The sequence below is a fragment of the Actinomadura terrae genome (assembly GCF_022751215.1).
GTDB classification, from domain to species: domain Bacteria; phylum Actinomycetota; class Actinomycetes; order Streptosporangiales; family Streptosporangiaceae; genus Spirillospora; species Spirillospora terrae.
In genome coordinates, this window is sequence record NZ_JAICDG010000001.1 from 799,172 (window position 1) to 855,795 (window position 56,624).

Consider the following 56,624-nt stretch of genomic DNA (forward strand, 5'->3'; position numbering starts at 1 on the left):
CCCCAGCGTTGCCCGATCGAATCCATGCTCGAATCCGCCCCCGTGCCGGGGCCCACCCCTGACCTCCGTCACGGCATCTCCTCACGTTCATCATCGGTTTTCCCCGATGTTATGCGTGAAGACTACGGGCGGTAGAGCCCGCGATCTCCGCCAGGGCCGCCGCGAGGCGGGTGAGGTCCGGCTCGCTCAGCGTGGCGCGGGCGGTGAGCCGCAGGCAGGCACGCCCCTTGGGGACCGAGGGAGGCCTGAAGCAGCCTACGCGGACGCCGTGCGCCGCGCAGGTTTCGGCCGCCCGGAGCGCCGCGTGCGGCTCGCCGAGAAAGACCGGGACGACGGCGGCGGCCGGGTCGGCGGTCTCAAGGCCGGAACCGGCCGCGAGACCGGCCAGCGCGCGGGCCCGGTCGCGGGCGCGGGCGGGCAGGTCCGGCTCGGACTCCAGGACGTCGAGCGCGGCGAGCGCGGCGCCGACGGCGGGCGGGTTCAGGCCGGTGTCGAAGATGAACGCGCGGGCGGTGTCGACCAGCGTGTCGATCACCTCGGGCGCGCCGAGGACCGCGCCCCCCTGGGATGCCAGGGACTTCGACAGCGTCAGCGTGCGGACCACGTCCGGTTCGGCGGCGAGGCCGGCGGCGTGGACGGCGCCGCGGCCGTGCTCGCCGACGACGCCGAGCGCGTGCGCCTCGTCCACCACGAGGAGGGCGCCGTGCGCGCGGACGGCCCGGTGCAGGTCGGCGAGGGGCGCGAGGTCGCCGTCCACGGAGAACACGGCGTCGGTGACGACGAGCGCGTGGTCCTCCTCGCGTTCGGCGAGGGCGCGTTCGGCGGCGGCGACGTCCCGGTGCGGGACGATCACGACGCGGGCCCGCGACAGCCGGCAGGCGTCCACGATCGAGGCGTGGTTGACCTGGTCGGACACCACCAGCGTGCCGGGCCCGGCGAGCGCGGTGACGGCGCCGAGGTTGGCGAGGAAGCCCGAGGAGAACACCAGGCCGGCGGGGGCGCCGCCGAACGCGGCGAGCCGCCGGTCGAGTTCGGCGTGCAGCCCGGTCGTCCCGGTGACCAGGCGCGATCCGGACGAGCCGGTGCCCCACTCGCGCGCCGCCGCGACCGCGCCCGCGGTCAGCCGCGGGTCGCCGGCGAGCCCGAGGTAGTCGTTGGACGCGAGGTCCACCAGCCCGTCGTGATCAGGGGTGCGGGGACGCAGCGTGCGGCGCAGCCCCGCCTCCGCCCGGCGCGCGGCGGCGTCGCGGAGCCTGGCCAGCGGATCTCCCGTTGCGGACATACCGGAAATCCTTCCAGGTCGCCCGAGCGGAGGGGGACGCCGTCCCCGTCCAAAAACCCATGGGCGATGATGGTCGGGTGCCTACCTTGACCGATCTGGTGCGCGACCACACCGACCTCACCGAGACCGATGTGGAGTGGCTGCACGCGCTGGTGTCGGACTGGCAGCTGCTCGCGGACCTGTCGTTCGCCGACCTGCTGCTGTGGGTGCCGCTCCGGTCCGCGGACGTGCTGCCCGCCGAGACCGGTTCGGGCGGCCCGTCCCGCCGCCAGCCCGTCGCGCTGGACACCGGCGCCGCCGTCCCCGGCTGGGTGGCGATCGCGCAGATGCGCCCGACGACCGGCCCGACCGCCTACCCCGAGGACCTCGTCGGCAAGGTCGTCCGGACGGGACGCCGCGGGCTGATCGACGTGGCCTGGCGGGAGCGGCGGATCGTCCGGGAGGGCGATCCGGAGTGGGGGAGCGGCATCCCCGTCCGGGAGGAGTCGATCCCGGTGCGGCGCGGCGCGAAGATCCTCGGGGTGATCCAGCGCAGCACGAACCTCAGCTCGGCGCGCACCCCGAGCCGCCTGGAGCTGACCTACCTCCAGAGCGCCAGCGACCTCGCCAAGATGATCTCCGAGGGCCGGTTCCCGGTGCCGGGCGAGGAGCCGAACCTCGTGCGCTCGCCCCGGGTCGGCGACGGCCTGATGCGGCTGGACCGCTCGGGCAGGGTCAGCTACGCCAGCCCGAACGCGCAGTCGGCCTACCGCCGCCTCGGGTTCCCCGCCGACCTCGTCGGGGAGTCGCTCGGCCAGGTCACCGCCGACCGGTGCGACACGGGCGAGCCGCTGGAGGAGGCGCTGAGCGTCGCCCTCAGCGGGCGCGCGCCCCGCGAGGTCGAGGTCGAGGCGCACGGGTCGGTCATGCAGCTGCGGACGATCCCGCTGGTCGTCGGCGGGACGCGGATCGGCGCGATCGTGCTCTGCCGGGACGTCACCGAGCTCCGCTGGCGCGACCGGGAGCTGATGACCAAGGACGCCACGATCCGCGAGATCCACCACCGGGTGAAGAACAACCTCCAGACGGTCGCGGCGCTGCTGCGGCTCCAGGCGCGGCGGCTCCAGATCCCGGAGGGCAGGGCGGCGCTGGACGAGGCCGTCCGCCGGGTCGGGTCGATCGCGATCGTCCACGAGACCCTCTCGCACACCCCCGACGAGCTGATCGACTTCGACGACATCGCGGACCGGGTGATCACGATGGCGGGGGAGGTCTCCACCCCCGAGACCAAGGTCACCCCGAAGCGCACCGGGAACTTCGGCGTCCTGCCCGCCGAAGTCGCGACGCCGCTGGCGATGGCGCTGACCGAACTCCTCCAGAACGCGCTGGAGCACGGCCTGGCGAACCGCTTCGGAACCCTGGAGGTCGCCGCCCGCCGCTACGGCTCCGGCGGCCCGGCCCCGACCCCCGTCCCGGACCCCAACGACGTCTCCCTCTGGGGCGAGTGGCCGACCCCCGGCGAGCACGCGCCGCACAGGGAGCCGCCCGCCGACGGACGCCGCCTCGTGGTGGTCGTCGCCGACGACGGAAAGGGCCTCCCGCCCGACTTCGACGTGGAGAGCAGCAACAGCCTGGGCCTACAGATCGTCCGGACCCTGATCGTGGGCGAACTGGGCGGCCGCCTGGACTTCCGTCCCCGCGAAGGCGGTGGCACGGAGGTGGTGGTGGACGTCCCAGTGGAGCAACACAATCGCCCGGGCTCCCCGCGTCCCTGACGCGGGACCGGTTCTAGCGGGTGGGGTTGAGGGTCCGCCGGTTGATACGGCGCTTCAGGGCGCGGCGTTCGTCCTCGCCCATGCCGCCCCAGACGCCGGAGTCCTGGCCGGACTCCAGGGCCCAGCGCAGGCAGGCGTCGGTGACGTCGCAGCGCTTGCACACCTGCTTGGCCTCTTCGATCTGTAGGATCGCGGGCCCGGTGTTGCCGATCGGGAAGAACAACTCGGGGTCCACGTCACGGCAGGCTGCGCGGTGGCGCCAGTCCATGCGGTCCACTCCTTCGTCAGGTGGTGGAATCACTCCACACTTGTGAACGGGTTCACATGTCGCGAACTCCCGGAGCGGCGATGATGGCCAGATCCAGGGGTTGTTGTTCGGCGGCGGTGCGAGCAGGTGGCTGACGACGTTGGGCCCCTGTCGGCCGGCGCACTTTGAGCGTGTCAGCAGGGCGCGGGCAGACGCAAGACCCTTGAGAAAGGATTCTCAAAGTATGGGTGTCGCATGTGTCACATCGGTGGGTCGGCCCAGTTGCTTTGTCGTTAACAGATGGGCCGGACGGCCTCATATGACGATGCGGATGGCCTTCGGTACCGATCGGAACGTGATGAGGTCCTGCTCGCCAAGGTAGTCGCCGTCGAGCTGAAAGGCCACGGGACGCTCCGCGCGCAGTGTGATCTCCGCCGCGTCGTGCACGTCCACCACGTGACGTCCCTGGACGGGACGGGTGCGCGGGGTCATCATGCGGGCCAGCGCGGACAGCGTGGGCGCCGCGTCCAGCGTCCGCGTCGCGAACACGTCGAGGCCGCGCGAGAAGTTCGCCTTGGGGCTCGGATTCACCGGTACCGGACCCATGAAAGTCCACGGCGCGGTATTGGAGATGAAGGCCATGAACACCCCCGATTTCGTTGGGAGCCCCGGCACTTCCATCGTTAGCGCGGGACGGCGCCGATCCGTCCCGGAGAAGAAATGGCGGATGGCGGTCCGCACATAGAGCGACGGGTCGGCCTTCGCTCCCGCGCTGCGCCGCCGCTCCACCTCCCGGACGACCTCCGCGTCGAACCCGACGCCCCCGCAGAAGGTGAAGTAGCGTTCGGGCCCGCCGGAGTGACTGGCCGTTCCGAGCCCGACGGTGCGGTACCGGCCGGCGCGCAACGCGTCCAGGACGACCCGGGTCGCGCCGATCGGGTCGCGCGGCAGGCCCAGCGCGCGGGCGAACACGTTGGCGCTGCCGATCGGCAGCACGGCCAGCGCCGGAAGATCGGGGGAGGGGCCCTCCGCCAGCAGCCCGTTCACCGCCTCGTTCACCGTTCCGTCCCCGCCGAGCGCGATCACCGCGTCGTAGCCGTCCAGCGCGGCCCGCCGCGCGATCTCGGTCGCGTGGCCGCGGTGGGCGGTGTCGGCGATGACGAGGTCGAGATCCCCGGAGAAGGCCCGCACGAGGAGGTCGCGGGCCCGCCGGGAGGTCGAGGTCGCCTTGGGGTTGGCGATCAGCATGGCGCGCACGGCGCCAGCGTATCGACCGTTCCGATGCGTTCTCCCACACGGCGGTCCCGGGACGTCCCGCCGGGAGGGGGCGAGTAGGGTTTCAGGTTGTGACGAAGCGTCCGTTCACCGTGCAGGCAGCCGCCGCCCTGGAGGCCGCGGAGGGCCTCGCCGCCATGGGTTTCGGGGTGTACACCGGCATCGAGACGGTGGCCGGCTCCGCCGTCGACCCCGTCAGCGCCGTCGGGGTCACCGTGCTCGCCCTCGTCGGCGGCATCGCCATGCTCGGCTGCGCCCGCGGGCTGCTGCGCGCCGACCAGTGGAGCCGCGCCCCCACGGTGCTCACCCAACTGTTCGCGCTGCCCGTCGCGTGGTCGCTGTGGCAGAGCGAGCGCCCCGAGATCGCGCTCCCGCTGGGCGCCGCCGCCGTCCTCACACTGATCACGGTGCTCAGCCCGCCCAGCACCGCCTGGCTTGTCGAGGTCCCCGAACAAGACTCGGACGACTCAGACGACACAGCCCAGGGCGGCGGGGACGCCACGGAGGCCACGGACGGCAAAGAGAACGCGAGCGGCGCGGACGCCGCCCCGCGCTCCGGTAGCCGCTCGCCACGCTCCGGCCGCTGATTACCAGGTACCGGTAGCCGCTAACGCGCTAGGGCGCGGATCACCGGGTTCCGGCGGTCTCCACCGCGCTTACGGCCGCCGATCAGCAAGCTCCGGCGGCCGCTAACGGGCTCCGGCTGCTGGTTACCAGGTTCCGGCGGCCTCTATCGTGCTTTGGCCGCCGATCACCCGTCTGGTCATTCGTCGGCGGTCAGGCCCTCGCGCAACTGGGCGAGCGTCCGGGCCAGCAGTCGCGACACGTGCATCTGCGAGATTCCGAGCTCGGCCGCGATCTGCGACTGCGTCATGTTGCCGAAGAAGCGCAGCAGCAGGATCTTCTTCTCGCGGGCGGGCAGCTTCTCCAGCAGCGGCTTGAGGGACTCGCGGTACTCCACGCCCTCCAGCGACTCGTCCACCATGCCGAGCGAGTCCGCCACGGCGGGGGCGTCCTCGTCGCCGGAGTCGGGGGCGTCGAGGGACACCGTGGAATAGGCGTTCGCCGACTCCAGCCCCTCCAGCACCTCCTCCTCGCTCATCTGGAGGTGCGCCGCCAGTTCGCTGACCGTCGGGGCACGCCCCTCGCGCTGCGCGAGGTCGCTGATCGCCTTCGTCAGCGACAGCTTCAGCTCCTGAAGCCGCCGCGGGACGCGCACGGCCCAGCCCTTGTCGCGGAAATGCCGCTTGATCTCGCCGACGATCGTCGGCGTCGCGTAGGTCGAGAACTCCACCCCGCGCCCGAGATCGAATCGGTCGATCGACTTGATCAACCCGATCGTCGCGACCTGGATCAGATCGTCCAGCCACTCGCCCCGGTTGCGGAAACGGCGGGCCAGATACTCCACCAGCGGAAGGTGCAGCTCCACGAGCTGGTCGCGAATCCGCTGCCGCTCCGGGTCGCCCTCCGGCAGCTCCGCCAGACGCTCGAACAACGCGCGCGCCCGGGCGCGGTCGGGGACCGCGCTCTCGGACCGCTCGTTGCCGGAGCCCGCGATCGTCGTCTTCTCCGTCACGGGGCCCCCGCCACACCCCGGCGCTTCTGGAGCGTCACGGTGACCCGGTCGTCGGAGCCGACCTGGGCGTCGACCTCGCCCGCCAGCGACGACAGGACCGTCCACGCGAACGTGTCGCGGCTCGGTTCCTGACCGTCCACCGTCAGCACCGCGACCGAGATGCGCACCGCATCGCCGGTCAGCTCGAACTCGCAGGTCAGATCGGTTCCGGGGACGGCCTGCGCGAGCAGCATCGCACAGGCCTCATCGACCGCGATGCGCAGGTCCTCGATCTCGTCCAGCGTGAAGTCGAGCCTGGCCGCGAGCCCCGCCGTCGCGGTTCTCAGAACCGACAGGTAGGCACTCGCGGCGGGCAGCTTCACCGTCACCACATCGCGGACGGACAACTGTGTACTGGCGGGCATTGCAGCGGTTTCCTCGGTCACGTCACTCCCTCGCAGGATGGTCCTGCTGCTTCCGAAACTACCGCCTTCCGGCCCCACTGCGAGACTCCGCGCGCGCGTGTTTGGCGGGTTTAATCGCTGTGTTCATTGCTTTGCCCTTGGCATCGGCGCCGAGATCCCCCCTTCGGCGGCTGCGAGATCGACGTGTGGCGCCGTCAGCGTGCGGGTTCGCCTTCGCGGGCCTGGGGGCTCGGTTGGGGGACGGTTGTGATGTGTGTGGCTGGTGTGGTGCGGCTGGCGGCGTCTGTTGGGGATGTCACGTTTGCGTGGGCGGAGGGGTGTCCGATCGTTCAGGACGCTCTGGACGGCGGCCCGTCCTGGCCGGTTGGCCTGCTCCAATAGTCTGGAACGTGTGATTCGAACTGCTACAGCCGATGACGTCCCCGCGATCCGGCAGCTGATCCGCGACCTGGCGGAGTACGAGCGGGCCCTGCACGAGGTGAAGGTCACCGAGGAGCAGCTGCGCGCCGGCCTGTTCGGGGACGAGCCGCGCGTGTTCGCGCACGTCGCCGAGCATGAGGGACGGGTCGTCGGGTTCGCCATGTGGTTCCTCACCTTCTCGACGTGGGAGGGCGTCCACGGGATCTACCTGGAGGACCTCTACGTCGACCCCGGCGTCCGGGGGCACGGGTACGGGAAGGCGCTGCTCACGGAGCTGGCGCGGGTCGCCGACGAGAACGGGTACGCGCGGGTCGAATGGTCTGTCCTGAAGTGGAACACCCCGGCCATCGGCTTCTACGAGTCCCTCGGCGCCCGCCCGCAGGACGAGTGGCAGGTGTACCGGCTCACCGGGGACGCTCTCACCAAGGTCGCCCGCGCCTGAAGCACGCCTGAAGCACGCCTGAGGCACACGAAGCACATGAGGCCCGCCCTGGGGACGGGCCTCACGCGGGTCACCAGCTGGTCGGCTTGTCCTTGGTGTAGAGCCAGGCGTCGAACAGCCCGTCGAGCTGCTTGTGGGAGATCCGTTCGGCGAGCGCGATGAACTGCTCGGTCGTCACGTTGCCGTTGCGGTGCGCGCTCGTCCACGTCTTCAGGAGGGCGAAGAAGGCGCGGTCGCCGATGCGGTCGCGCAGGGCCTGGAGGGTGAGGCCGCCGCGCCAGTACGCGGTGAGGGTGAACAGCTCGTTCGCGCCCGGGTCGCCCGCCTGGCGGTCGCGCCACAGCTCGTCGTAATACGGCCAGTCATCGGTCTTGGCGTAGAGGTTGTCGAAGGTCTGCTTCGCGGTCGGGCCGCCGTGCTGCTCGTCCCACAGCCATTCGGCGTAGGTCGCGAAGCCCTCGTTGAGCCAGATGTCCTTCCAGCGCCGCACGCTGACGCTGTCGCCGAACCACTGGTGCGCCAGCTCGTGGACGATCGTCGGGGTGTCGGGCTGGTAGCCGTAGATCGGGCGGCTCTGCGTCTCCAGCGAGAAGGCCACGTCCACGCCGACGCGGATGCCGCCGGTCGAGGCGAAGGGGTAGCGGCCGAAGACCTTCTCCTCCCAGTCGATCGCCTTGATCGTGCCCTCGTGGATCGTCTTCAGCTCGCCCGCGCGGTTCGGCGCGACGGCGGTGATGACGGGGATGCCGCGCTGGGTGCGGCCCTTCTGGAGGGTGAACTTGCCGATGGCCAGCATCGCCAGGTAGCTCGCCATGGGGGAGCGCTCGTTCCACACGAATGTGGACTTCTCGCCGCGCGTCCACTCGCCGCCGGGCTGCCCGTTGGACAGCACCTGCGTGCCCTTGGGAACCGTCACGCGGTAGGTGTAGGTGGCCTTGTCGGACGGGTGGTCGTTGCTCGGGAACCAGGTGGACGCGCCGTCGGGCTCGCTGACGACGTAGGCGCCGTCCGGGGTCCTGATCCAGCCGAATTCACCGAGGTCGGGGCGGGTCACGGATTTCGGCGTGCCCGCGTAGGCGACGGTGACGGTGAAGCGGCGTCCCTTCGGCAGGCCCTCGCGCGGGGTGACCACGAGTTCCTGGCCCTCGCGGGTGAAGCGCGCGTTCCGGCCGTCCACCTGGACGCTCTTGACCGTGAGCTGCTTCAGGTCGAGGTCGAAGCGGGACAGGTCCTGGGTCGCGCGGGCCTTGATGCGGGCGGTCGCGACCAGCGCGTTGGAGGCGGGGGTGTAATCGAGCGACAGGTCATAGTGGGCGACGTCGTATCCGCCGTTCCCCTCCAGGGGGAAGTACGGGTCGCCCGCGCCGGGCGCGCCGGGGGAGAACCGGTGGCCGTGGGACGCGGCGATGGCGGGGGTCGCGGGTGCCACGAGGCACGCCAGGGCGAGCGTGACCGCCGCCGTCGATCGGACGGGGCTGATGGGCATGGTTCGTCCTCTCTCTGGCTGTGCGCCATAGAAGATCACGCCATGTCGGGAAATGTCAGTCTCATCCGAATACGCCGTGGGGGCCGTCCGAAACCGGACGGCCCCCACGACCCGACGCGGAACCGCGTCACGCCTGCTTGGTCTCCCAGAAGATCTTGTCGATCTCCGCGATCTTGGCCAGCAGCTCCTCGGCCACCGTGACGTCCATGCTCCCCTTGGTGCCGGTCGCGCCGGCGAGCTTGGTGGCCTCGTTGAACAGCTGGTGCAGCTGCGGGTACTTCTCGAAGTGCGGCGGCTTGAAGTAGTCGGTCCACAGCACCCACAGGTGCTCCTTGACCAGCTGCGACCGCTGCTCCTTGATCAGGATCGCGCGGGCGCGGAACTCCGGGTCCTCATTGGACGCGTACTTCTCGGCGATCGCCTTGACCGACTCGGCCTCGATCCTGGCCTGCGCCGGGTCGTAGACGCCACACGGCAGGTCGCAGTGCGCGGAGACCGTGGTCTTCGGGCGCAGAAGCTTGAGCAACACCTGCGATTCCCTTCCCTCGTTTCGGATCATGCTCAGGGCACCGACATTACCCTCGTGCCCCTGGGCCCGTCCGGCCAGGGCGCTCGGTAATTCGGCCTAAGACTCCGGCCTCCTGGCGGCCCGGAACCCCTCCGGTAGCGTCATCACCGGAGACAGCCGAAGTATGCGGACGGGAAAGGGGAGCCGTGCCGATCCTCACGCGCCGTTTCGCCGTGTTCTTCGTGCTGGCGGGGACGGTGCTGTACGTGCTGCTCCGGGGGCGCGGGAGGCTGCGCGCGGTCGCCGTGGAGGGCGACTCGATGCTGCCGACGCTGCGGCCCGGCGACTGGCTCCTCGTGCACGTCACGGAACACGGCGCCACGGGACACAGCGCCACAGGCCACGGGGCCACAGCACACGGCGCCGCGGGACGCGTCGCTGCGGGCGATGTCGTCGTCGCGCGCCATCCGGGCCGTCCCGACCTGCTCGTGGTGAAACGCGCGGCCTACCGCACGGACACCGGATGGTGGCTGGAGAGCGACAACCAGCGCGCTCCCGGCCGCAGCGACAGCTGGGACTTCGGCGCCGTCCCCGACCACCTCCTCGTCGGACGCGTCGTCGCGCGCTACTGGCCGCCGTCGCGCGCCGGACGGCGGATCGCCATCAGCGGCACGCCCGGATGGGAACCGGACGCCGGGCCGGTGGCCCCGCCGCCGCAGAGGTCGCAGCAGTAGCGCGGCGTGCGGCTCGTCGCGGCGGTGAGGTACACGCGCTCGCAGCCCTCCACCCGGCACACTCCCAGCGCGCCGATGCCCCGCGAGCCGATCCGGGCGGCGAGGCCCATCGCGGCGCGCGCGGCGACCCGGTCGGGGACCGAGCCGTCCTCGTTGAGGTGCAGGTGCCAGCCCTGGCCGTCGTGCCGGGTCAGCGTCGGGTGCACCGGATAGCGGATGAGCAGGGTGTTGAGACGCTCGATCGCGTCCAGTTCGTCCCCGCGCGCGGCGGAGACGAAGACGGCGCGCAGTTCGGCGCGCAGTTCGCGCATGGCGTCCAGATCGCGGCGCGCCGTCCGACCCCCCAGATACGGCCGGCGCAGCAGCAGGGCGCGCAGCCCTTCGAGATCACGCAGCTCGTCCCGGTGGGGCTGGTGCGTGTTCACGAGATCGACCGCCAGGTCCGCGTAAGAGGCGAGGTCCACATTCGCTCCCGACGGGTCAAACCTGATCGTCGAATCCCAGGAATCATTCCCCCGTGGTGAGAATTACACCGTCACTTTTAGAGCGGACGGCCCGCGCCCCAGGTGAGGCGCGGGCCGTCCGGAAAAGGACAACGGAATTGGTCCTGTGGATCAGATCCGGTTGACCCCCTCCGCGCGGGCCTGGGCGGCGACCGCGTCCGCCACGGCGGGCGCGACGCGCTCGTCGAACGGGCCGGGGATCACGTAGTCGGCCGTCAGGTCGTCGCCGACGATCCCGGCGAGCGCGTTCGCGGCGGCCAGCTTCATGCCCTCGGTGATCGAGTGCGCCCGCACGTCCAGCGCGCCCCGGAAGATGCCGGGGAAGGCCAGCACGTTGTTGATCTGGTTCGGGAAGTCGCTGCGGCCGGTCGCCACGACCCTGGCGTGCCGCCGCGCGACCTCCGGCGGCACCTCGGGGGTCGGGTTCGACAGCGCGAACACGATCGCGTCCTCGGCCATCGTCGCGACGCACGACTCCTGGACGGTGCTGCCCGACAGCCCGACGAACACGTCGGCGCCGCGCAGCGCCTCCTCGGTGGAGCCGGTCAGCCGCGCCTTGTTCGTGATCTCGGCGATCTTCGCCTTGGCCGGGTTCAGCCCGTCCCGGCCCTGGTAGATCAGTCCCTTGCTGTCCGACAGCGCGAGGTCGCCGATGCCGGCCTCGACCAGGATGCGCGACACCGCGATTCCGGACGCGCCCGCCCCGGCCACGACCGCGCGCAGCTCCGACAGCGGCTTGCCGACGAGCCGGGCCGCGTTGGTCAGCGCGGCGAGCGCCACGATCGCGGTGCCGTGCTGGTCGTCGTGGAAGACCGGGATGTCGAGCGCGGCGCGCAGCCGGTCCTCGATCTCGAAGCACCGGGGGGCGCTGATGTCCTCCAGGTTGATGCCGCCGAAGCTCGGCGCCATCGCGGTCACGATGCCGACGATCTCGTCGACGCCGGTGGTGTTCAGCGCGATCGGCACCGAGTCGAGCCCGGCGAACTCCTTGAACAGCAGGGACTTGCCCTCCATCACCGGCATGGACGCGGCCGGGCCGATGTCGCCGAGCCCGAGCACCGCGGTGCCGTCGGTGACGACCGCGACGACCCTGGAGGTCCAGGTGTAGTCGTAGGCCAGCTCCGGGTCGTCGGCGATCGCCGTGCAGACCCGCGCGACGCCCGGCGTGTAGGCGAGCGAGAGGTCGTCGGCGTTGCGGACGGGTATGGTCGAGCGCATCTCCAGCTTCCCGCCGCGGTGCAGCGGGAAGGCCGGATCGTCGTCATGAGCGTGTTTCCGTGCTTGATGGTTCTGTGCTTGATTGCTCTGCGCGGAATGGTTCGGTGCGTGATGTTTCTGAGTGGGAATGGCCTCGGCAGCCACAGCGACCCCTGTCTGTGAATGTTGGCTTTCGGGCGATGCCGCCGCGGTGGTGGCGGACTGGTGGCCGATCACCTGGTGGACATCTCGCGACGCACGGGGGTCACCCGTTGCCCGATTGTGTCATATGCCCCTTGAGCTTCTCCGGAGAATGCGCGGTGGCGATCGTCACCCGGCGCGCACGCGCCGGACGTCCGGGTGATCGCCGAGGTGGTCGCGGGGGCGCTCGCGGGCGGTTGCCCGAAGTAGTTGGGCGACCGCTGTGAGTGGGCAGGACGAGGGTGACGTACGGGCAGGCTTCGTCGTTGCGTGATTGTTTCGGAGCCTTTATCCAGATCAGGGATGTTGTACGCAAAAATGTGCTCTTGCCCCCCGGGCCGTCCGGATCCGGGGGAAACACCACTGGAGGGGGACCCGTGACCACCGGTTCTCTGCGCCGCCGCGCCGTCGCCGCGTCCGCGCTCGTGCTGACGGGCGCCCTCGCGCTCGCGGCGTGCGGCGAGAAGAAGGAGTCCACCGAGCCGACGGCGTCGATCACGCCGAAGGGCGGCCCGGACAGCAAGCTCGCGGCCATGGTGCCGGCCGAGGTCAAGGCCGACGGGGTCATCAAGATCGGCTCCGACACCACCTACGCCCCCGCCGAGTTCCTCGACAACAACAAGGTGGTCGGGTTCGACGTCGACCTGTTCGACGCCGCCGCCGCCAAGCTCGGGTTGAAGACCCAGTGGATCACCACGCCGTTCACCGGAGTGATCACCGGCGTGAAGTCCGGGAAGTACGAGGCCGGCATCTCCTCGCTTACGATCAACCCGGAGCGGCTCAAGGACACGGAGATGGTGAGCTACTTCAACGCGCCCATCCAGTGGGTCGTGAAGAAGGGCAACCCGCTGGGCATCCAGTTGGAGAACCCGTGCGGGAAGAAGGTGGCGGTGCAGACCGGCACCGTCGAGGTCCCCGACCTCCAGAAGCGGTCGAAGGACTGCAAGACCGCGGGCAAGCCGGAGATCAAGATCGACCAGTTCCAGGACCAGAGCACCGCCACCGCCGCGGTCGCCTCCGGCAAGGACGACGCGGGCTCCGCCGACTACCCCGTCTTCGTCGACGCCGTCGAGAAGTCCAGGGGCCAGCTCGAACTGCTCGGCGAGCCCTACGGGCAGGCGCCGTACGGCGTCGCGCTGAAGAAGGGCCAGACGCAGTTCGCCGAGGCGCTCGCGGGCGCCTACAAGGCGATCATCACCGACGGCACCTACCAGCGCGTCCTGGACAAGTGGAAGGTCGGCAAGGGCGCGATCACCGACCCGGCCGTGAACCCGAAGGTCTCCTGACCGGATGTCGGACGACAAGAAGCCCGGCGAACAGCCCGGGACACCCGACCTCGTGAAGCCGGACGGGACGCGGCCCGAGGCCATCAAGGCCGTGCCCGTCCGGCATCCCGGCCGCTGGGTCGCGGTGGCGGTGCTCGCCGTCCTGGCCGCGATGTTCGTGCACATGCTGGTCACGAACAAGCAGTTCCAGTGGTCGTTCATCATCGACAACGCCTTCCGCCCGAACGTCGTCGAGGGCGTGCGGACCACCGTCCTGCTGACGGTGCTGTCGATGATCATCGGCGTGGTGCTGGGGATCGTGCTCGCGGTCATGCGGCTCTCGGGCAACCCCATCCTCAGCGGGGTCGCGTGGGTCTACACCTGGTTCTTCCGGGCCGTGCCCCGGCTGGTCCTCGCCGTCATGTTCGGCAACATGGGGATCCTGTACGCCAAGTACCACGTCGGCGGCGTCCCCTTCGCGGGCCAGCTCGGCGACGCGCTCGGCGTGGACATGGACGCCACGCTGTTCACCGTCGACGCCAACACGATCCTGACCGGGTTCATGGCCGGCCTGCTCGCGCTCGCCCTCTCGGAGGGCGCCTACATGGCCGAGATCGTCCGGGCCGGGATGCTGTCGGTGGACCCCGGGCAGAACGAGGCGGCGGGCGCGCTCGGCATGTCCCGCATGCTGGCGATGCGGCGGATCGTCCTGCCGCAGGCCATGCGGGTGATCGTGCCGCCGACCGGCAACGAGACGATCGCGATGCTCAAGGACACGGCGCTGGTGGCCTTCGTCCCCGTCAACAACGAGCTGTTCTTCCAGCTCAAGTCGGTCGGCGACAAGTCGTTCAACGTCTTTCCGATGCTGGTGGCGGCGTGCATGTGGTACCTGCTCCTGTCCAGCTTCCTGCTGGTCGCGCAGTACTACCTGGAGCGGTACTTCGCCCGCGGCAGCGGGGTCCCCGCGCACAAGCGCGCCGGGCTGCGCGCGCTCGGTTTCGGCAGCGGCGGAGGAGGGGCATGAGCGTGCCGGACGGCGCCGAGGGCCTGATGGTCAAGGCCGAGTCGGTGCACAAGCACTTCGGGCGGCTGGAGGTGCTCAAGGGCATCGACCTGGAGGTCTCGCCCGGCGAGGTGATGTGCGTGCTCGGCCCGTCCGGGTCGGGCAAGTCGACGTTCCTGCGGTGCGTCAACCACCTGGAGAAGATCGACGCCGGACGGCTGTGGGTGAACGGCCACCTCATGGGCTACCGGCAGAAGGGCGACCGGCTCTACGAGCTGCGCGACCGGGAGGTCTCCGAGCAGCGCCGCGAGATCGGCATGGTGTTCCAGCGCTTCAACCTCTTCCCGCACATGACCGCGATGGAGAACGTGTGCGAGGCGCCGGTCCACGTCCGGCGCAAGAGCAAGGCGGAGGCGCGCGAGCGCGGCGCGGCGCTGCTGGAGCGGGTCGGGCTCGCGGACAAGACCGACAGCTACCCCTCGCAGCTCTCGGGCGGCCAGCAGCAGCGGGTCGCGATCGCCCGCGCGCTCGCGATGGAGCCCAAGCTGATGCTGTTCGACGAGCCGACCTCCGCGCTCGACCCCGAGCTGGTCGGCGAGGTCCTGGAGGTCATGAAGCAGCTCGCGCTGGACGGCATGACCATGATCGTCGTGACCCACGAGATCGGGTTCGCGCGGGAGGTCGGCGACACGCTCGTCTTCCTGGACGGCGGTGTCGTGGTGGAGAAGGGCACGCCGGAGGAGGTCATCTCCAACCCGCGGAACCGCCGCACGCAGGACTTCCTCTCCAGGGTCCTCTGACGCGCGCCCGGCGGCCCGTCCTCTTCCCGCTGCGGCGGGGGCGGGCCGTCCGGCGCGGGGACGGCGGGTTAGTGTGCCGTGCATGTTCGCTGTCACCGCCACGCGCATCGACGCAGACGATCCACTGAACGGGCTGACGCTCGGCGAGCGACCGGACCCCGAGGTACCGGACGGCTGGACGACCGTCACGGTGAAGGCCGCCGCCCTCAACCACCACGACCTCTGGTCGCTGCGGGGCGTCGGGCTGCCCGCCGACCGGCTCCCGATGATCCTCGGATGCGACGCGTCCGGGGTGGACGAGGACGGCAACGAGGTCATCGTGCACGCGGTGATCGGCGACCCCGACCGCGGCGGCGGGGACGAGACCCTCGACCCGAAGCGGTCGCTGCTGTCGGAGCGGTACCAGGGGACGCTCGCGGAGAAGGTGGCGGTGCCGCGCCGCAACCTCGTCCGCAAGCCCCCGGAGCTGTCGTTCGAGGAGGCGGCCTGCCTGCCCACGGCGTGGCTCACCGCCTACCGGATGCTGTTCGACAAGGCGGGGGTGGAGCCGGGCGGGTCCGTGCTGGTGCAGGGCGCGGGCGGCGGCGTGGCGAGCGCCGCGATCGCGCTGGCGTCGGCGGCGGGCCTGCGCGTCTACGCGACCAGCCGCAGCGAGGCCAAGCGCGCCCGGGCGCTGGAACTCGGCGCGGACGCGGCGCTGGAGTCCGGCGCGCGGCTGCCCGAGCGCGTGGACGCGGTGATCGAGACCGTCGGCCAGGCGACCTGGTCGCACTCGCTGAAGTCGCTGCGTCCCGGCGGTCGGGTCGTGGTGTCGGGCGCCACCAGCGGCGCGGTGCCGCCCGCCGACCTGAACCGGGTGTTCTTCCTCCAGCTCCAGGTCGTCGGCTCCACGATGGGGACCCGGGGGCAGCTGGAGCGGCTGGCGCACTTCCTGGTCAAGTCGGGCGTCCGCCCGCCGATCGACCGGACGCTGCCGCTCGACCGGGCCCGGGAGGGCTTCGCCGCGATGGCGGAGGGCGACCTCTTCGGCAAGATCGTCTTCACGACCTGACGTCGGGTGGGCCGTGGCCACCGGCACGGCGGCCACGGCCACGGTCATGGCCACGGTCACGGCCCGCGATCCTCACCTGTCGCGGAAGATCTCGGTCCGCAGGCGCTCGCGGGTCTCCTCCAGCAGCCGCTGGCAGGCGGCGAGGTCGGCCTCGTCCAGGCCGGACTTCTTGGCGCCCTTGCGGACGTCCTCGACGAACTTGCGGAGCAGGCGCTCCAGCTTGAGGCGCGCGACGTCCTCGCTGGTGCCGGTCGCCGTCCGCCAGGCGTCCTCCCAGTTCTGCCGCCACTCCTCCTTCCACGCCTGCTTCTGCTCGCGCCAGTACTCCTTCTGCCGCTTCCACTCGTCCTTCTGGCGCTCGGTGGACTCCTTCCAGGCGTCCTTGGACGTGGCCTTGCCCTGGTCGCGCATGTCGCGCGCCGCCTGGGTCAGCTCCTCGCGCAGCGACCGGACCGTCTGCCGGACGTCCTGCTGGACGCCGCGCGCGAACTCCTGCGCCGAGGCGGTGATCTCCTCCTCCAGCTCGGCCAGCTCGTCCATCCGCCGCTCCAGCTCGTCGCGGCCCTTGTCGGTCAGCGAGTACACCTTCTTGCCCTTGACCACCTCGTGGGTGACCAGGCCCTCGGACTCCAGCCGGGCGAGCCGCGGGTAGATCGTGCCGGGGGAGGGCGAGTACACCCCGAGGAAGCGGTCCTGGAGCAGCCGGATCACCTCGTATCCGTGCCGCGGGCTCTCCTCCAGCAGCTTGAGCAGGTACAGCCGCAGGCGACCGTGGCCGAATACGGGGCTCACGTCACTTCTCCATTCGGGGTTCGGCGATCTCCGGCTCGTCATCCTCCCGGCCGAGGAGGGTGACGGGTCCCGACACCGTGTTGACCGTGAGCCGTCCCGCGCCGTCGCCGATGGTGCCGGCGACGCCGCGCATGACGGCCCGCTCCCGTTCGCCGAGTCCGGCGAACGACGTCTCGATGCGCCCGGTGGCCGAGGTCAGCGACACCGCGGCGCCGGTGGACTCCGGGACGCGCAGCGCGACCTCGCCGGAGACCGTGGTGACCTCGACCCGGCTCGCGCCGACGAGGTCCACGTCGGCGGCGATGCGGCCGCTGACCGTGCGGGCGGCGAGCCGCTCGACCGACCCGCCCGCGAGCGACAGGTCACCGGATACGGAGGTGAACGTCACCGTCCCGGCCAGCCCCTGTGCCTCGATCGCGCCGGACACGGTGTTGGCGTCAACCGCTCCGCGCACCCCGTCCAGCGTCACCTCGCCGGAGGCGCTCTTGATCGACGTGCGGGCCGTCACGCCCGTGATCAGCGCCTCCGCCGACACCAGCGTGAGCGACACCGGGCAGTCGCGCGGGACGGTGACGGTGATCGAGGCGTGGCACCGCTGGGTGCGCAGCCAGGACAGCACGCCCTCCAGGAGCCGCTCGTGCGTGATCGTGAGCATTCCCGCCTCGTGTCCGACGACCAGCGGGGGGCCCGCCACCTCGCCGACGATCACCGACGGGCGCTCGTCGGAGGCGAGCACCGACACGCTCCCGGCGATCAGCGTCGTGCGCAGCGCCACCACCCCGTCGAAGTCGAGGGTGGTCGGTTCGTCGATCGTCCAGCGTGACATCGCCGTGGCCCTTCGTCGGACGCCCCTGCCGGTAGACACGATATGTCGCGTTTCGCGGAAGTCAAGATGTATCGTGTTTGCGCCGGGCGGGCGGCGTCGCCGGTCCCGTCCTAATCCTCGTCCTCGTCGTCGAGGCGGGCCAGCCAGGTCGCGAGGCGGTCCACCGGCGTCTCGAACTCGGGGTTGAGGTCGACGAACTCGCGGAACCGCTCGGCGAGCCAGGTCAGGCTGACCTCCTCGGCCCCCCGGCGGTCGGTGAGCTCCTCGATCCCCCGATCGGTGAAGTACATGGTGTGTTCTCTCTCCAGGGCCCTGACTTTCAGGCAGGTTCCAGGGCCTGTCTCCAGAATTTCGCGGTCCCGTATACGCGAAGGCTCCGGCGCGCGCGTGCCGCGCCGGAGCCCCGGTTTCGCTCGCGTGCCTACTTCTCGCCGAACAGCCGGGTCAGCAGGGCCTCCTGCTCGGCCTGGTGCAGCTTCGCCGAGCCGACCGCCGGGGACGAGGACGCCGGACGCGACACCCGCGACAGCCGCAGCCCCTCGATGTGGTGCGGCAGCTTCAGCGCCATGAACGGCCAGGCGCCCATGTTCGCGGGCTCGTCCTGCACCCACACGACCTCGGTGTGCGCCGGGTACTTCGCCAGCTCGGCGCGGATCTCGTCGACCGGCGGCGGGTACAGCCGCTCGACCCGGATCACGGCGGTGTCGTTCGCGCCCGCCGCGTCCCTGGCCTTCACCACGTCGTAGTAGATCTTGCCGGTGGTGAGCAGCACCCGCCGCACGCCCGCGGGCTCGACCGCCGGGCTCTCGTCGGGGATCACCGGCTGGAACGCGCCGCCGGTGATCTGCGCGACCGCCGAGGTGGCCGCCTTCAGCCGCAGCAGGTACTTCGGCGTGAACACGATCAGCGGCTTGTTCCGCCCTGACAGCACCTGCCAGCGCAGGAGATGGAAGTAGTTCGCCGGGGTGGTCGGGTAGACCACGGTCATGTTGTCCTGCGCGCACAGCTGGAGGTAGCGCTCGATCCGCGCGGACGAGTGGTCGGGGCCCTGCCCCTCGTAGCCGTGCGGCAGCAGCAGCACGACGCCGGAGTGCTGGCCCCACTTCTGCTCGCCCGAGGAGATGTACTCGTCCATGATCGACTGGGCGCCGTTGGCGAAGTCGCCGAACTGCGCCTCCCACAGGACCAGCGCGTCGGGACGGGTCATCGAGTAGCCGTACTCGAAGCCCATCGCCGCGTACTCGCTGAGCAGCGAGTCGTGCACGTAGAACTTCGACACGCCCTGCCCGAACTGCTTGAGCGGCGCGTACTCCTCGCCGGTCTTGCGGTCGAACAGCACCGCGTGCCGCTGGCCGAACGTCCCGCGCCGGGAGTCCTGGCCGACGAGCCGCACCGGGTGGCCGTCGATCAGCAGCGAGCCCAGCGCGAGCAGCTCGCCGGTCGCCCAGTCGATCGCGTCGTCCTCGATCATCTGGGCGCGGCGCTGGAGGATCGGCTGGAGGCGCGGGTGGACGTGGAAGCCCTCCGGCAGGCTGACCTGGGACTCGATGATCCGCTTGACGGTCTCCTGCGGGATCGCCGACCCGGCCCGGCCGTGGTCGATCGGGATGCGCTCCTCGACGTCGGGCTTGACGACCGAGCCGGGCTCCAGCGGCTTCTTGACCGCCTCGCGGGTCTCGATGAAGGCCCGCTCCAGCTGCTCCTGGTAGTCGCGCAGCGCCTGCTCGGCCTCCTCGACCGTGATGTCGCCGCGCCCGATCAGCGCCTCGGTGTAGAGCTTGCGCACCGACCGCTTCGCGTCGATCAGGTCGTACATCAGCGGCTGGGTGAACGAGGGGTTGTCGGTCTCGTTGTGGCCCCGCCGCCGGTAGCAGACCATGTCGATGACGACGTCCTTCTTGAACGTCTGCCGGTACTCGAACGCCAGCCGCGCCACCCGCGCGCACGCCTCCGGGTCGTCGCCGTTGACGTGGAAGATCGGCGCCTGGATCATCCGGGCGACGTCGGTGGAGTAGACGCTGGAGCGCGAGTACTCGGGCGCGGTGGTGAAGCCGACCTGGTTGTTGATCACCACGTGCACGGTGCCGCCGGTGCGGTAGCCGCGCAGCTGCGACAGGTTCAGCGTCTCGGCGACCACGCCCTGGCCGGCGAACGCGGCGTCGCCGTGGATCAGGATGGGCAGGACGCTGAACCCGGCCTCGCCGACGTCCAGCAGGTCCTGCTTGGCGCGGACGACGCCCTCCAGCACCGGGTCGACGGTCTCCAGGTGGGACGGGTTCGCGACGAGCTCGGTGTGGATCTTGGAGCCGTCCGCGGCGACGAAGTCGCCGGACGCGCCGAGGTGGTACTTCACATCGCCCGAGCCCTGGGCGCTGCGCGGGTCGAGGTTGCCCTCGAACTCCCCGAAGATCTGCCCATAGGACTTGCCGACGATGTTGGCCAGGACGTTCAGCCGCCCGCGGTGCGCCATGCCGATGACGACCTCGTCGAGGCTGTCGCCCGCCGCCGCGGAGATCACCGAGTCCAGCAGCGGAATGACGGACTCGCCGCCCTCCAGCGAGAACCGCTTCTGCCCGACGAACTTGGTCTGGAGGAACGTCTCGAACGCCTCGGCGCTGTTCAGCCGCCGCAGGACGTGCAGCTGTTCCTCGCGCGAGGGCTTGTCGTGCGGGACCTCGACGCGCTCCTGGATCCAGGCGCGCTCCTCCGGGTCCTGGATGTGCATGTACTCGATGCCGACCGTGCGGCAGTAGGCCATCCGCAGCACGCCGAGGATGTCGCGCAGCTGCATCGTCGGCTTGCCGCCGAACCCGCCGGTCGCGAACTCGCGCTCCAGGTCCCACAGGGTGAGGCCGTGCTTGAGGATGTCGAGGTCGGGGTGGCGGCGCTGCTTGTACTCCAGCGGGTCGGTGTCGGCCATCAGGTGGCCGCGGACCCGGTAGGCGTGGATCAGCTCGTGGACGCGGGCGACCTTGGCGACGTCGTCCTCGTGGGAGGCGGAGATGTCCTTGACCCAGCGCACCGGCTCGTACGGGATGCGCAGCGCCTCGAAGATCTCGTCGTAGAAGCCGTCCTCGCCGAGGAGGAGCTGGTGGATCCGGCGCAGGAAGTCGCCGGACTGCGCGCCCTGGATGATCCGGTGGTCGTAGGTGGAGGTCAGCGTCATGACCTTGCTGATCCCCATGCGCGACAGCGTGTCGCTGGACGCGCCGGCGAACTCGGCCGGGTACTCCATCGCGCCCACGCCGATGATCGTGCCCTGGCCCGGCATCAGCCGCGGGACGGAGTGGACCGTGCCGATCGTCCCGGGGTTGGTCAGGCTGATCGTCGTGCCCTGGAAGTCGTCCAGCGTCAGCTTGTTGCCGCGCGCCTTGCGGACGATCTCCTCGTAGGCGGCCCAGAACTGGCGGAAGTCCAGCGTCTCGGCGGCCTTCACGCTCGGCACCACCAGCTGGCGCTGGCCGTCGGGCTTCTGGAGGTCGATCGCCAGGCCGAAGTTGACGTGCTCGGGCCGGATCAGCACCGGCTTGCCGTCGACCTCGGTGAACGCGGCGTTCATCTCCGGCATCGCCGCGAGCGCCTTGACGATCGCGTACCCGATCAGGTGGGTGAAGGAGACCTTGCCCCCGCGCCCGCGCTTGAGGTGGTTGTTGATGACGATGCGGTTGTCGATCAGCAGCTTCGCCGGGACGGCGCGGACGCTCGTCGCGGTCGGGACGCCGAGGCTGGCCTCCATGTTGACGGCCGTCCGCGCGGCGACGCCGCGCAGCCTGACCTCCTCGGCGCCCGCGGGCACCGGCGGCGGCGCGATCTTGGGCGCGGCCTTGGCGTCCGGCTTGGCGTCGGCCTTGGAGCCGGCCTTGGGCTGGGGCTTCGCCGGCGACGCCGTCGGCGAGGCGGGCTGGGCTGCTACCGGCTGCTTGGGTGTCGGCGGAGCGGCCGCGGTGCCGTTGGCGGCCCGGGCGGCCGCCCCATCGGTGGCCGGGGTGGTCGCGGACGCGGGCCGGGTGTCCGGCTGGTAGTCCGCGAAGAAGTTCCACCAGGCCTCGTCAACCGAGTTCGGATCCTCGAGGTACTTCTGGTACAGCTCGTCGACCAGCCACTCGTTGGCACCGAAGTCTGTGTTCTTGGGGTCGGCACTAGTTTGCGACGACTCTGTCGACACGGCGGAGATCGCCCTCTTCCGCAGCTCGCAGGTGAGTTATAAGACCCAATAAGGCTACTCGCACTTGCACCTCGCGGTGTCCACCCGGGGGGAGCCCCACCCCCGTGGCCGTTCACCGGGGGCCGCGCGGTGAACGGACGGACGTGCGAGATGGGGGGCGCCCCCGGCGTCGGTGGGCGCGCCTCAGTGGGTGTGCGGCGCGACGGTCGGGCCCTCGCTGGCCTGGATCAGGACGAAGCCCTGGCCCTGGTAGGCGAGCTGCATCGCCTCACCGCTGCCGCGCCCGATCAGCGCGGCCGCCTTGAAGGTGCGGTTCACGCCGACCTGGAGGCTGGTGCTCCACGCCACGGCGGACTGGCCGTCGGCGAAGGTCGGGGCGCGGCCGCAGTCCAGCATGACGGGCGTGCCGTGGGTGGTGAGCGCCACCCAGCCGGTGCCCTGGAGGGTGGTGTTGAACAGGCCGCCGGCGGCGATGCCCGCGCCCTGGACGCGCTGGATGTCGGACTGGAGGTGGGAGTCGTAGGCGAGGATGTTCTTGCCGTTGACCGTGATCCCCTCGTTCTCCAGGTAGAACAGGTGGATGTCGTCGGCGTCGTTGGCGACGAACAGCAGGCCCTGGCCCTTGACGCGCATCAGCGGCACGCCCTCGCCGGTCAGCGCCTTCTTCATGAACTTGCCGATGCCGCCGGCGCCCTCGTAGTCGAACTCCATCTGGCCCTGGAAGGCGACCATGGAGCCCTGCCGGGCGAGGACGTCGCCGTTCAGGTGCACCCGGAGCATCTTGGAGTTCTGGAGTGCGAAGTGGCCGGGCAACTGCTGGCCCTGGTCGATGTTGCCGAAGAACTGGCTGCGCATGGTCGGGTGGCCTCTCGGTTCCTGTCGTGGGGATCTTTCTGGAGATCCGTCAGCATAACGACGGGATGCGCCAGGTCATGAACTTTCCCGGCAGGTGGCGCCCCCGACGTCGGCGGACGCTCGTCCCGACCGGGGAGCGGCCTGACCGAGGGGAGTCAGGCGGACGCGAGCCGTTCGCGGCCGTGCGGCGCCGTCCAGTCGAGGAGGGGGCCCTTGGGCACGATGCGGGTCGGGTTGATTGTGGGGTGCGTCACGTAGTAGTGGCGCTTGATGTGGTCGAAGACCGTCGTCTCGCCGAACGCGGGGATCGAGTACAGGTCGCGGGCGTAGCCCCACAGGTTCGGGTAGTCGGCGACGCGGCGCAGGTTGCACTTGAAGTGCGAGTAGTAGACGGCGTCGAAGCGGGCGAGCGTCGGGTAGAGGCGGACGTCGGCCTCGGTGACGGCGTCCCCGAACAGGTACCGGCGGCCCGACAGCCGCTCCTCCAGCACGTCGAGGGTGGCGAACAGCGCGTCGAACGCCTCCTCGTAGGCGTCCTGCGCGGTGGCGAACCCGGCCCGGTAGACGCCGTTGTTGACGGTCCGGTAGACGAGGTCGTTCAGCTCGTCGATCTCCGGGCGCAGCTCCACCGGGTACAGGTCGGGCGCGCCGGGGCGGTGGAGGGCGGTGAACTCGGTCTCCAGCATGGTGGTGATGTTGGGGAAGTCGTTGGTGACGAGACGGCCCGTCTCGGTGTCCCAGACGCAGGGCACCGTGTACCGGCCCTTGAACCCCGGGTCGGACGCCAGGTACAGCTCGGACAGGAACACCGTCCCGGTGACGGGGTCGTGGTCGGGGAACCGCCAGCCCCGCTCGTCGCGGATCGGGTCGACCACGCCGACGCCGATGGCGTCCTCCAGGCCGAGCAGGCGCCGGACGATCAGCGTCCGGTGCGCCCACGGGCAGGCGTAGGAGACGAACAGCCGGTAGCGGCCGGGTTCGGCCCGGTACCCGCTCTCGCCGCCGGCCGTGATCATTTCGGTGAAGCGGTTGCGCTGCCGGACGAACCGTCCGCCCTCGACCTCCTGCGCGGTCATGGCGGCTCCTCCCCAGGTCGACGTCATGGCCCCGGACAGTCGTCCCCGCGGGGGATCCGCGCCCGGGAACCCCACGGCTACGATAACCGTCTGTAGCTTTGTCGAACTAGGCCGAACCGGCCGCGCCGGTCGCGGGGCGGCTGGGACCAGCAGGTGGCAGGGGACGCATGCTCGAGAACTTCAACGCTCTGGCGGACGGGCTTCCCCCGTGGCTGGTGCTCCTGCTCATCGCGGGCCTGGTGTTCGCCGAGGCGGCCCTGTTCTTCGGATTCGTCTTCCCCGGCGAGACCGCGATCGTGGTGGGCGGTGTGTTCGCCAGCCAGGACAAGCTCTCGCTGCCGGTGCTGCTGGTCGTCGCGGTGGTCGCCGCCGTCGCGGGCGACTCGGTCGGCTACGAGATCGGCCGCAAGTTCGGGCCGCGGCTGCTCCAGACCAGGGCGATGAGCAAGCACAGCGCCAAGGTCGCCAAGGCGCAGGACCTGATCCGCCGCCGGGGCGCGTTCGCGGTGTTCATCGGCCGCTTCACGGCGCTGCTGCGGGCGCTGATGCCCGCGTTGGTGGGCAGCTCGCGGCTGCCGTATCCGAAGTTCCTGCTGTTCAACTTCATCGGCGGCGTGACCTGGGTGCTGACGTTCACGCTCGGCGGCTACTTCGCGGGCGAGGCGTTCGACCACGCCGCCAAGCTCGCCGGGCGCGGCCTGGCGATCGGGCTCGCGGTCGCCGCCGTCGCCGCGATCGTGGTGTGGAGCGTCCGCAAGCACCGCCGGGAGGCCCGCGAGGAGGCCGAGGCGGAGGCGGACGCGCCGGAGCAGGCGCTGGAGCAGACCCGCCCCTAGACCCTCGCGGGTCCTTCGCGGGTCCTTCGTGGGTCAGAAGCCCTCTTGGCGGTCGAGGCGCATACGGCCGCCGATGTGCGGTAAGTCCAGGAAGGTGCGGATGCCGGGCGGGGCCGCGCACACCACCGGGATCGCGTTGAGCGCGTGGCACGCGGCCGCCGACAGCGGGTCGGTGATCCAGTCGTCGCCGGTCGTCAGCGTGACCGACGGCATGCCGTGCACACGCACCGCGTAGCCGGGCGGCCCCCACAGCGGCAGCCGCGCGGCGTCCGCCTTGTGGATCGCCTCGATCGTCAGGACGGGACGTCCCGCCGCGATGCCGTTGAACGTCCAGCGGGCCGCCGCGACCGTGCCGCGCGGGATCAGCCCGGACGCGATGCGCAGGTCGGCGCCCGCGACGCGGTGGTCGACGTCCACGTCGACCTCGTCCAGGTCGATGTGCAGCCCGGCCGCCATCAGGTGCAGGCTCTCGGAGTACAGCGACCGCATCGCGGTCCGGGCGGGCCGGAGCGCGCGCAGGTAGGTCTCCTCGTCCTTCCCGAACCCGATCATGCGGTGGACCATCGGCCAGGACGGGTGCCGGGCGAGGTCGTTGCACTCGCGCGCGTACACGTGCGAGATCCCGCACGACATCCGCGACAGCATCAGCGGCAGGACGTCCGCCATGAAGCCCCGGTTGATCCCGCAGCCGTGCAGCGACGTGCGGCCGCGCTTGCACGCCTGCTCCAGCTCGTTCACCAGGAACGGGCCGTGCGCCGCAGGGTAGACGAGCCCGTTCATCGAAATGACGTTCTTGCCGGACGACAGCAGCGCGCAGACCGTGTCGAGGTCGGCGTAGGGGTCGCCGGTGGGGCCCGGCGCGTAGACGACGCAGTCGGCGTCCAGGTCGAGGATGTCGGTCAGCTCGCGGGTCGCGGTGATCCCGGTGGTCGGGCGCCCGGCGAGCACGCCCGCGTCCACGCCCTCCTTGGCGGGGCTGTGCACCCAGACCCCGGCCAGCTCCAGGCGGCGATGGTCCAGGACACCCCGCAGCACCCGGGCTCCGAGTGCTCCGGTCGCCCACTGCACCACGCGGAGCGGGCGGGGACTGGCGTCGGCGGAACTCATCGAGGCGTGACCTCCGGTGCTCCGTCGCGGCGGCGGGATACCGCGATGGGTGTGGAGACTACGCGGAAAGGACGGCGAAATGCGGTAATCGTCGCAACTTTCTAGGAAGCCGCAGCGTGCGCGGGGCGCACCCGCCGCACGTGCACGGGATGCGAGACCGAGCGGGATTCGGTTAGCTGGTGCCACCGGGTGGGCCCGTGTCCGGGGTGCGGCCGATGCGGTGGTGAGAGCCCGTGAGCAAAGACAGCGACTGAGGAGACTGGGATGGCGGAACTGCGCTTCGACGGCCGGGTCGCGGTCGTGACGGGGGCGGGGCACGGCCTCGGCCGGCGGCACGCGCTGGAGCTCGCCGCGCGCGGCGCCCGGGTGGTCGTCAACGACCTCGGCGGCGACCGGTCCGGCGTCGGCGCGTCCGCCGGGCCCGCGCGGGAGGTCGTGGACGAGATCGCCGCGGCCGGCGGCGAGGCCGTCGCCGACGCGGGCGACGTCGCGACGGTCGAGGGCGCGCGGGCGATCGTCCAGACGGCGCTGGAGGCGTTCGGCCGGATCGACATCGTCGTCAACAACGCGGGCATCCTGCGCGACCGCTCGTTCAAGAACATGACGCCGGAGGAGTTCGACGCGGTCATCGCCGTCCACCTGCGCGGATCGTTCCTGGTCACCAGCGCCGCGTGGCCGCACCTGCGCGAGCGGGGCTACGGCCGCGTCGTCAACACCTCGTCCCCGGCGGGCCTGTTCGGCAACTTCGGCCAGGCCAACTACGCGGCGGCCAAGATGGGCCTCGTCGGGCTCACCAGGACGCTCGCGCAGGAGGGCGCCAAGTACGGCATCGGGGTCAACGCGATCGCGCCGCTCGCCTGGACGCGGATGACCGAGGACCTGCTGCCCGCCGAGTTCGCGGACCGGCTCGGCCCCGACCAGGTCGCGCCGCTGGTCGCCTACCTCGTCCACGAGGACAACGCGGCGACCGGCGAGGTCTACACGGTCGGCGGCGGCCGGGTCGCGAAGGTCTTCGTGGCGGAGGGGCCGGGATACGTCCAGGCGGGCACGCTGTCGGCCGAGGACGTCCGCGACAACTGGGCCGCGATCAACGCCGCCGAGCCGATCACCGTGCCCCGGAACATGGGCGAGCAGATGGCGCCCCTAATCCAGCAGGTTTCTGGCTGAGAAGGGCCTCGTGACCGGCCGGACCGGCGGGACGGGGGCGGACCAGTTCCCACCGCCGTCCCGCGCGGCCGGGCTTCGACGTGGCCCCACCGGGAAGATCGCGAAGCGATTCCGTGCCCGCCAAGGCACGGTCACCGCCCGAGCCGCCAGGCGAGGGCGGTGGGCCGGGATTTCATGAACACAGTCAGCCGGCCAGCGCGGTCGCCAGCGCCTCGACGTAGCGGAGGGCGGCGAGGCGGGCCAGCGCCGGGTGGGCGCCGAGGGGGCCGGAGTGGGCGGCGCCGATGGCGGCGGCCGCGGGCGCGACGTACTCCCACTCTGGTTCGAGGCCGATGAGGTGGGGCGCGAGGGCCACCGAGGCGGCGCCGGACGCGCGGAGCTGGTCGGCGGCGCCCCGGACGGCGGCCTCGTCGCCGAGGGAGGCGGTGAAGACCGGCGCGGCGAGCCGGGAGGCCAGCAGGACGCTGGTGACCTCGGCCTGCCGGACGGCGTAGGCGTCGCCCGGGGTGGCGACGACGAAGCCGGACGCGCCGGTCACCATCGTCATCATCCTGATCCGGTCGGCGCGGGCGAGGCCGGCGTCGGCGAGGCGGTCGTGCAGCGCCTCGGCGATGAGCGGGTGCGGGCCGAGCGGCTCGGCCGCGACCATGGGCACGGGCGCGGCGGCGACGGCGGCGCGGACGGCCGACTCCAGCGCCGGGTCGGGCCCGGTGGACATGGGGACGACGACGGCGGCGGGCTCGTCGGGCTCGCCCTGGGTCAGTCCGGCGAGGACGGCGGGCAGGCCCGCCTCGTCGCCTTCGACGTAACCGACGTGCGCGGGCTGGCCGGTGTGCTCGATCTCGACGAGCCGGGCGAGCTCCGCGGCGATCTCGGTACCGGCCCGCCGGGCGGCGCCGGGGACGGCGAGGACGAGTGTGGGGGATCCGGGGGGCAGCAGGAAGGACTCGTCGCCGCGATGTCGCCCGCCGCGCGGTGTGCGGCGGCGTCGCGACGGGAGTGCCTCGGATGCCTGGCTTTCGGGACTCACGGCGGGAATCGTAACGCCCCCGGGCCCGGGAGTCGGCCTTCCGCCCTGGCCGGACCTGCTTCGCGGCGCGTCCGGCGCACCGCCGTTCCCGCCCCTGTCACTGCCTGTATAGATCGTCGATCTCCTTCCCGTGTCGTCGCGCCCGCGTCGCCGGACGGCTGTGCCCGTGGCTGTTCTGTCGGCGCCGTTCCGCCGGCGCCGTCGAATGTTGAGCGAAGCAGCAGAGTATGTCGCATTCCGCTCCCCGGCACAGGGGGAAATGAACTATCTTGTTCGGATTTGCCGTTATCTCATTCGAACAGTGTCTTCGAACGGCGTCCCCACGGGCTGGCGTGGCTCCTCGCCGGTGGTACGGCGTTCGCCGCATGAACGCTCAATAGCGGCAACTCGCACGAATGTGACGAAGGGGTTGCGGTGCCGACAAGGGGCGCCTTTATGATCGCAGCACCCCGCGAGCCGGCCCGAGGGACCGCCAGGGGAGGGCACCCGGCTTCGGGGGGCTCGGGGGCGATCCGGCCTCGGGGAGGACGTCCGGCGAACGGGGATGAGGGAACGCGATGACGCACAACACCGTGTCCGGTGAGCTCAACTGGCTGCTCAACGACTTCGCCGACCGCGTCACGACCGTCCGGCAGGCGGTGATCCTGTCCCGGGACGGGCTGGCGGTCGCCGCGTCCAGCGAGCTCGGCCGCGAGGACGCCGAGCACCTGTCCGCGCTGGCCTCCGGCGTGCAGAGCCTCGCGCGGGGCGCCGGGCGGCACTTCGCGGGCGGCAACGTCCGCCAGACGATCATCGAGATGGACGCGCTGCTGCTGTTCGTGACCGCCGCGGGCGACGGCACCTGCCTCGCCGTGCTCGCCGAGGCCGAGGCCGACGCGGGCCTGGTCGCCTACGAGATGGCGGTGCTGGTCAAGCGGGTCGGCCAGCACCTTCAGGCCAACCCGCGGTTCGGCACCGCCGACCGCTACTGACCGGGCGCGCCCGCGCGCCGCAAGGAGGTGCCCATGGTCTCCACGGTCGCGGTGGAGCCCGAGCGACCCGAAGGGCCGGTCAGCACGAAGATCCTCATCGCCGGCGGGTTCGGCGTGGGGAAGACGACGATGGTGGGCTCGGTCAGCGAGATCAGGCCGCTGCACACCGAGGAGCCGCTGACCGAGCGCGGCGTGCTCGTGGACGACACCACCGGCGTCGGCGCCAAGACGACCACGACCGTCGCGATGGACTTCGGCCGGATCACGCTGTCGGAGCGGCTGCTGCTCTACCTGTTCGGCACGCCGGGCCAGGACCGGTTCTGGTTCATGTGGGACGAGCTGGCGACCGGCGCGATCGGCGCCGTCGTGCTCGCCGACACCCGGCGGCTGCCCGCGTGCTTCCCCGCCGTCGACTACTTCGAGCGGCGGTCGCTGCCGTTCGTCGTCGCGGTCAACTGCTTCGACGGCGCGGAGCGGCACCGCCCCGAGGACGTCGCGGACGCGCTGGACCTCGACCCCGGCGTCCCGGTGGTGCTGTGCGACGTCCGCCGCCGCGAGTCGTCGAAGAGGGTGCTCATCGCCCTGATGGAACACGTCCTGGCCTGCGCGGAGTCCAGGCAGGCGAGCAGGGAGGCGGCCGGGGAGGCCGGTGGGGAGGAGGCGGGCGGGGCGTCCGGGGCAGGGCCTGCGCCCGCGGGCTGACGATCATCCGTGCGGTCCCCGTGAACCTTTGACGTAGTAGGCTCCGGCAGACCCCCGTACACCCCGCATCGGGAGGTTTCACAGTATGTCCCACTCATCGGCACCACCGAAGGCCGTCCACGTGAGCGCCGTTCAGGTGTGCGCCGACCGTGTGAGCGCCGACCGTGTGAGCGGGGGCCGCGCGCCGTGAGGGCGCTCCGCTTCTCCTCCATCCGGTCGAGGATCACGCTGCTGGTCCTCGTGCCGCTACTCGCGCTCGCCTCGCTGTGGGTGTTCGTCACGAGCATCACCTACGGGGACGCGCGGCAGCTCCTCCAGGCGCGGGAGTTCCAGAACAAGTCGGTGCTGCCCACGCAGCGGCTCGTCGACGCGTTGCAGAAGGAGCGGCGGCTGTCGCTGGCCGAGCTCGGCGGCGCGCGGACGTCCGACCGGAGCCAGATGCGCACGCAGCGGCAGGCGACGGACGAGGCGCGGGAAGAGGTGCGGCGGGGGAGCAGGGACGGGAGCATGCGCGGGGCGATCCAGCCCGAGATCGTCCGGCGGATCGACGCGTTCGTCGCGCGGATGGGCTCGCTGGAGGCGACCCGCCGCGCGGTGGACGAGCGGGTCGTCGGCCGCGACCGGGCGCTGCGCGAGTACTCCGACCTCATCGACGCGGGCTTCGGCGTGTACAACGCCACGACGCCGGGCAACGGCGCCATCACCGCCGACGCGCGGACGCTGACCTCGATCGGCCGCGCCCGCGAGTTCCTCGCGCGTGAGGACGCGCTGCTCACCGGCGCGCTCGCGGCCGGGAACCTCACGCCCGCCGAGCGCGGGGAGTTCGCGCAGCTCGTCGGCGCGCAGCGGATGCTCTACGCCGACACGGCGCCGAACCTCCCGGCCGGCGGCCGCGCCCGCTACGAGGCGATCGCGACGTCGCCGATGGCCGTCCGGCTGCGGACGCTTGAGGACCAGGTCATCCGCGGCGACGAACCGGCCCCGGCGAAGACGCGCGGAAACCGCGCGAACGGGCAGGGCGGACAGGGCGGACAGAGCGGGCAGGGCGCCGCGCGCGGCGCGGAGCGGGCGCAGCCGGTCGACGCGTCCGTCTGGCGGTCGGTCGCCGACACCGTCAACGGCCGCCTCTACGACTTCGAGAACACGGCGCTGGACGACGTCATCGACCACGCCCACGGCATCGCGGTCGGCCTCCTGCTGCGGCTGGCGCTCGCCGGGGGCCTCGGCCTGCTCGCGGTGGTGCTGTCCACCTATATCGCGGTGCGCGTCGCGCGCCGGCTGCTGCGCGAGTGCCGGACGCTCGCGGGCGGCGTCGTCGACTTCACCCGGCAGCGGCTGCCGCTGATCGCCGCGCAGGTGCGCGCCGGGAAGGCCGCCGAGGCCGAGCCGCAACCCGAGGTCGAGTACCGGATCAGCGAGATCCGGCAGATCGCCGACTCCTTCGACCGCGCCCGCGAGGCCGTGCTGCGCGCCGCCGCCGGCGAGGTCGCCGCGCGGCGCGGGATCAGCGAGGTCTTCGTCAACCTCGCCCGCCGCAACCAGGCGCTGCTGCACCGCCAGCTCAGCCTGCTCGACACGATGGAGCGGCGCACCGAGGACCCGGCCGAGCTGTCGGACCTGTTCCGGCTCGACCACCTCGCGACCCGCATGCGGCGGCACGCCGAGGGCCTGGTGATCCTCGCGGGCAAGACCGCCGGGCGCGGCTGGCGGCGTCCCGTCCCGCTGGTGGACGTGGTGCGCGGCGCCGTCGCCGAGGTCGAGGACTACCCGCGCGTCCGCGTCCAGCCGCTGCCCCGGGTCGCGCTGCTCGGCTCCGCGGTCGCCGACGCCATCCACCTGCTCGCCGAGGTCGTGGAGAACGCCACGACGTTCTCGCCGCCGCAGTCGCCGGTGCGGGTCAGCGGGCACCCCGTCGCGAGCGGCTTCGCGATCGAGGTCGAGGACCGCGGGCTCGGGATGACCGACGAGGCGCTGCGCGCCGCGAACGCGCGGCTGGCCGAGCCGCCGGAGTTCGACCCGTCCGACAGCGCGCAGCTCGGGCTGTTCGTCGTCGGACGGCTCGCCGAGCGGCACGACATCCAGGTCACGCTGCGCCAGTCGCCCTACGGCGGCACCACCGCGATCGTGCTGTTCCCCGGCTCGCTCATCGTCGAGGCTGCCCAGCCCGAGGTCGGGCGCCGCGCCACCGGCCCGATCGAGGCCGTGTCCCAGGCGGCTCCGGCGCTGTCGGCGTCCGCGCGTCCGCGGACCGACCAGAGCGGCGTCGTGCGCCTCGTGGCCGACTCCGGCTCCGCCGCTTCCGCGCCCGCTCCAGGTCCCGCGCCCGTCGCGCCGGTGCCGCCCGCGCGTCCCAAGCCTGAGCCTGCGGCGGACGAGCCGCCCGCGGCGCCTCCCAAGGAGGGCGAGCTGCCCAAGCGGCGGCGGCAGTCGCACCTCGCGCCGCAGCTCAAGCAGCGGGTGGACGAGCATCTCGCCGAGCGGGACCGGCGGCCCGAACCGACGATGCCGCTGTCCGCCCCCGTACCGGCGGACGCGGAGCCGCAGCCGGCGGGCACAGGATCAGGAGGCGGGGCCGCCGCACCGGACGAGCCGGAGGCGGGCGACGCCCGCTCGCCTGAGGCGCTGCGCTCGATGATGTCCGCCATGCAGGACGGGTGGCGGCGCGGCAGGCACGAGGCCGCCGAGACCGGGCCGAACCAAGGCGACCAGGAGGACGACACCCGATGACAGATGCCCAGCACTCCGGCACGGAGGTCCAGGGCGGAGGCGGCGGCGAGCTGAACTGGCTGCTCGACAGCCTCGTCCAGCGGGTCACGCCGGTGCGGAACGCGGTGGTGCTGTCGAGTGACGGCCTGCGCATCGCCGCCTCGCGCGGTCTGGAGCGCGAGGAGTCCGACCATCTGGCGGCGGTCGCCGCGAGCTTCCAGAGCCTCGCGCGCAGCGCCGGGGAGTCGTTCGGCGGCGGGCCGGTCCGGCAGACGATCGTCGAGATGGAGTCGTCGTTCCTGTTCGTCACCGCCGCCGGGCAGGGCGCGTGCCTCGCCGTCCTCGCCGCCGGGGACGCCGACCTCGGGATCATCGCCTACGAGATGGCGATGCTGGTCACCCGGGTCGGGCAGCACCTGTCGGCGAACCCGCGCACCGCCGCGTCCGAGCCGGGCGGCGTGTGAGGTGGACGGCGGACACTCTCCCGGGCCGCCCGCGCCCGGGAACGACGAGACGGAACCCGGCGAGACCGGTGCCGTGGAACCCGGTGCCGTAGAACCCGGTGCTGTGGGTCCCGGTGCGGCGGGGCATGGCGCCAGGCACGGCGCGGCGGGGACGGCGTGGTTCGACGACGCGGCCGGTCCCGTCGTGCGCCCCTACGCGCTCACGGGCGGGCGGACGCACTACGACGGCGTCGAGTTCGACCTCGTCTCGCTGGTCACCAGCGTCGTCCCGGCGGAGCCCGCCGACGACCCGTCCGCGGCGCCCGGGCCCCCGTGGGCGCGGGAGCCGGAACATGAATTGATCTTGGAGCTTTGCCGCACACCGTTGTCGGTGGCCGAGATAGCGTCGGATCTGGAACTCCCCCTCGGGGTGGTCCGCGTCCTGCTCGGCGACCTTCTCGATCACTCGCTGATCCAGGTCCGTCCCCCCGCGCCGGTGGCGCAGTTCCCCAGCGAGCGCGTACTCAAGGAAGTGATCGATGGAATCCGTGCGCTCTGACGCGGCCGCCGCACCCGGCGAGTCCGCGCTGACCGTCAAGATCCTTGTGGCCGGCGGCTTCGGCGTCGGCAAGACCACTCTGGTGAGCGCGGTGAGCGAGATCCGCCCGCTGCAAACCGAGGAGGCCCTCACCGAGAAGAGCGTCGGAATCGACGACACGTCGGCGGTCGCGAACAAGACGACCACGACCGTGGCGATGGACTTCGGCCGGATCACGCTGCCGAACGGCCTCGTGCTGTTCGTGTTCGGCACGCCCGGCCAGGACCGTTTCTGGTTCATGTGGGACGAGCTCGCCAAGGGCGCGCTCGGCGCGGTCGTGCTGGTCGACACGCGGCGGCTGGCCGACTGCTTCGCCTCGGTCGACTACTTCGAGCGGCGCGGCGTCCCGTTCATCATCGGCGTCAACCGGTTCGACGGCGCGGGACGGCACACGCCCGACCAGGTCCGCGACGCGCTCGACCTGCCCGCGGACGTGCCGGTGATCGACTGCGACGTCCGGGACCGCGAGGACGCCAAGCAGGTGCTGATCACGCTCGTCGAGCACATCATGCGCACGATGAGCGGCCGCCAGTCGGTCACCTACTAGCCGGCCGCCGAGCCGTCCCCCGCCGGGTCCGGCGGGGGACGGAAGTCGGCGAAGTCGAAGCCGGGGGAGACCACGCAGCTGACGAGGACCTCCCGCCCGCCGGCGGGACGCGCGGCCTGCCACACCCCGCCGCGGATGATCGCCTGCGGGATCTCGCCCGCCGCGAGGTCCGGACCGAGCATGACGGTCTCCGGCGCGTCGCCGGGCGCCTCGCCGTCGCCGCCGAGCAGCAGCGCCAGCGGCCCGCCCGAGTGCCACAGCCACACCTCGTCTGAGCGGACGGCGTGCCACATCGACTCCTCGCCGGGCGGCAGCAGGAAGTAGATGCCGGTGGCGGTGTGCCGCTCGCCGGGGTAGCCGTCCGGGGTGAGGCGGGCCTCGGTCCGCCACGTCTCCCGGTACCAGCCGCCCTCGGGATGCGGCAGCAGGTCCAGCGCCTCGGCGGTGGCGGGACGCCTCAGGAACGCCACGTGCCGGCCGTCGGGCCCGCGCCGCGCGTACCGGACGTCGCTCACGGCCGTGGCCGCCAGGTCGATCTCGTCGGGCGGCGGGGACAGCCCGGGGTCCAGGGTCACCGCGACGACCTGGCCCGAGGCGAACGCGTCGTCGGCGATCGCGAGGGCGTCAGGCCCGTCCTCGGATGCCCAGACGGCACCGGCGTCCGCCAGCACGAACCGGGCCCCGGGCCGGGTCTTCCACGCTTCCAGCGTCGTGATCAGCAGCACGCCCCCGAGCCTAGGACATGTTGCCCGGCGACCTCAGCCGTCGCGCGGGCGCGTAGCTGAGCGGTGGGGCCGACGCCGGAGGCGAGGTCCCACCGGGAAGATCGCGAAGCGATTCCGCGCCCGCACAGGATCGGTCGGCGTGCGAGCCGCCAGGCGAGCACGCTGGGCCGAGATTGAAGGAAACACAGTCGCGCTGGCAGGATGGCGGGGTCATGTGGCCGAGTGATGGGGGCGAGATGCGCCAGGTCTTCGAGAACTCCACGTTCCCTGCCAGGACGAGAGCCTTCCTGGACTTCACCGGCCATGACCGACTCCACCCGTTCCACCCTGAATCTCGGCATCCTCGCGCATGTTGACGCGGGCAAGACCAGCCTGACCGAGCGGCTGCTGTTCGACACCGGCGCGATCGCGCGCCTCGGCAGCGTCGACAGCGGCGACACCCAGACCGACCGCGGCGAGCTGGAGCGCAGCCGCGGCATCACGATCCGCTCCGCCGTCGCGTCGTTCCGGCTGGGCGCGCTGCGGGTCAACCTGATCGACACACCGGGCCACGCCGACTTCATCGCCGAGGTCGAGCGCGCCCTCGGCGTCCTGGACGGCGCCGTGCTGGTGCTGTCGGCCGTGGAGGGCGTGCAGGCGCAGACCCGCGTGCTGATGCGGACGCTGCGCGAGCTGTCGCTGCCGACCCTCGTCCTCGTCAACAAGATCGACCGGATGGGCGCGCGGCGGGACGGGACGCTCGCGGCGATCCGGGACAGGCTGCCGGGGCGCGCCGTCCCGCTGAACGACGTGCTCGACGTGGGCACGCCCGCCGCCCGCACGGTGCCGCGCGGGCCCGATCCCGAGATCCTGGCCGAGGCCGACGAGGGCCTCCTCGAAGCGCTCGTGGACGGGCGCGACCCCGAGCCCGGCGCGGTGCGGGCGGCGCTGCGCGCGCAGACGGCCGCCGGGATCGTCCAGCCGCTGTACTTCGGGTCCGCGATGACCGGCGCGGGCATCGCCGACCTGCTGGAGGGGATCGCGGCCCTCCTACCGCCCGCCCCCGCCGACGGCCGGGGGGAGGCGCGCGGGTCGGTGTTCGCGGTCGAGCGCGGGCCCTCCGGGGAGAAGGTGGCCTACCTGCGGCTGTTCTCGGGGGAGCTGCGGCCGCGGCAGCGGGTCGCCTTCCAGGGGCGGGACGGCGCGCACAGCGGCCAGCTCACGAGCCTCGACGTCATCGGCGCCGCCGAGCCGGGCGGCGGCCTCACTGCGGGCGGCATCGCCCGGATTCGCGGCCTGCCCCGGGTGCGGGTCGGCGATCACGTGGGCGAGCCGGAGCGCGCCGTGCCCGCGTTCCCGCCGCCGACCCTGGAGACGGTCGTCTCGGCGCGGCGGCCCGCGGAGTCGGCGCGGCTGCGCGCGGCGCTGCTCGCGCTCGCCGACGAGGACCCGCTGATCCGGGCGCGGCCGATGCCGGGCCGCGCGACGTCCGTGCTGCTGTACGGGGAGGTGCAGAAGGAGATCATCGGTGCTCGGCTGCTCGCCGACGCCGGGGTCGAGGCGGTCTTCGAGGAGAGCCGCACCGTCTACGCCGAGCGCCCGGTGGGCGTCGGCGAGGCCGAGGAGGACATGAACTGGCGGCGCCGCACCCCCGACTTCTGGGCCACGGTCGGGCTCCGCGTCGAGCCGGGGCAGGGCGTCACGTTCCGCCGCGAGGTCGAGTTGGGCGCGCTGCCGCACGCGCTCGACCGGGCGATCGAGGAGACCGTCCGCCGGACCCTCGACCAGGGCCTGCACGGCTGGCCGGTGACCGACTGCGCCGTCGTGCTGACCCGGTCGGGCTACGCGGCGCCGGTCAGCACCGCCGCCGACTTCCGCGGCCTCACGCCGCTGGTGCTGATGCGGGCGCTGGAGGGCGCCGGGACGCGCGTGTACGAGCCGGTCCACGCGTTCGAGGCGGAGATCCCGGCGGACGCGCTGAGCCCCGTCCTCGCCCGGCTCGGGGCCCTCGGCGCGGACGCGCTGGAGCCCGAGCCGTCCGCCGACGGGGGGTGGACGGTGCGCGGCGACATCCCCGCGTCCCGGATCCGCGACGCCGAGCGGTCGCTGCCCTCGCTGACCCGGGGCGAGGGGACGTGGTGGTCCAGGCCGTCCGGCGACAGGCCGGTCACCGGCCGCCCGCCCGCGCGCCACCGCACCGACGGCAACCCCCTCGACCGCGACGCCTATCTGCGCCACCTGGCCCGCTGAACCCGCGACCAGGGCGGGGTCTCGAAGGGGCGTCAGCCGTCGCGCGGCGCGTAGCCGGGAAGATCGCGAAGCGATGCCGCGTCCGCACAAGGTCGGTCAGCGTGCGAGCCGCCAGGCGAGCACGCTGACCGAGATCGCGAAGAACACGGTCAGTCCATCTCGGAGAGGCGGGCGGGGTCGAAGGAGATCGTGAAGGGGCGCTCCAGCGTCAGCGTCTCCCCGGCGCGGGCCCTGCCGGCGACCTGGTAGCCGCCGTCCCCGAGGTCCAGCATCGTGACGGTGGGGCGGGGCTCCAGGTCGACGATCCAGTAGTGCGGGATGCCGGTGGCGGCGTACTCCTCGACCTTGCGGACGCGGTCGATCTGCTCGTTCACCGTGCGGGGCGTGACGACCTCGGCGACGAGGATCAGGTCGGGGCCGTAGTAGGTGCGGGTGCGGCGCTCCAGGGCGGCGCGCGCGACGTCGCGGCTGACGGCGAACACGTCGGGCTTGCGGACACCGGCGGGGGTCGTCACGTCCTGCGGGGCGCCCGCGACGTGGACGTCGGCGTCGGCCTGCCGCGCGGCCTCCTTGAGGACGCTCCGCAGCTGCTGCGCGGCGTGGTCGTGCCAGACGTCGCCCGGCAGCTCGTGCAGCCAGCCGTCGGCGAGCTCGTAGCGGCGGCCCTCCTCGGGCAGCGCGTCCAGGTCGTAGAGCGTGTACGGGCCGTACGTCGCGCCCATGGACCTTGTCCCCCCGTCCTCCGAGCCGTATACGGGCCGCTCTCGAATCTAGTGGACGGACGTCCGGCGGTCCGGAACCAAGATCGCGCGTCGGCCGGATTCGGGCGAATCTCTCGAAAACCGAGTGACGGCGAGTTACGATACATCGCGAGTCCCGTCGCCGTCCGGAGGCGGGCCGCGTCGACGTCGCCGGGAAGCCGTGAAGGAGAGATGTGATGAGCGCCGAGCAGCCGAACGCCGGAGCCGCCCTGCGCGCCTCGGACGGCGACCGCGACCGGACCCTCGTGCGGCTGCACACCGCCTACGCCGAGGGTCGCCTGACCGACACCGAGCTTGACGAGCGCATCGACCTCGCGCTCGCCGCCCGCACGCACGCGGAACTCGGCCGGGTGGCCGACGACCTGCCGTCCACGGGCGTCCCGCCGGTCGGACCGGCCGGACGCCCGGCCGGGCGGTTCCAGATGGCCTACAAGAGCGCGGTCAGGCGCAGCGGCCGGTGGCGGCTGCCGGAGCGGTTCACGACGGTGCTCTACAAGGGGCACTCGCTGCTCGACCTGCGCGAGGTGGAGCTGGACGGGCCGGTCACGACGATCCGCGTGCTCGCCTACAAGTCCACGGTCGAGATCGTGGTCCCGGCGGGCGTGCGGGTCGAGGCGGCGGGCGTGGGCGTGTCCTGCGAGGTCGGCGGCGCACCGGCGGTGGACGCGCCGGTGCTCCATATCCAGGGCTTCGCGTACAAGGGGGAGATCGAGGCGAAAGATAAGTTTCGCCGGGCCTGAGGTGATAGAACGCTCCCACGGCTAGGATCGGCCGCCGTTCACGCCGATGTCCGGACACGGGCGGATGTGGCGCGGTTTGATGGGTTGATCCATTTTGATGGGTCGATCCATGGCGAACCGGGCCGCGGCCGGTGAAGGAGCGCGTGTGACGGCGAGGACCCCCGAGCAGGACGACGTACGGCTCCCGGTCGAGGCCGGGCCGGTCGGCGGGGCCGTCGACAACGAGCCGATCGACTCCCGCCGGATCCGGCGGCGCCTGACCTTCGGCGTCGCCGCCGACCTCGCCGGGCTGCCCGCGTCGCTGTCGCCCTGGCAGCGCGCCTACGAGGCGTGGCGGTCCGCGGACCTGCCGTGGGGCCACGGCCCCGCGCCGCGCGTCCCGTCCGCGGCTCCCTCCGCGGCCGCTTCCGTGGCCCCCTCCGAGACGCCGTTCGAGGCACCGGCCGAGACGCCGCCCGAGGCGCCTTCCGCGTGGAAGCCGATCAGGACGCCGATCGACCAGAAGGTGTACTCCCCGCCAGAACCGCGCCGCACCCCCGCGCGGACGCGGCGGCTGCGGGCGGGCGTCGCGATCGCGGCCGGGCTCGTGCTGGTGGCGGGCGGGGCGATCGTGCTCCTCGGCAGGGACGGGGGCGGGACGGCCCGTCCGCGCGTCCCGGCGGCCGTGTCCGCCGACCGGCTGTTCGCGGCCGACCCGGTGGCCACCACGGACGGGCTCGTCCAGAACCTCGCCGCCCTCGGCTCGGACGGCGCGACGCTCGTCGCGGCGGGCACGGAAGGCCCCGGCGCCGAGGGCCGCGAACGCGCCGAGTTCCTGTACTCCAGCGGCCTGGGCGGTTCGGGAAGCGCCTGGCGGACGGCCCGGGTCCGCGCGGCGGACGGGTCGGAACCGCCGCTCGGCGACCGTCCCCGCCTGGTGTCCGGCGGCCAGGGGACCTGGGTGGCGCTCGGCCGGGACGCCGGGGGCGCCGTCGTCACCTGGACCGGCAAGGACGCCAAGAGCTGGACACGCCAGCCGCCGACCGGTGCTGTGTTCCGCCCGTCCGACGAGGTCAACGCGCTCGCGCGCACCCCGCGCGGGTTCGTGGCGGCGGGCGCGGCGTCCGGCCGGGCCGTGGTGTGGAGCTCGGCGGACGGCCGCGCCTGGCAGCGCCTCGACGGGCTCCGGGCCGCCGGGATCACCGGGCTCGACCGGCTCGCCGCGTCCGGGGACGTACTGGTCACGCACGGCACGTACCAGAAGAAGGTCACCCGCAAGAAGGGCCGCCGCAAGGCCACGCGGACGGTGCGCGGCGAGGGCGTCTGGCGGTCGGCGGACGGCGGCCGGACCTGGACGGCCGTCGACGTCCCGCAGGGCCACGGCTCCCACGGCGCGACGAAGGGCCTGGTGGCGTGGCGGGGCGGGTTCGCCACCGTCCGGGAGGGCAGCCGCACGACCGGCCGGAGGAAGCACCGCAGGACGACGCGGTTCGGCGTCCTGCTCACCTCGCCGGACGGGCGGCGCTGGCGCGCGGCGGGCACGTTCGGCGGCGCCGCGTACACGGGTGTCGAGCGTTTCGGCGGGAGCGCGGAGGGCCTGGCCGTCCTCATCACGGACCGCGTCAAGGGCAGGGCCGGCCGCACGGTCCTGCGCAGCGCCGACGGACGCACCTGGCAGCCGACCGGTACGGTCGCGGGCCCCGCTGCCGGCCCCGCGACCGAGGTCAGCGGCCTGACCGTCGCCCCGGACGGCACGGTCGCGCTCGCCGGGCACCGGGGCGACGACGCCTACCTGTCCGGCGTGGACCTCGCGTCCGTGCCGGGCGCCGTCCACACCGAGCGCACGATCAGGTCGGTGAGCACAGGCCCCGGACGGGTCGTCGCGGTCGGCAGCACGAACGGCGCCACGGCCGTCTGGAGCTCGCCGGACGGACGCCAGTGGACCCGCGCCCCGGTTCCCTCGACCCCCGGTTGGCTGTCCGACGTCGCGTACGGGTCGGGCGGTTGGCTGGCCGTAGGCCGCGCGTCCGGCGCCTCCTCCGGTCCGCTCGCGTTCGTCTCGCCGGACGGCGCGTCCTGGACGAAGGTCCCGTTCCCCAAGGGCGCTTCAGGCACCGGGCCCTCCGCCGTCACGACGGGACCCGCCGGGTACGTCGCCGTCGGCCCCGGCGCGGCCCGGCGCACTACCGACCGCACGTCCTGGAAGCGCACCGGCATCGACGGCAGGCCCACCGACGTCGCCGCGACGGCACGCGGCTACGTCGCGGTCGGCAGCCGTGGCACGGCACCTGCCATCTGGACCTCGCCGGACGGCCTCACCTGGAAGACCGCCGAACTCCCCGCCGCCCTCGCGCCCGGGCCGCTCACCAGAGTGGCGGCGCGCGGCGACGCGCTGATCGCGGTCGGCCCGAATTCGGCTCCGCTGGTGTCCACCGACGCCGGAGCGACCTGGACGCCCCGCCCCCTGACCGGCACGCCCACGCCGGCCGAACCGTCGAAGCCGGCCGCCCCCGCACTGTCCGGCGTGCGGCTCTCGACGTTCACCCTGTCGACGGCCGCTCCGCAGCTCGCGACACCGCCCACCGGTACGGTGCCGACGGCCGTCGCGGCGACGCCGAAGGGCTGGGTCGTCGCCGGGACGCTCGGCAGGGCGGCCGGGATCTGGACGTCCCGGGACGGCGCGGCCTGGCGCCGCGTCCCCGCCGCCGGGCTGGACGGGCCGGGCGACTCGCGGCTCACGGTCCTGACGTCCCTGGGCGGCGACCTGCTGGCGCTCGGCACCCGCGCCGCCCATCGCGGCACGTCCACGCTGCTGTGGCGCGCGGCCATGCCCTGAGCGGCACGCTGAGGAGGATCATGCCGGAGCTGGTCCCGCCGACGATGTCCGTCCACCGCTCCTACCTCGCCGCGATGGAGGAGTTCCGCGCGGAGGGACGCGGCGCCCCGGCCGACCTCTCCCGGCTCGGCCGCGACATCAGGACGTACGCCGCACGGCTCGCCGCCCCCGACGTCTTCGCGGAATTCGTCGGGGAGTTGCGCGCGCTGGCCCTTGAGGAGACGCCGCGCCCGAACGGGTTCGTCCCCGCGACGACGCTCTGGTGGGTGGAGGGCCCCGAGTTCCTCGGCGGTATCGCGATCCGGCACCGCCTGACCCCGTGGCTGCTCGACGTGGGCGGCCACATCGGCTACGACGTCCGCCCGTCCGCGCGCCGCCGGGGGCACGCGGAGAGCATGCTGCGCGCCGCGCTGCCGGTCGCGGCCGGGCTGGGCGTCGATCCCGCGCTGATCACCTGTGACGAGGACAACCCGGGCTCGCGCCGCGTCATCGAGAAGAACGGCGGCGTCCTGGAGGACCGGCGCGGGGTCAAGCTCCGCTTCTGGGTCCCGACCGTGCCGACCGCGGGCTGATCAGCCGTTACAGCCGCAGGAGCAGCCCTTCGCGCAGGAACATCCACTGCTGTGTCCGCAACTACATCCCTTTTTCGCCATGAACGGAACGTAGCTCCGCGCCTACCGCGCGGTCTATCACCCCGGGGCACCACCGTCCATGACCCGGACGCGAGGTGCGTCTGACGTCGGGGTAGTCGAGGTGGTCGAGGTAGTCGACACGGGCCGTTCCGGGGCGGGGAGAGTTGGCGGAACGGCCCGTGTCCGTCCAGGGGCTCAGGTGTGGATGTTCAGGTCCACTCCGAGCAGCACAAGGAACCAAAGGAAGACCGCCAGGAGCGCACTGACGATGCGCCGTATCAGGCTGGCGGTGATGTAGCCGTGGTCCCACGCGATGAACAGGCCCACGACGATGTAGAGGAGTCCGAAAAGGCTGATTCCCGATCGATATCGATATGCCATTGGGGTGGGTCTCCTCCCCGAGGGGGTGTGGACGACCGTCCGGTGCCCGACCCGAACGCCCGAAAACACCACCGGAAAAAGGGACAGCCCTATCTCGACCCAATGGACAGCCCGTTAATGCGGGGACGCGGGCCGCTTCTCCGAAAGGTCGATCCGGACCACGGCCGGATCGCGGTCGCCCGCCCGGTCGGCGAACTCGGCCGCCCGGTGCACGACGTCGAACTCGTGGCGGCGGCGCCGCAACTCGGGGCTGAGCAGGATGTGGTCGAGCGTCCGCGCGTTCCCGCCGGTCAGGGCGGTGTAGCGCTCGGGCGCCGGGAGCCGCTCCGGCAGGTCGGTGAGCCCGCCCTCCTGGGCCAGCCGCCGGACGGGCGCGCCGGTCTCCCGCTCGCCGAGGTCGCCGGCGACGATCACCGCGGCCTTCTCGTCCACCTTCCGGACGGACCGCACGAACCCCGCGACCACCCTCGCCTGCGCGTCGCGGCGCCACGAGCTCGGCCGGGACGGCGGCTGGAACCGGCCGAACAGCGGCTGGTCGTCGCTGGACCGGCCGAACCACTGCCCGGCGACGACGATGACGCGCCGCCCCCGCCAGGTGATCTCCGCCGCGAGCGGCTTGCGCGAGTCGGCCCAGGCGGCGTCGCCGGGCGCGATCCGCCCGGGGCTGAGCGTCAGCCCGGCCGTCCCGTCGCGCCGCACGACCGCGACCGGGGTGACCGCCGGGTCGAGACGTCCGGGGGACGGCTCGTCCTGCATCGGCTCGGCCGGGGCGGGACGGTCGCCGAACACGAGCCCCCGGTCGGTGCGGAACAGGAACCCGATCCGGGAGTTGGTGCCGCGCTCGCCGCCGTCGGCGTTGTCGCGCGGGTTCACCGAACGCCAGTCGTAGCCGGGCCCGCCCGCCGCGCTGATCGCCGTGATCAGCTCCGCGACCGTCTGGTCGGCGGCGACCGTGCCGTCGTCGGCCTCGCCGCTGTTGTCGCCGATCCCGCTCACCGCGATCAGGTCGGGGGACCGCAGCCCCCGCACGATGTCGCCGGCGAGCGCCTGGAAGCGCTCGGGCGGCGAGTCCGGGTCGAGCCCGTCCAGCCCGGCGGTCGCGACGGCCAGCTCGCCCGCCAGCGCCGGACGCGTCGTCTCCGGCGCGAGCCCGCCGCCCACCCGCCGGGGCGTCGCCGTCAGCAGCAGCTTGAAGTCGCCGTAGGCGTAGTCGAGGACGCCGTCGGACGCGCCGCCCAGCCGGTCGCCCACGTTCATCGTGGGCAGCGGCGCGAGCGCGTCGTCGAGCAGGACCCGCTCGGGATTGGCGTCGCCGTCCTGTTGCAGGATCCCGCCGCGCGCCGTCCGCGTCCCCGCACCGGCTCCGGCGGCGGGCAGCACGGGCAGCTCGCCGTCGCGGGACGGGCCGACCGCCACCGCGTCCTGGACCCGGACCCGCATCCCCTCCAGCGACTCGTAGAAGTCGAGCCCGTTCGCACGCGGATCGAAGCCGCCGCGCCGCTCCACGTCCCCCCGCCCGTCCTTGATCCGGCTCGTGGGCGCCGTGCGCCCGCCGGGCCCGAGCACGGTCGGCGCGGGCAGCGGCGCCCCGTGCGCGACGACGACGGTGCCGGTCGCGTCGATCTCCGTCCGCGTCAGCCCGGCGGACGACGCGCCGCCCGGACGGAACTCGCTGACCCTCCCGTCCACCTGGACGTTGTCACCGACCACGGCGCGCGGGCGGGTGCGGGTGAAGACGAACACGCCCTCGGACGTCGCGTCGTCCTTGTCGGGCGCGGGGTCCTGCATCCAGAACCCGTTGCTGGTCGACGCGGTGACGATTCCGGGCACCCGCGCCACCGCACGGTGGTTCAACGGTGACAGATGCGCGGCGCCCTGGATGTCATGGATGCGGACGCCCCAGGCGGCACGCGCGGTGGCACGCGCGGCCGCCTCCGCCGCCGGGGCGACGCCGAACGGAGCCGGGACCGCGACGACCGCCGCCACGAGCCCCGCGACCACCGCGCGCCGCCCGCGCGTGGTGAACCGTCCCACCGAACCTGCGCCCGCCACCCGCACTCCATGATCGACTAGGTGTCCCGACCGGACACGCAGAAGGATCGCATGCCGGGCGAACGCTGCCAACGCTGACCAACACGCCCTCGGATAGGGTGCGCCACGAAGGAGAGCGATGACCCACAGCGAGGCGTCCACCCGACCGGGGACGACCGACACCCGACCAGTCGAAGCACCCGCCATGCCTGCCTCTGAGCCTGCCCCTGTACCTGCCCCGATGCCCGCCGCCCTGCTGCGCGCCGCCCGCGCCGCCAAGGGCTTCATGCCGGACGCCGAGGGCCTCGCCCTGTACGAGACGGCCCTGCACTACGGCACGCGCCTGGCCGGGACCGGCCCGATGCTGGAGGTCGGCAGCTACTGCGGCAAGTCGGCCGTCTACCTCGGCACGGCGGCGCGCCTGGCCGGGACCGTCGTCGTCACCGTCGACCACCACCACGGCTCGGAGGAGAACCAGGCGGGCTGGGAGCACCACGACCCGTCCCTGGTCGACCCCGGCACCGGGCGCATGGACACCCTCCCCACCTTCCGCAAGACGATCGCCGCCGCCGGGCTGGAGGACCACGTCGTCGCGGTCGTCGGCCAGTCCCGGACGGTCGCCTCCCTCTGGCGGACGCCGCTGTCGCTGCTGTTCATCGACGGCGGCCACGCCGCGGAGCACGCGCACGGCGACTACGAGGGCTGGGCCCCGCACGTCGCGGTCGGCGGCGCCCTGGTGATCCACGACGTCTTCCCCGACCCGAACGACGGCGGCCGCCCGCCCTACGACGTCTACCTGCGCGCTCTGGCCGGCAACGCCTTCGAGGAGCGCCGCGCCGAAGGCTCCCTCCGCGTCCTGGAGAGGACCGGCACCCCACTCGCCCTGTAGGACGGGCTCAGCGGGGGACGGGTTGGAGGGTGCAGCCGCAGGCGGTCGGGTCGGACGCCTCGCAGGGGCCCAGCGGGCGGCCCGCGATCTCCTTGAACAGGCGGGAGCCGGGGGACGTGCCGTCCAGCGCGTCCGCGGCGAGGACGACGGCCGCCGCCGTGTAGGTCGAGCGGTCGCCGGGGAAGTGGCGGCGGTGCTCGTACTGCCAGCCCGTCCAGTAGGAGCCGTCCTCGTGCCGGAGGTGCTGGATGCTCGCGAACAGCTCCAGCGCGCCCTCGCGGTCGCCCGCCGCGTCCAGCGCCATGACGAGTTCGCAGCTCTCGGCGGCCGTCACCCACGGCTGGTCGGACACGCAGCGGCAGCCGAGGCCCGGCACGACGAACGCGTCCCAGCCGGCGGCGAGCCGCCGCGCCGCGGCCTCGCCCCGGACCGGGCCGCCGAGCACCGGGTAGTACCAGTCCATCGACCAGCGGCTCTTGTCGGCGAACGCCTCGGGGTGCGCGGCGACCACGTGGCCGAGCTGGTCGGCGGCCAGCTCCCAGTCGGGCTGGTGCTCGCCGAGCCGCTCGGCGAGCGCGACCGCGCAGCGCAGCGACTGGTAGATGGACGAGCAGCCGGCCAGCAGCGCGTGGTCGGACGCGGCGCCGTCCGCGCCCCGGATCCAGATGACCTCGCCGCGCCGGGTCTGGAGCCCGAGTGTGAAGTCGACCGCCCGCCGGACCGCCGGCCACATGCGCCGCGCGAACTCCTCGTCCCCGGTCATCAGCAGCTCGTGCCAGACCCCCACGGCGACGTAGGCGGCGTGGTTGGACTCGCCGCCCGGCTCGGTGACCTCGCCGAGGATCCACTTCGCGGGCCACGACCCGTCCGGGCGCTGGACGCCGCGCAGCCACTCGTACGCCCGCCGGGACTCCTCGCGCAGCCCGGCCACGGTGAGCGCCATCGCGGCCTCCACGTGGTTCCAGGCGTCCACATGTCCGGCGATGCCTTCTATGGGGGAGAACCAGGGGATCGCTCCGGACTCCTCCTGTTGCGCGGCGATGCTCCGCGCCGTCGCGACGACAGCGTCCGCGCCGAGCACGCCCGGAACCGACGGGGTCCCACGGGGATCGGGGGCGAGGTCAGACGGCATCCGCCGGCTCCCTGGCCGGGGCGGAGGGCGCGCCGCCCGGCGCGGCGGGCTTGGCGAGGTAGACGACGACGCTCTTGCCGATCACAGGGTTGAGGGCGCGCTCGGCCAGCCGGGTCGCGAGCGGGCGCTTCATGATGTCCCACACGAGGACCTTGTGGTAGGCCTTCGCGAGGGGGTTCGCGTCGTTGTCCACGCCGACCGCGCACTTGATCCACCAGTACGGGGCGTGCAGGCCGTGCGCGTGGTGGTGCCCGCCGACCCGGAAGCCGACCGCCTTCAGCTTGGCCTCCAGCTCGGCGCGCGTGTAGATCCGCACGTGCCCGCCGGGCGCGGTGTGGTAGTCCTCCGACAGCGCCCAGCAGACCCGCTCCGGCAGCCAGCTCGGCACCGTCACCGCGAGCTTCCCGCCGGGTCGCAGGACGCGCAGCAGCTCCCGCATCGCGCGCATGTCGTCCGGTATGTGCTCCAGTACCTCGGCCGCGACGATCCCGTCGAAGTGGTCGTCCGGGAACGGCAGGTCGAGCGCGTCGCCCCGCACGGTCTCGGCGGACGCGTCGCCGGGCACCTCGCCTTCGAGGCGCATCGCCCCGAACATCGCCTCGACGCTCGCCAGCTCCTCGGCGTCCTGGTCGAAGGCGACGACGTGCGCACCCCTGCGGTACAGCTCGAACGCGTGCCGTCCGGCGCCGCAGCCCATATCGAGGACGCGGTCGCCGGGGGCGACGCGGAACCGGTCGAAATCCACGGTCAGCAGGGTCGTGCTCCTTCCGTACGGGGCGCCGTGAGCGGCTTCCCTCTTGCATGGCGGCCTGGAGCGGTCCGCCGGGTTCAGCGGCGCGTGGTCCGGCGGCCCGCCGGGCGGCCCGCCTCGCGCCTGCGCGTCGCGGCCAGCCGCCGGTAGTGCTGCTGCTCGATGGCGGCCCGGTAGTGCCCGACGGTCGCCTGCGCCACGGCGGGCCAGGCGAACCGCTCCTGGACGCGTTCGAACCCGGAGGCGCCGACGCGCTCGCGTTCTGCGGGGGAGTCGTGCAGGCGGCGCAGGGTGGCGGCCAGCTCCTCGGCGTCCCCGGGCTCGACCAGGACGCCCGCGTCCCCGACGACCTCGGGCAGCGCCCCGGCGCGGCTGGCGACGAGCGGCGTCCCGGACGCCATGTGCTCGACGGCGGGCAGCGAGAACCCCTCGTACCGGGACGGGACGACCGCGATCTCCGCCGAGGCCATCAGCTCGCCCAGCTCGCCGTCGCTGATCCCGTGGACGAACCGCACGCGCTCGCCGAGCGCGAGTTCGCGGACGAGCCGCTCGGTGGGGCCGTCCTTCTGCGGGCGGCTCACGACGATCACGTGGACGTCGCGCTCGGTGGCGACCTTGGCGACCGCGCGCAGCAGCACGTCCACGCCCTTGATCGGCGCGTCCGCGCTGGCCATCGCGACGATCCGGCCGGGGACGCGCGGGCCGCGCGGGTGGAAGATCCGGGTGTCGACGCCGAGCGGCAGGATCTCGATGTCGCGCGGGTCGACCCGGAAGTCCTTGACGATGTCGACCTTGGACGACTCCGAGACGGTCAGCACCGTGCCGATCCGCCGCGACACCTGCGACTGCATCGCGACGAACCCGTACCAGCGGCGCTTGCCGAGCCGCTCCCGGACGCCGCCGGCCGCCTCCAGCTCGATCCGCCGGTCCACGCTGATCGGGTGGTGGATGCTGGTGACCAGCGGCAGCCCGAGCCGGGCGATGCCGAGGTTGCCGAGGCCGAGGACCTGGTTGTCGTGCGCGACGTCGAAGTCGCGGCGGCGGCGCCGCAGCTCGCGCAGGACGCGGATGCTGAACGTCAGCGGCTCGGGGAAGCCGCCCGTCCGCATGTGGGCGAACTCCAGCACGTCGACCCAGTCGCGGAACTCGGCGAGCGCGGGGGTGCGGAACGGGTCCTCGTCGCGGTACAGGTCGAGGCTCGGGATCTTGGTGAGCGTGATGTCGTCGCGGTCGAGCTCGGGATAGGGCTGCCCGGACAGGATCTCCACGGCGTGCCCGAGACCGGCCAGCTCGCGGCTCAGGTGCCGCAGGTAGACGCCCTGGCCGCCGCAGTGCGGCTTGCTCCGGTACGACAGCAGGGCCACCCGCAACGGTCCGTCCGCGTCGCCGCCACGCCAGTCCTCGCCCACGCACCACTCCCGTCAGTCGCGGGACCCCGGCCGCACAGGCACCGGCATCCCCAGGACACCGCCGATGAAACTAGACCTTAGCCTCCGGTCGTTACCGCTGAGTTCAATATTGGGCACGGCGTCCAAAAGTGTTCCGAAGAGCACATCAATGGCGGCGCGCCGGACGCCCCGTCCCGCCGACATGCCGGGATGTCAATCATTCGCCCTGGATCGTCCCATGGCGTGCGGGCCGGGTGTGTCGACGGTGCCGCAGCGGGCAGTCACACCGGGTGAAGGCGATCACCGTGGCGCCCGGCCGGCCGGACCTGGTGCGGGTGGAGGAGCGGCCCGAGCCCGTCCCGGGGCCCGGCGAGCTGCTGGTCGAGGGACGGCTGCTCGGCATCTGCGGCACCGACCGCGACATCGTCGAGGGCGACGGCTACGGCTGGCCGCCGCCCGGCCGCGACCGCCTCGTGATCGGGCACGAGTCGCTCGGGACGGTGCTCTCGGCGCCCCCGGGCAGCGGGTTCGACGAGGGCGACCTGGTCGTCGGGCTGGTGCGGCGTCCCGACCCCGTCCCCTGCGTGCCGTGCGCGAACGGCGAGCCGGACTTCTGCCGCAACGGCCGCTACACCGAGCGCGGCATCAAGGAGCTGGACGGGTTCGGCGCGCGGCGCTGGGTGACGGAGGCGGAGTACGCGGTCAAGCTCGACCCCGCGCTCGGCGACCGCGGCGTCCTGCTGGAACCCGCGTCCGTGCTCGCCAAGGCGTGGGAGCAGACCGACCTGCTGTTCACCCGCTCGTCGTGGCGGCCCCGGGTGGCGCTGGTGACCGGCGCCGGGCCGATCGGGCTCTTCGCCGCGCTGCTCGCCGTCCAGCGCGGGCTGGAGACGCACGTCTTCGACATCCGGGACAGCCCGGCCAAGCGCGCGCTGGTCGAGGACCTCGGCGCCGCCTTCCACACCGGCGACGTCGGCGACATCGGCGTGACGCCGGACGCGGTGATCGAGTGCACCGGGCACGGCCCGCTGGTGTTCCGGCTCACCGGGATCGTCGCGCCGGACGCGGTGGTCTGCCTGACCGGCATCTCCTCGGGCACCCGCGCCGTGCCGGTCGCGGCGGACGCGGTCAACCGGGAGCTGGTGCTGGAGAACACCGTCCTGTTCGGCTCCGTCAACGCCTCCCGGGACAACTTCCGGCAGGGCGCGGCCGCGCTGGCCAAGGCCGAGCCCGGCTGGCTGGACCGGCTGGTCACCAGGCGCGTCCCGATGGAGGGCTTCGCCGACGGCCTGCGCAAGCACGAGGACGACATCAAGGTCGTGGTCGACCTGTGGGCGTGAGGCCGGCGTGGCCGCCGAGGGCATGCCGGGGAGGGGGTCTGACGTGCAGGGATACTCCAGCGCGCCGGTCGCGGAGGGGCCGGTCGCGGGCGTCTCGGCCGAGGGGCTGCGGCGGATCCGGTTCCATGCCGCGCTGATCGCGGTCGGCGGCTTCCTGTTCGGCTTCGACACCGGCGTGATCTCCGGGGCGCTGCTGTTCATCAAGACCGACTTCCACCTGAACTCGTTCGAGCAGGGCAGCGTCGTGAGCGTGCTGGTGCTCGGCGCGATGGCGGGCGCGCTCGGATCGGGCCGGATCGCCGACCGGATCGGCCGCCGCTGGATCTTCTGCCTGGAGGGCGTGGTCTTCCTGGTCGGGACCGCGATCGCCGTCCTGGCGACGGGCTACGGCATGCTCGTGGCGGGACGGCTGGTGCTCGGCCTCGCGGTGGGCGCCGCGTCGGCGACGGTCCCGCCCTACCTGGCGGAGATCTCGCCGAAGGAGATCCGCGGCCGGCTGCTCACCCTCAACCAGCTCATGATCACCATCGGCATCCTCGTCGCCTACCTGGTCAACCTGGTCTTCTCCGGCGGCGGGACGTGGCGGGCGATGATCGGCGTCGGCGCCGTCCCGGCGCTGGTCATGGTCGCCTCAGCGCTGTGGGTGATCCCCGAGTCGCCGGAGTGGCTGCTCGGCCACGGGCGGCGCGCGGAGGCGCGGGCGCTGGTCGCGTCGGTGAGCGACGAGCAGACCGCCGACCGGCTGATCCGGCGGCGCGAGGAGCGGCTCCGGCGCGAGCGCGAGCGGGCCGACCCCGCCGACCGGGACGCCTCGGGGTGGCGCGCGCTGCGGGCGCGGCGGGTGCGCCCCGCGCTCGTCGTCGGGCTCGCGCTGGCCGCCGGGCAGCAGTTCGGCGGCATCAACACGATCATCTACTACGCGCCGACGATCATCGAGGAGTCCGGGCTGACCGCCTCGAACGCCATCGTCTACTCGATCGCGATCGGCGCCATCAACCTCGTGATGACGCTGGTCGCGATCCGGCTGATCGACCGGATCGGGCGCCGCGACCTGCTGCTCGCCTCGTTCGCGGCGATGGCGGTCACGATGGGGCTGCTCGGCCTGGCGTTCGTGGCGGGCTGGACGTCCGGCCTGTCGCTGCTGTTCATGGTCCTCTACATCGCGGCGTACGCGGGCGGGGTCGGACCCGTGTTCTGGACGCTGATCGGCGAGATCTTCCCGCCCGCGGCGAGCGCGACGGGCTCCAGCGCGTGCACGGCGACGAACTGGGCGTCCAACTTCACCGTCAGCCTGGTCTTCCTGCCGGTCGTCTCGCTCATCGGCGAGGGCGAGACCTTCTGGATCTTCGCGGTGATCTCGGTGGCCGGGCTGCTGTTCACCGGACGGTTCGTCCCGGAGACGAAGGCGCGCGACTTCACCGAGGTCGACCGGGACCTCCAGGCGCGCTTCGGCGCGGGCCGGGTTGTCGATTAGTGCCGGGTTCTCGGCAGTGCGTGACCGATCCCGGAACATGTGCCAAAACGGTCGCTACGCTTCGCCGATGCTGAGCGACATGGTTGGGAACACGGCAGAGAACTCACGGACGCTTCCGGACCTTTGCGCCGACTTCATCGAGACGACCCGGCGGCACGACTGGGTGGCGGCCGGTTCCGCGCACGACGCCGCGATCCTCCGTGCGCAGGAGGCGGACACCGCCGAGAAGACGCAGGCGCTGACCGTCCTCGCGCCGGTGCTCGCCGACGTCGCGCTGGGCGAGGGACCGGACCTCGCGATCCTGGCCGGCGGCCTCATGGACCTCGGCGCCGACCCCGGCGCCGCCCTCGAAGCGCTGACCGCCCGCGTCGCCGAGTGCTTCGAGCTGGCCGCGCGCTTCCCGGCGCTGTGGGACAGCGCGGGCGGCACCGAGCTCCCGTCCCCCGATGACGACACGCAGGTGCCGGTGGTGCTGGAGCGGCTCAACGCCGCCGACCCCGATGCCCTCGCGCTCTCCGCCGTCGAGGCCGGGCACGCCACCGAGGCGTGGTTCACGGCCACGACCTGGGCGCAGGGCCTCCTCGTCCCGCTGCAACGCCGCGAGGTGCGGGACTCGCTGCCGAACCGCGAGCGCCTCGCGGCGGCGGCCGAGGCGGCGTCCGGGCTGCTGCCCGCCGCGTCCTGGGTGAACGGCCTGCTCCGGGTGCTGGACGACGAGACGCTGATCGTCCTGCACCGCCCGACTGGCAGCGGCTACCGGCTCACGATCGGCGGCATCGGCGACAACTTCCAGCTCCACACGCTGCTCGCCGCGACCCTGATCGGCGGCGGCCACATCGAGGGCACCCCGCCCGACCCGGAGTGGGTGGCCGCCGCGACCGACGGCCAACCGCGGCCGGTGGGCGGCATCGAGGGCCGCTTCAACCTCGTCGACGGCCACGGCGAGTGGATCTGGAACGAGGGCCGCCCCGCCGACGTCCCCGTCCTGGACGGCCACCGCGTGATCGTGCTCGACCCGCCGCCCTACGCCCGCGCCTGGGACACCGGCCGCATCTACCCGCTGATGAAGCCCACGATCACCCTCGACCACGTGCTCACGCCGGACGAGGCCGCGAGCTGGACGGCCAAGATCGCTCCCGCCAAGAACGCCTGACCGCCGCCCGCCCCCTCAGACGAATCTCATCGGACGGGGCGGGCGGGCCGGATCAGAGGCCGATGTCGCGGCCGCCCCCGTTCCACCACGCGACGGCCTTGTCGACGGCGATGCCGGTGGTCCACAGATCCTCCGGGTCGTCGGGCATCAGCACCTCGCGGAGCGCGTCGTCGAGCTGCCAGGAGCCGGTCTTGCCCGCGTGCTCGCCGGTCTCCGGGTTCTCGAACAGCGCGACGACGTCGGGCGGCAGCAGCGAGCGCTCGTGGTCGTGGCCCACCGTGAACGGGTATCCGCACGCGGCCGACGCCGCGGTGGGCACGGGCAGCCCCGTGCGCTCCGCCAGCGACCGGACGGCCGCCACGTCGTAGGGCGCGGGCCCGCGCTCGGCGATCAGCCGCAGCAGCCGGGCGACGCGGTCGGCGCCGCCCCAGCCCTGCGGCTTGGGCGGGTGCCTGTCGTGCCAGCCCGGGAACGTGAAGTCGCGGAACGTGCCGTCCGGCGAGTACTCGATGGCGACGGAGTCCTTGTGCGGGTGGTTCTGGAACGACAGGTTGATCATCGCGCCGTTGGGGGTCCGCCAGACGCGGCCGACCGGGTCCTGGGTGGTCTGGGCCGCGAACCACAGCCGCCGCCACCGTCCGCTCCCGTCGCCCCAGGGCGTGTTCCCCCAGGCGGCGAGCGTGTCGAGCAGCCTGGCGCGGACGTACTCGGCCGTCCACGGCATGGCCGCGAGCAGCGCCGTGCCGCCGAGCGTCCCGAACGGGAAGTACACGCCGCGCCCGCTCTCGGGGATCTCGACGCGCCCGACCGGGTGCGGGGTGTCGTAGGCGGGGCCCGTCCCGGCGGCCTCCTCCAGCACCTCCGCGAGGTACCGGACCGCCACGATCTGCCCGACCGACCCTCCCGGACGCAGGTCGCGCCGGGTGCGGACGCGCTCGGGCAGCTCGCCCGGGTGGTCCAGGCCGAGGGCGTCGCGCAGGCGCAGCACCCGGAACAGGCAGGCGGCGGCGCGCCGCGTCAGCTCGGTCACGCCGTTCAGCAGCCGGGGGTCGGTGGCCTCGGGGAGCACGCGGGGCAGTTCCGCCTCCAGCTCCTTCGGGTGGACGAGCGCCGCGTCGATCAGCCTCGCCGCGCCGTCGCGGTCGAGGCGGCGCAGCGCCGCCGACCCGGCCGGGTCGGTGGGGGCGAGGTGCGGCCAGAACCCGGGCGGCGGCATGACCTCCGCGCCCTGCACCGGGTCGAAGCGCACCCGGACGGTCGGCCGCCCGTCGGCGATGACGCTGACAAGCCCGCGGTCGAGCGTGACCTGCACCGGCTCGGCCGCACCCGGAAACGTGACCGCTGCGGCGGCGGGGCTGCGCGGCCACCGCGCGTCAGCCGCCGCGAGGTCGCCCGGGACCTCCAGGCCGCCCTCCACCAGCCGGTACGTCTCCGGGCGCCGTCCGTTCAGCCGCGAGAGCCAGAACTCCTCGCCATCGTGCCAGGGGAATGTCGCGCCGGGGAACTCCCCGTCGCGGCGGAGCACCGGGCCGCCGGGGCCGAGCACCTCGACGCGCTTGCCCGCGACGCCGAGCGACAGGTGGTCGCCGTGCAGGACGACGGTGACCGGCGACTCCCCGAGGTTCGGGAAGCGCAGCTCCTCCGGGATGCCGGTGCGCAGCGCCCGCCACAGCGCGTCGACCGGGTCGGTGACCTCCACGTCCGCGAGCGCGTCCTTGACCGGTGACGCGGTCGCGGCCAGCGGCGTCAGCCACGGCAGCGACCGCTCCAACCCGCGCAGGTCGCCGGTCGCGCACTCGGCCTTCCAGCCCTCGACCAGTTCGGTCAGCACGCGGCGGATCGGCGGGTGCGCCCACAGCTCCGTGAGGATCGCGGGATAGTCGACGTTGCCGTACTTGCCCACCTCCTGGGCGTAGGCGGCCAGCTCGGCCCGCGCCGTCCGGTCGTCCTCCACCTTCGCGGCGAACGCGGTGAAGTCGGCGGTGCCGGACGTCCAGTGCGGCGCCTTCGCCTGGACGATCGCCTCCGGCCGTCCGGTGAGGGGGTCGGAGTCCGGGTCGAACCAGCGGCCGAGCGGCGGGAACACGCGGTCACCCGCGTCGCCCGCGACCCGCATCAGTTCGGCGGCGGGCTGCGCGCCCAGCTCGACGAACCACTCCTTCGGCAGCCGCCGCCCCGCCCTGACCAGCCCGAGCAGCAGCAGCCACTTCCGGTGGTGCTCGGCCCGGGTCTCGGGGTCGTCGTAGAGGTCGGGCCGCGCCGCGATCAGCAGGTCGAGGAACTCCGGGTCCTCCGCGAGCCGCTTCAGCGCGCCGTCGACCGCCTCCCACACCGGCAGCGGCGCCTTGGCGAGCATCCCGCCGCGCAGCAGCCGCTCGGCGAAGTGGTCGGTCTCCTCGGCCTCGTCCACCCCGGCGGCCCGCGCGACCGGCAGCAGGTCGGCGACCACGTTCGGGTACGGGACGACGCCCGCGTCGAAGAACGCGCCCACCGCCGCGCGCGCCCACCCGTGCGCGACCGCCGGGTCGGGACGCAGCGCCAGCCGCCGCAGGTGCTCGTGCAGCAGCGTCGCGGTGATCACCCCGTGCGGGACGAGCTCCACCAGCGTCCGCTGCACCCGGGCCGCGTCGATGTCGAGCCCGAACAGCCGGGCGTGCGCCTCCTCGACCTCGCGGGCCCGGCCGAACAGGAACGTGCCCTGCTCGGCCTGCCCGGCCTCCGCGAACCGGCGCGCCGCGTCGTCGAGGAACGCGGGAATCTCCTCAGCCGCGAGGCGGCCCGCCATCCGCAGCGTTCGCGCCCGCGCCTCCTGCGGATCGCTCGCCCCCAGCGCGACCGCGTGCGAAACGTCTGAAAAATCCACCCTCACCCCTCCTGATCACCGCGCCGCGAGCCTAGCCACCCCCACCGACACTCGCCGTCGCTTTCCGCACACCCACCGAAACCCCTCAAAAGGAGGCGGCCAGGGCGCGGTGCACCCTGGCCGCCCGAACCACCGGACGCTTCTACTCCTTCGGGGCGGGCTGGTAGCAGAGGCGGACGACGCCCGAGGGGAACGTCGTGGTGTTGACGAGGTCCAGCCGGACGGGCCCGATCGCGTCGAAGACGCGCTCACCGGTCGCCCACAGGTAGGGGTTGACGTTGAACCAGTACTCGTCGACGAGGTCCTGGGCGATGAGGTCGCGGGCGAGCCCGCCGGCGGAGGGGACGATCAGGTTGCCGTCGTGCTCGCTCTTGAGACGGCTGATCGCGGTGGCGAGGTCGCCGTCGAGCAGGGTCGCGTTCCACTCCAGCGGGCCGGCCAGCGACCGGGACGCGACGTACTTCGGCATGCTGTTCATCCGGGCCGCGTACGCCTCGAAGCCGGGGACGTTCACGAGCGTGGGCCAGACGGCGGCCAGCCCTTCGTAGGTCCTGCGTCCGAGCACCATGGCGTCGGCCGCCTGCCACATCTCCAGCCCGGCCCGCATGCTGTGCGGGTCGGTGACCAGCCAGCCGCCCTGCGGTTCGGCCGCCGGCTCCTCGAAGGCGCCGTTGACGGTCATGGCCACGTTGATGATCAGTCGTCCCATGGGAAGCTCCCTGTGTCTCTGTCTGTGTCTGTCACTGGTCGTCGGCGGTGAGGGCGGCGGCGAGCTTGTCGAGGCTCTGGCCGAAGCCGATCTCGATGCCGGCGATGAAGTCGGCGGACTCGATGGCGCTGTCGGTGATCCGCCAGTGCGCGTCGAGTTGTGTATCGGTGCCGCTGTCGGCCGGGCTCAGGGCGAAGGCGATGTGGGCGGTGAAGGCCAGGCCGCCGTCCGGCAGCAGCGTGGACATCCGGTAGCCGAGCCGCTCCTGGAGGCACGCCTCCTCGACGACGCCCTCGGCGCGTCCGGCGACCGCGTCCGAGCCCTCGGTGTCCTCGATGTCGCGGTACTCCAGGACGATCCGCCCGCCCGGCCGCGCCTGGAAGACGAGCTCGGAGACGCGCAGGTCGTCGGGCGTCCACCAGCGGGCCAGCAGCGCGGGCTCGGTCAGGTGCCGCCAGACCTGCTCGGGGCTGCCCGCGAGCGACCGGCGGAACCCGAACGAGCGCCCGTCGGCCCACCCGGGCCTCTCGGCGGCCTGCCGCTCCGCGTCGAGCCCGGCCGCGTGGCGGTCGTAGACCTCCTGGAGGCCGCCGGGCCGGTCGGCGGTGTCGGCGAGCCCGGTGAGGGCGTCCGCCAGTTCTC

Annotated in this window: 51 protein-coding genes (1 of these 51 cut by a window edge); 24 read left to right on the forward strand and 27 right to left on the reverse strand. The window is 72.8% G+C overall.

Translation table 11 applies throughout. The annotated features are described in order from the left end of the window. Positions 1 to 109: 109 nt before the first annotated feature. On the reverse strand, positions 110 to 1,282 hold the full coding sequence (locus K2F47_RS03505) for an 8-amino-7-oxononanoate synthase (RefSeq protein ID WP_242901198.1): 1,173 nt from the start codon (positions 1,280 to 1,282) through the stop codon (positions 110 to 112). Between the two features lie 77 nt (positions 1,283 to 1,359). On the opposite strand from K2F47_RS03505, the gene K2F47_RS03510 reads away from it, so the two are divergent. Then, positions 1,360 to 3,036 carry a sensor histidine kinase gene (locus K2F47_RS03510; RefSeq protein ID WP_242901199.1) on the forward strand — a complete coding sequence of 559 codons (1,677 nt, stop codon included), beginning with the start codon at positions 1,360 to 1,362 and terminating at the stop codon, positions 3,034 to 3,036. Positions 3,037 to 3,049: 13 nt separating this feature from the next. On the opposite strand, the gene K2F47_RS03515 is transcribed toward K2F47_RS03510, so the two are convergent. Both K2F47_RS03515 and K2F47_RS03520 read right to left on the reverse strand, forming a co-directional pair. Then, positions 3,050 to 3,304, reverse strand: a complete 255-nt coding sequence (locus tag K2F47_RS03515) for a WhiB family transcriptional regulator (RefSeq protein ID WP_242901200.1) — start codon at positions 3,302 to 3,304, stop codon at positions 3,050 to 3,052. Positions 3,305 to 3,598: 294 nt separating this feature from the next. Further along, the gene (locus tag K2F47_RS03520; protein ID WP_242901201.1) at positions 3,599 to 4,540 is read right to left on the reverse strand and encodes a diacylglycerol/lipid kinase family protein; all 942 of its coding nucleotides are present in this window, start codon (positions 4,538 to 4,540) and stop codon (positions 3,599 to 3,601) included. Between the two features lie 89 nt (positions 4,541 to 4,629). Here K2F47_RS03520 and K2F47_RS03525 point away from each other — a divergent pair, with 89 nt between their 5' ends. After that, on the forward strand, positions 4,630 to 5,145 hold the full coding sequence (locus tag K2F47_RS03525; RefSeq protein WP_242901202.1) for a hypothetical protein: 516 nt from the start codon (positions 4,630 to 4,632) through the stop codon (positions 5,143 to 5,145). Between the two features lie 176 nt (positions 5,146 to 5,321). On the opposite strand, the gene K2F47_RS03530 is transcribed toward K2F47_RS03525, so the two are convergent. Both K2F47_RS03530 and K2F47_RS03535 read right to left on the reverse strand, forming a co-directional pair. Next, positions 5,322 to 6,134 (reverse strand): RNA polymerase sigma factor SigF, encoded by an 813-nt coding sequence (locus K2F47_RS03530; RefSeq protein ID WP_214616743.1) that lies wholly within the window; start codon positions 6,132 to 6,134, stop codon positions 5,322 to 5,324. Beyond that, positions 6,131 to 6,559 carry an ATP-binding protein gene (locus tag K2F47_RS03535; RefSeq protein ID WP_242901203.1) on the reverse strand — a complete coding sequence of 143 codons (429 nt, stop codon included), beginning with the start codon at positions 6,557 to 6,559 and terminating at the stop codon, positions 6,131 to 6,133. Before K2F47_RS03535 ends, K2F47_RS03530 begins: the two co-directional genes overlap by 4 nt. Before the next feature lie 370 nt (positions 6,560 to 6,929). Here K2F47_RS03535 and K2F47_RS03540 point away from each other — a divergent pair, with 370 nt between their 5' ends. Continuing rightward, on the forward strand, positions 6,930 to 7,400 hold the full coding sequence (locus tag K2F47_RS03540) for a GNAT family N-acetyltransferase (protein ID WP_242901204.1): 471 nt from the start codon (positions 6,930 to 6,932) through the stop codon (positions 7,398 to 7,400). Positions 7,401 to 7,470: 70 nt separating this feature from the next. On the opposite strand, the gene K2F47_RS03545 is transcribed toward K2F47_RS03540, so the two are convergent. Both K2F47_RS03545 and sodN read right to left on the reverse strand, forming a co-directional pair. Further along, positions 7,471 to 8,886, reverse strand: a complete 1,416-nt coding sequence (locus K2F47_RS03545) for a M1 family metallopeptidase (protein ID WP_242901205.1) — start codon at positions 8,884 to 8,886, stop codon at positions 7,471 to 7,473. Positions 8,887 to 9,013: 127 nt separating this feature from the next. Continuing rightward, entirely contained in the window at positions 9,014 to 9,415 is a 402-nt protein-coding gene (gene sodN, locus K2F47_RS03550; RefSeq protein ID WP_242901206.1) for a superoxide dismutase, Ni, read from the reverse strand. Between the two features lie 185 nt (positions 9,416 to 9,600). Between sodN and K2F47_RS03555 the strand changes: the two genes are divergently transcribed. Continuing rightward, positions 9,601 to 10,128, forward strand: coding sequence for a S26 family signal peptidase (locus K2F47_RS03555; protein ID WP_242901207.1), 528 nt, complete (start codon positions 9,601 to 9,603; stop codon positions 10,126 to 10,128). Here the strand turns inward: K2F47_RS03555 and K2F47_RS03560 are convergent. Further along, positions 10,020 to 10,592, reverse strand: a complete 573-nt coding sequence (locus tag K2F47_RS03560) for an ABATE domain-containing protein (RefSeq protein WP_242901208.1) — start codon at positions 10,590 to 10,592, stop codon at positions 10,020 to 10,022. The genes K2F47_RS03555 and K2F47_RS03560 overlap by 109 nt on opposite strands. A 150-nt stretch (positions 10,593 to 10,742) precedes the next feature. Then, the gene (locus tag K2F47_RS03565; protein ID WP_308198361.1) at positions 10,743 to 11,849 is read right to left on the reverse strand and encodes an NAD(P)-dependent malic enzyme; all 1,107 of its coding nucleotides are present in this window, start codon (positions 11,847 to 11,849) and stop codon (positions 10,743 to 10,745) included. A 557-nt stretch (positions 11,850 to 12,406) separates the two neighbouring features. On the opposite strand from K2F47_RS03565, the gene K2F47_RS03570 reads away from it, so the two are divergent. From K2F47_RS03570 to K2F47_RS03585, 4 genes are all read left to right on the forward strand, one after another. Beyond that, entirely contained in the window at positions 12,407 to 13,315 is a 909-nt protein-coding gene (locus K2F47_RS03570) for an ABC transporter substrate-binding protein (protein WP_242901209.1), read from the forward strand. A 4-nt stretch (positions 13,316 to 13,319) separates the two neighbouring features. Then, positions 13,320 to 14,318, forward strand: a complete 999-nt coding sequence (locus K2F47_RS03575) for an amino acid ABC transporter permease (protein ID WP_242901210.1) — start codon at positions 13,320 to 13,322, stop codon at positions 14,316 to 14,318. Further along, positions 14,315 to 15,097, forward strand: a complete 783-nt coding sequence (locus K2F47_RS03580) for an amino acid ABC transporter ATP-binding protein (RefSeq protein WP_272496423.1) — start codon at positions 14,315 to 14,317, stop codon at positions 15,095 to 15,097. Before K2F47_RS03575 ends, K2F47_RS03580 begins: the two co-directional genes overlap by 4 nt. Before the next feature lie 82 nt (positions 15,098 to 15,179). Then, complete coding sequence (locus K2F47_RS03585) at positions 15,180 to 16,148, forward strand: zinc-binding dehydrogenase (RefSeq protein WP_242901211.1); 969 nt, start codon at positions 15,180 to 15,182, stop codon at positions 16,146 to 16,148. A gap of 72 nt (positions 16,149 to 16,220) precedes the next feature. Here the strand turns inward: K2F47_RS03585 and K2F47_RS03590 are convergent, their stop codons facing one another. The 6 genes from K2F47_RS03590 to K2F47_RS03615 form a co-directional block, all read right to left on the reverse strand. Further along, entirely contained in the window at positions 16,221 to 16,940 is a 720-nt protein-coding gene (locus K2F47_RS03590) for a PadR family transcriptional regulator (RefSeq protein ID WP_242901212.1), read from the reverse strand. A 1-nt stretch (position 16,941) separates the two neighbouring features. Further along, a complete protein-coding gene (locus K2F47_RS03595; RefSeq protein WP_242901213.1) occupies positions 16,942 to 17,766 on the reverse strand; it encodes a DUF4097 family beta strand repeat-containing protein in 825 nt (274 codons plus the stop codon). 110 nt (positions 17,767 to 17,876) lie between these two features. Next, positions 17,877 to 18,056 (reverse strand): DUF6104 family protein, encoded by a 180-nt coding sequence (locus tag K2F47_RS03600; RefSeq protein WP_242901214.1) that lies wholly within the window; start codon positions 18,054 to 18,056, stop codon positions 17,877 to 17,879. A 131-nt stretch (positions 18,057 to 18,187) separates the two neighbouring features. After that, a complete protein-coding gene (locus K2F47_RS03605) occupies positions 18,188 to 21,931 on the reverse strand; it encodes a multifunctional oxoglutarate decarboxylase/oxoglutarate dehydrogenase thiamine pyrophosphate-binding subunit/dihydrolipoyllysine-residue succinyltransferase subunit (protein ID WP_242901215.1) in 3,744 nt (1,247 codons plus the stop codon). Between the two features lie 183 nt (positions 21,932 to 22,114). After that, a complete protein-coding gene (locus tag K2F47_RS03610) occupies positions 22,115 to 22,786 on the reverse strand; it encodes an AIM24 family protein (protein ID WP_242901216.1) in 672 nt (223 codons plus the stop codon). 155 nt (positions 22,787 to 22,941) lie between these two features. Then, on the reverse strand, positions 22,942 to 23,862 hold the full coding sequence (locus K2F47_RS03615) for a glutathione S-transferase family protein (RefSeq protein ID WP_242901217.1): 921 nt from the start codon (positions 23,860 to 23,862) through the stop codon (positions 22,942 to 22,944). Positions 23,863 to 24,029: 167 nt separating this feature from the next. On the opposite strand from K2F47_RS03615, the gene K2F47_RS03620 reads away from it, so the two are divergent. After that, positions 24,030 to 24,698 carry a DedA family protein gene (locus K2F47_RS03620; RefSeq protein WP_242901218.1) on the forward strand — a complete coding sequence of 223 codons (669 nt, stop codon included), beginning with the start codon at positions 24,030 to 24,032 and terminating at the stop codon, positions 24,696 to 24,698. A gap of 33 nt (positions 24,699 to 24,731) precedes the next feature. Here K2F47_RS03620 and K2F47_RS03625 read toward each other — a convergent pair whose 3' ends face one another. Beyond that, on the reverse strand, positions 24,732 to 25,805 hold the full coding sequence (locus K2F47_RS03625) for an NAD(P)H-dependent amine dehydrogenase family protein (protein WP_242901219.1): 1,074 nt from the start codon (positions 25,803 to 25,805) through the stop codon (positions 24,732 to 24,734). 264 nt (positions 25,806 to 26,069) lie between these two features. Here K2F47_RS03625 and K2F47_RS03630 point away from each other — a divergent pair, with 264 nt between their 5' ends. Then, positions 26,070 to 26,972: an SDR family oxidoreductase gene (locus K2F47_RS03630; RefSeq protein ID WP_242901220.1), complete on the forward strand. Its 903-nt coding sequence runs from the start codon at positions 26,070 to 26,072 to the stop codon at positions 26,970 to 26,972. Positions 26,973 to 27,156: 184 nt separating this feature from the next. Here K2F47_RS03630 and K2F47_RS40420 read toward each other — a convergent pair whose 3' ends face one another. Then, positions 27,157 to 28,002: a sirohydrochlorin chelatase gene (locus tag K2F47_RS40420; protein WP_272496424.1), complete on the reverse strand. Its 846-nt coding sequence runs from the start codon at positions 28,000 to 28,002 to the stop codon at positions 27,157 to 27,159. 557 nt (positions 28,003 to 28,559) lie between these two features. Here K2F47_RS40420 and K2F47_RS03640 point away from each other — a divergent pair. The 6 genes from K2F47_RS03640 to K2F47_RS03665 all read left to right on the forward strand — a co-directional run bounded on the left by K2F47_RS03640 (position 28,560) and on the right by K2F47_RS03665 (position 33,969). Next, positions 28,560 to 28,973 (forward strand): roadblock/LC7 domain-containing protein, encoded by a 414-nt coding sequence (locus K2F47_RS03640; protein WP_156221935.1) that lies wholly within the window; start codon positions 28,560 to 28,562, stop codon positions 28,971 to 28,973. 33 nt (positions 28,974 to 29,006) lie between these two features. Then, positions 29,007 to 29,675, forward strand: a complete 669-nt coding sequence (locus K2F47_RS03645; protein ID WP_242901221.1) for a GTP-binding protein — start codon at positions 29,007 to 29,009, stop codon at positions 29,673 to 29,675. Positions 29,676 to 29,861: 186 nt separating this feature from the next. Further along, a complete protein-coding gene (locus K2F47_RS03650; RefSeq protein WP_242901222.1) occupies positions 29,862 to 32,402 on the forward strand; it encodes a sensor histidine kinase in 2,541 nt (846 codons plus the stop codon). Continuing rightward, complete coding sequence (locus K2F47_RS03655; RefSeq protein WP_242901223.1) at positions 32,399 to 32,845, forward strand: roadblock/LC7 domain-containing protein; 447 nt, start codon at positions 32,399 to 32,401, stop codon at positions 32,843 to 32,845. The genes K2F47_RS03650 and K2F47_RS03655 overlap by 4 nt, the downstream gene beginning before the upstream one ends. A 103-nt stretch (positions 32,846 to 32,948) precedes the next feature. Further along, positions 32,949 to 33,383, forward strand: a complete 435-nt coding sequence (locus K2F47_RS03660) for a DUF742 domain-containing protein (RefSeq protein WP_242901224.1) — start codon at positions 32,949 to 32,951, stop codon at positions 33,381 to 33,383. Beyond that, entirely contained in the window at positions 33,364 to 33,969 is a 606-nt protein-coding gene (locus tag K2F47_RS03665; protein WP_242901225.1) for a GTP-binding protein, read from the forward strand. Before K2F47_RS03660 ends, K2F47_RS03665 begins: the two co-directional genes overlap by 20 nt. Here K2F47_RS03665 and K2F47_RS03670 read toward each other — a convergent pair. Beyond that, on the reverse strand, positions 33,966 to 34,694 hold the full coding sequence (locus K2F47_RS03670) for a cupin domain-containing protein (protein WP_242901226.1): 729 nt from the start codon (positions 34,692 to 34,694) through the stop codon (positions 33,966 to 33,968). The genes K2F47_RS03665 and K2F47_RS03670 overlap by 4 nt on opposite strands. Positions 34,695 to 34,997: 303 nt before the next feature. Here K2F47_RS03670 and K2F47_RS03675 point away from each other — a divergent pair, with 303 nt between their 5' ends. Next, positions 34,998 to 36,923, forward strand: a complete 1,926-nt coding sequence (locus tag K2F47_RS03675; RefSeq protein WP_242901227.1) for an elongation factor G — start codon at positions 34,998 to 35,000, stop codon at positions 36,921 to 36,923. 149 nt (positions 36,924 to 37,072) lie between these two features. Here the strand turns inward: K2F47_RS03675 and K2F47_RS03680 are convergent, their stop codons facing one another. Further along, positions 37,073 to 37,645: a Uma2 family endonuclease gene (locus K2F47_RS03680; protein WP_242901228.1), complete on the reverse strand. Its 573-nt coding sequence runs from the start codon at positions 37,643 to 37,645 to the stop codon at positions 37,073 to 37,075. A 215-nt stretch (positions 37,646 to 37,860) separates the two neighbouring features. Here K2F47_RS03680 and K2F47_RS03685 point away from each other — a divergent pair, with 215 nt between their 5' ends. The 3 genes from K2F47_RS03685 (at position 37,861) to K2F47_RS03695 (ending at position 41,811) form a co-directional block, all read left to right on the forward strand. After that, positions 37,861 to 38,424, forward strand: coding sequence for a DUF1707 SHOCT-like domain-containing protein (locus K2F47_RS03685; RefSeq protein ID WP_242901229.1), 564 nt, complete (start codon positions 37,861 to 37,863; stop codon positions 38,422 to 38,424). 145 nt (positions 38,425 to 38,569) lie between these two features. Beyond that, positions 38,570 to 41,239 (forward strand): hypothetical protein, encoded by a 2,670-nt coding sequence (locus tag K2F47_RS03690; protein WP_242901230.1) that lies wholly within the window; start codon positions 38,570 to 38,572, stop codon positions 41,237 to 41,239. 20 nt (positions 41,240 to 41,259) lie between these two features. Continuing rightward, complete coding sequence (locus K2F47_RS03695; RefSeq protein WP_242901231.1) at positions 41,260 to 41,811, forward strand: GNAT family N-acetyltransferase; 552 nt, start codon at positions 41,260 to 41,262, stop codon at positions 41,809 to 41,811. Positions 41,812 to 42,066: 255 nt separating this feature from the next. Here the strand turns inward: K2F47_RS03695 and K2F47_RS03700 are convergent, their stop codons facing one another. Next, a complete protein-coding gene (locus tag K2F47_RS03700) occupies positions 42,067 to 42,252 on the reverse strand; it encodes a hypothetical protein (protein WP_242901232.1) in 186 nt (61 codons plus the stop codon). A 114-nt stretch (positions 42,253 to 42,366) separates the two neighbouring features. Continuing rightward, positions 42,367 to 44,304 (reverse strand): DUF8508 domain-containing protein, encoded by a 1,938-nt coding sequence (locus K2F47_RS03705; protein WP_242901233.1) that lies wholly within the window; start codon positions 44,302 to 44,304, stop codon positions 42,367 to 42,369. A 220-nt stretch (positions 44,305 to 44,524) separates the two neighbouring features. On the opposite strand from K2F47_RS03705, the gene K2F47_RS03710 reads away from it, so the two are divergent. Then, positions 44,525 to 45,172 carry a class I SAM-dependent methyltransferase gene (locus K2F47_RS03710; RefSeq protein ID WP_242901234.1) on the forward strand — a complete coding sequence of 216 codons (648 nt, stop codon included), beginning with the start codon at positions 44,525 to 44,527 and terminating at the stop codon, positions 45,170 to 45,172. 7 nt (positions 45,173 to 45,179) lie between these two features. On the opposite strand, the gene K2F47_RS03715 is transcribed toward K2F47_RS03710, so the two are convergent. The 3 genes from K2F47_RS03715 to K2F47_RS03725 form a co-directional block, all read right to left on the reverse strand. Next, complete coding sequence (locus K2F47_RS03715; protein WP_242901235.1) at positions 45,180 to 46,304, reverse strand: prenyltransferase; 1,125 nt, start codon at positions 46,302 to 46,304, stop codon at positions 45,180 to 45,182. After that, positions 46,294 to 47,058 (reverse strand): class I SAM-dependent methyltransferase, encoded by a 765-nt coding sequence (locus K2F47_RS03720; RefSeq protein WP_242902556.1) that lies wholly within the window; start codon positions 47,056 to 47,058, stop codon positions 46,294 to 46,296. Before K2F47_RS03720 ends, K2F47_RS03715 begins: the two co-directional genes overlap by 11 nt. Before the next feature lie 74 nt (positions 47,059 to 47,132). Beyond that, positions 47,133 to 48,464 carry a glycosyltransferase family 4 protein gene (locus K2F47_RS03725; RefSeq protein ID WP_242901236.1) on the reverse strand — a complete coding sequence of 444 codons (1,332 nt, stop codon included), beginning with the start codon at positions 48,462 to 48,464 and terminating at the stop codon, positions 47,133 to 47,135. A 269-nt stretch (positions 48,465 to 48,733) separates the two neighbouring features. On the opposite strand from K2F47_RS03725, the gene K2F47_RS03730 reads away from it, so the two are divergent. The 3 genes from K2F47_RS03730 to K2F47_RS03740 all read left to right on the forward strand — a co-directional run bounded on the left by K2F47_RS03730 (position 48,734) and on the right by K2F47_RS03740 (position 52,410). After that, entirely contained in the window at positions 48,734 to 49,783 is a 1,050-nt protein-coding gene (locus tag K2F47_RS03730) for a glucose 1-dehydrogenase (protein WP_242901237.1), read from the forward strand. Between the two features lie 43 nt (positions 49,784 to 49,826). Further along, on the forward strand, positions 49,827 to 51,257 hold the full coding sequence (locus K2F47_RS03735) for a sugar porter family MFS transporter (RefSeq protein ID WP_242901238.1): 1,431 nt from the start codon (positions 49,827 to 49,829) through the stop codon (positions 51,255 to 51,257). A 67-nt stretch (positions 51,258 to 51,324) separates the two neighbouring features. Then, positions 51,325 to 52,410, forward strand: a complete 1,086-nt coding sequence (locus K2F47_RS03740) for a hypothetical protein (protein ID WP_242901239.1) — start codon at positions 51,325 to 51,327, stop codon at positions 52,408 to 52,410. Between the two features lie 52 nt (positions 52,411 to 52,462). Here the strand turns inward: K2F47_RS03740 and K2F47_RS03745 are convergent, their stop codons facing one another. The 3 genes from K2F47_RS03745 to K2F47_RS03755 all read right to left on the reverse strand — a co-directional run. Then, the gene (locus K2F47_RS03745) at positions 52,463 to 55,273 is read right to left on the reverse strand and encodes a hypothetical protein (RefSeq protein WP_242901240.1); all 2,811 of its coding nucleotides are present in this window, start codon (positions 55,271 to 55,273) and stop codon (positions 52,463 to 52,465) included. A 142-nt stretch (positions 55,274 to 55,415) separates the two neighbouring features. Then, positions 55,416 to 55,982, reverse strand: coding sequence for a dihydrofolate reductase family protein (locus tag K2F47_RS03750; protein ID WP_242901241.1), 567 nt, complete (start codon positions 55,980 to 55,982; stop codon positions 55,416 to 55,418). Between the two features lie 31 nt (positions 55,983 to 56,013). Further along, on the reverse strand, positions 56,014 to 56,624 hold the 3' portion of the coding sequence (locus tag K2F47_RS03755; protein WP_242901242.1) for a metalloregulator ArsR/SmtB family transcription factor. 220 nt of this gene lie beyond the right edge of the window; only the last 611 of its 831 coding nucleotides appear in the window; its start codon lies off the right edge, out of view — the gene reads right to left on this strand; its stop codon occupies positions 56,014 to 56,016.

What these genes read in the sequence shown, in the direction of transcription:
- K2F47_RS03505 (WP_242901198.1), bottom strand. Translation starts at nt 1,282, where the DNA reads ATGTCCGCAACGGGAGATCCGCTGGCCAGGCTCCGCGACGCCGCCGCG.
- K2F47_RS03515 (WP_242901200.1), bottom strand. Translation starts at nt 3,304, where the DNA reads ATGGACTGGCGCCACCGCGCAGCCTGCCGTGACGTGGACCCCGAGTTG.
- K2F47_RS03545 (WP_242901205.1), bottom strand. Translation starts at nt 8,886, where the DNA reads ATGCCCATCAGCCCCGTCCGATCGACGGCGGCGGTCACGCTCGCCCTG.
- K2F47_RS03565 (WP_308198361.1), bottom strand. Translation starts at nt 11,849, where the DNA reads ATGCGCTCGACCATACCCGTCCGCAACGCCGACGACCTCTCGCTCGCC.
- K2F47_RS03575 (WP_242901210.1), top strand. Translation starts at nt 13,320, where the DNA reads ATGTCGGACGACAAGAAGCCCGGCGAACAGCCCGGGACACCCGACCTC.
- K2F47_RS03580 (WP_272496423.1), top strand. Translation starts at nt 14,315, where the DNA reads ATGAGCGTGCCGGACGGCGCCGAGGGCCTGATGGTCAAGGCCGAGTCG.
- K2F47_RS03585 (WP_242901211.1), top strand. Translation starts at nt 15,180, where the DNA reads ATGTTCGCTGTCACCGCCACGCGCATCGACGCAGACGATCCACTGAAC.
- K2F47_RS03595 (WP_242901213.1), bottom strand. Translation starts at nt 17,766, where the DNA reads ATGTCACGCTGGACGATCGACGAACCGACCACCCTCGACTTCGACGGG.
- K2F47_RS03600 (WP_242901214.1), bottom strand. Translation starts at nt 18,056, where the DNA reads ATGTACTTCACCGATCGGGGGATCGAGGAGCTCACCGACCGCCGGGGG.
- K2F47_RS03610 (WP_242901216.1), bottom strand. Translation starts at nt 22,786, where the DNA reads ATGCGCAGCCAGTTCTTCGGCAACATCGACCAGGGCCAGCAGTTGCCC.
- K2F47_RS03615 (WP_242901217.1), bottom strand. Translation starts at nt 23,862, where the DNA reads ATGACCGCGCAGGAGGTCGAGGGCGGACGGTTCGTCCGGCAGCGCAAC.
- K2F47_RS03620 (WP_242901218.1), top strand. Translation starts at nt 24,030, where the DNA reads ATGCTCGAGAACTTCAACGCTCTGGCGGACGGGCTTCCCCCGTGGCTG.
- K2F47_RS03625 (WP_242901219.1), bottom strand. Translation starts at nt 25,805, where the DNA reads ATGAGTTCCGCCGACGCCAGTCCCCGCCCGCTCCGCGTGGTGCAGTGG.
- K2F47_RS03630 (WP_242901220.1), top strand. Translation starts at nt 26,070, where the DNA reads ATGGCGGAACTGCGCTTCGACGGCCGGGTCGCGGTCGTGACGGGGGCG.
- K2F47_RS03640 (WP_156221935.1), top strand. Translation starts at nt 28,560, where the DNA reads ATGACGCACAACACCGTGTCCGGTGAGCTCAACTGGCTGCTCAACGAC.
- K2F47_RS03645 (WP_242901221.1), top strand. Translation starts at nt 29,007, where the DNA reads ATGGTCTCCACGGTCGCGGTGGAGCCCGAGCGACCCGAAGGGCCGGTC.
- K2F47_RS03655 (WP_242901223.1), top strand. Translation starts at nt 32,399, where the DNA reads ATGACAGATGCCCAGCACTCCGGCACGGAGGTCCAGGGCGGAGGCGGC.
- K2F47_RS03665 (WP_242901225.1), top strand. Translation starts at nt 33,364, where the DNA reads ATGGAATCCGTGCGCTCTGACGCGGCCGCCGCACCCGGCGAGTCCGCG.
- K2F47_RS03675 (WP_242901227.1), top strand. Translation starts at nt 34,998, where the DNA reads ATGACCGACTCCACCCGTTCCACCCTGAATCTCGGCATCCTCGCGCAT.
- K2F47_RS03680 (WP_242901228.1), bottom strand. Translation starts at nt 37,645, where the DNA reads ATGGGCGCGACGTACGGCCCGTACACGCTCTACGACCTGGACGCGCTG.
- K2F47_RS03685 (WP_242901229.1), top strand. Translation starts at nt 37,861, where the DNA reads ATGAGCGCCGAGCAGCCGAACGCCGGAGCCGCCCTGCGCGCCTCGGAC.
- K2F47_RS03695 (WP_242901231.1), top strand. Translation starts at nt 41,260, where the DNA reads ATGCCGGAGCTGGTCCCGCCGACGATGTCCGTCCACCGCTCCTACCTC.
- K2F47_RS03700 (WP_242901232.1), bottom strand. Translation starts at nt 42,252, where the DNA reads ATGGCATATCGATATCGATCGGGAATCAGCCTTTTCGGACTCCTCTAC.
- K2F47_RS03710 (WP_242901234.1), top strand. Translation starts at nt 44,525, where the DNA reads ATGCCCGCCGCCCTGCTGCGCGCCGCCCGCGCCGCCAAGGGCTTCATG.
- K2F47_RS03715 (WP_242901235.1), bottom strand. Translation starts at nt 46,304, where the DNA reads ATGCCGTCTGACCTCGCCCCCGATCCCCGTGGGACCCCGTCGGTTCCG.
- K2F47_RS03740 (WP_242901239.1), top strand. Translation starts at nt 51,325, where the DNA reads ATGCTGAGCGACATGGTTGGGAACACGGCAGAGAACTCACGGACGCTT.
- K2F47_RS03750 (WP_242901241.1), bottom strand. Translation starts at nt 55,982, where the DNA reads ATGGGACGACTGATCATCAACGTGGCCATGACCGTCAACGGCGCCTTC.